Origin of the sequence: Francisella philomiragia, from assembly GCF_018135955.1 — a bacterium.
Lineage (GTDB): Bacteria > Pseudomonadota > Gammaproteobacteria > Francisellales > Francisellaceae > Francisella > Francisella philomiragia.
In genome coordinates, this window is sequence record NZ_CP063138.1 from 392501 (window position 1) to 450171 (window position 57671).

Below are 57671 nucleotides of genomic sequence, written 5' to 3' on the forward strand. Positions count from 1 at the left end.
TATTATCCAAAACACAGTTTTGGCGATAATAGCTTGTAGGAACCACCTGATCCCATTCCGAACTCAGAAGTGAAACTACAATACGCCGATGATAGTCTGGCAATGCCCAGGTGAAAGTAGGTAATCGCCATCTTATTACATCAAAGTCTTATCGTGATAAGCAATACAAAAAGCCTCATAGAAATATGGGGCTTTTGTGTTTTTATACTTACCAAATTAAAAATCTATTATGGCTATATTAAACAGCAACTTTAATCTATAATCTCCTGATATTTATATTTATATTTATCACTTATATACTAATAGCTTTTAAATATCAAAATATCGAAGCTAAGATAGTGTCCAAAATTATGTCATTAGTTATTCAACTTTATATAAAGGACTAGCTAATTAAAGATATTAATTCATAATTACAGAAATACAAGATGTGCTTGTATTGTGATAAAGATAAAGCAGTAGAAAATATTGCCAAATAATTTGAGCTAGAATTAGAACTAGATAAGCAATACTAATTTGCTGTATTTTACTTATAAGACGAATACTGTAGCTTAAGAAAGCACTAGGCTTAAAACCTAATTTATAGCGAGATTGTACTAGGTGTTATAATATTCAGAAGAATTATTTTCTGGCTGTCGTAATTCTAAAAGATTTAAAGTATTAAGTTTTGAAAAAATGTTGAATGATTGTCGTTGATGCTTATGTGATTGCTAAGTTACACTACCAAATATTTTCTTTTAAAGATGTTTGTAGTACTATTACAATTAGTAACTCTTTTACAAATATAGATAGCGAAATAAATCTTATTTGTGTTTGTATGATAGAATTTGAATGAATAACTTATAAATATCTTGTGATGGCTTTTCTAAAGTTAAGGATATTTTGGATGTAAAGCTTGACAGATTATGAGCATACTTTATTCGATGGTATTAATATTTACGTTATATCTTTATTAAGAACATTTAAGGTATTCTAATAATAAGTTAGCGAAGATATATTAGATATAGCGTGAATATAAATAATATATAGGTAATTGGAAATGCAAATCTAGAGAATATATCTAATTTTTTTGCAAATATATGTTTATTTGATTTTATTAACCAATAAACGATTAAACTTTCTAATACGGTTGAGAATAAAATGGTGAATGATAATAATAAAAATCCATCAGTAAAAGTTAAATAGTCAATATCAGGCATTTCGCCCTCAATCAAGAACTGATATGCAATAACAGAAAGAATTCCTATAAATGCTATATTTAACCTATCTGATAGTGCTTTTGTATCCATCCAGAATACTGCCCACATCGCTAATACCAATAGTGTCAATGGAATTAATACTTTTAGAAGGATATTGGTAGGTTTTCTTTCTAATGAAATACTAAACTCAAGCATTGATATTTTTTCTGATTTTCCATAGTAATATTTTGTTGGTTCTGTATTTGTCAAATTAAAGTTAGCAAGGTGCCATTCTGCTATATTTATATTTGGGTGATCTCTGACATAATCTTCAACAGTAATTCTATGGTTTGGTTCCACTACTAGTTTTACTTCGCTTGAATTATATCCAAATGGTATTATATATGCTTTTAGGGTTTGTTTATCAAATGGAAATTTCTCAAGTTGCATAGGCGTTTCAAGATGCAATGTGCGTTGCTCAGTATATATGATATCTCCATTAGGATAAATTTTTATTTGTCTCGCTTTTATTTGAGGAGATCCAACTTCATTAATTATAGATATTTGCGGTCTCCACCCTTCAAAAATTTCATCATATTGAAAATCACCTTGATATAGTTTGTATAAAGTCTTTTCATCATTTTTGTCAAATTTTAATCTGGGATCATTCCATTTAAATCTGAATATAATATCGATTTGTAATTGCTCGTTGACCTCATCTAAGCTTTGGATATCAGTTATAAAGGCAGATGTCTTTACGATGGTAGGTGTCAGAGGTGGTGTGCTACCATATCCAAATATATTTTTATAATAACTTAGCGATATTAGTAACAAAAAAACACTTTTAAATGTTTACTGCTTAACATATGTTCTAAAATAAAATAGGATATAACTATTATTTTACTAAATACGTATAACTAAACCAAATTTTGTTCAAAGTTTTATGTAATTTAGCTTAAGATCTAATTTAGAGGGTATATTTAGGATGCAAGTAATTTAATTAGAATACAATTGCTTGAATTATATTCATGCTTACGTTTATAAATGGTTTCATAATAAAAAATAATAAATTTGAACCATTAATTGGAATTAATATTAGTGCTAATAAAATATAAAAACCATACTTTTGTAAATTATTGTACTTATAGGCTATCTCTCTAGGTAAAAAAGATGCCAGAACTTTGCTACCATCAAGGGGAGGTATTGGTAAAAGATTTAAAATCATTAATATGATATTGATCATTATGCCATAAAAAGCCATTCCTTGAATATAAGGATGTAGAGTTACATATTTTGCTGTTAATGCCCATATTATTGCCATTAGGAAGTTAGCTAAAGGTCCTGCAATTGCAACTATAGCGATATCAATTTTTGGATTTTTGAGATTATTATAGTTTATAGGTACTGGCTTAGCCCACCCAAATATAAAAGGAAATCCTGAAGCAAAAGATGCTATTAGCATTAATCCAGGTACTATGATTGTGCCTATTGGATCTATGTGCGATACTGGATTTAATGATACTCTTCCTAATTTATATGCAGTATCATCACCTCTATATTTTGCAATAAAACCATGTGCTGCTTCATGCATGGTTATCGCAAATATTAGTGGAATTGAAGCCATTAAAACTGTTATTAGAATATGGTTAAGATCCATTTAAGATGCCTTGAAAATATCAATTTTGCAATTATAGTAATTTGATATCTAAATATAAAGACAAATTTTTAAATAAAAAAATATAAAATGTGCGATATAAACTCTTAATATTTAATATTTATTATGGTATAAATTTAAGTGTAGCCTGATTAATATTGTGTTTAATTAGATTTTATTAAATTTGTAAGGAGAGTTTGTATGAAAAAACTAATAACTATAATTTTAGTATCTTGTGTATTAGCATCATGTGTATCTACATATGAACCAATGCCAGCAGATAAACAATCTCAACAATAGGATAGGGAGATTATTATGAGAAAAAATATTCTTAGAGTAACAGTTATTGCAGTGCTTTCAATGATTTTGATGTCTTGCGTTGTTAAGCATGAGTGCCCAACTAAATTAGATGCTAATGGTAATAAGTATATGGATAGAAATGCGTGTGCGCAAAATACCTATTTACTTGGATTTATCCCATTGGGCTAGATTTTCTAATATTCAAAAATACTAATATATAAGTATTTTTGAAAGAATTTTATTAAGAGATCTTTAAAAAGGATTGTCTTATAAATTATATGATTTTATCAATAAAATTAAACTTCTGAATTTGCTGTATAAAAGGTTTTTTGCCAGTACTAAACTATGTATTATGCCTATCTGTGGGGGTCGATTTGTGTTTCATTTTATTTATAGGAGACTCGTTATATGGCAAATCAATATACAGGAAATTTTGAGCAAATCGTCAAAAATAGATTTAACTGTTCAGCAAAAGAAGTTTTGTTGAAGTGTCAAAGAGATGGTTTGAGTTATCAAGAAGCTGAAAAAGTACTAGGCTTCAAACACGTAACAATCAGAAAGTGGGCAAAGAGATTTGATATTAAGTTACCAGCTAGATTCAGATTTGATGATGATCGTTTTGGACAAAGTAAAGAAGTAGCTTATGTAAATGAATGTAAGTCAAATAGAATTAATAAGACTAATATATTTAGTCGTTGCTGGGTTAATATGAATCTTTATTCAGCAATTAAAGCTAAGTCTTGATTAACAGATATATTTGCGTTACTTTGGTTATACTTGAAGCTTATATTATTGTTAGGCATTAAGATAATAACGGTTGAACCAAAGTTAAACCAGCCGAGTGTATCGCCTTTTTTGAATTCTATGTTAAAGCTATCGTTACCGTAGTTCCAAATTTGTATATCTTTGTAATAGTTTGGAGCTACTTTGCCGTGCCAAACTGTTTCGATACCAGCGACTAGTAATGCACCTACGAAAATTACTGCAACTTCACCTATTTCGGTATTAAAATAACAAACTAATCTCTCATTTTTTGCAAATAGATCATCAACATTTTGGGCAGTGACCTTATTAACAGAAAAAAGTTTGCCAGGTATATAAACCATTTTTGTTAGTTTACCATCGATAGGCATATGGACTCTATGATAATCTTTTGGAGATAGGTAGATTGTTGCAAATTTTGTAAAATCAGTTGTTGAACTATCAGCTATCAGCGCTTTTAGTGTAAAAGTTTTTCCCTTAGCTTGGACTAAGCTTCCATTAGTAATGTCTCCAAACTCGCTTAGAACACCATCTGCAGGCGATGATACGATTTTTTTATCTGATGATATAGGTCTTAATCCATCTTTTAACTCTCTTATAAAAAAGTTATTAAAAGAGGTGTATTTGTTAATATCAGTTTCTTTAGCCTCGCTAATGTCGATTTTAAATTTTTTTATGGCTAAATTTATTAGGTAGTTTTTTAGATGTTTATTTTTTGATTCTGCTAATTTACTAACTAGTCTTGATGTTAAGGAATGAGGGATTATATATTGTAGAAATATAAAAATTTTATCTTTCATTGATCTTTTACTCTTGAAGCTTTTATTATTATTAGTATAGCACTGTGTTATAATGTTTAGTTAATTTAATTAGCTAGTTATTAATATTTGCAGATGAAGAAAAATTTCCAAATACTCATTTTAGCGAGTCTTGGTTTGTTATTGCAAAACTGTGCGACTAACGATGTGGATAATGATTTCTCAGCTGAGAGTCTTTCTAATGAAAGCTTTAGTTGGGATATATTTAGAAATAGGAAATATGAATATGCAAAAGTTCAAGTTAAAGAAGAACCATCATTAATAATTCCTACTGGCTTAAATGGTGAAAAAATCAAGCCAGCACTCAAACTTCCTGATGGAGATGATAAGTATGCTAGATCACAAGTTCCAAAGGCTTATCAACAAATGTTGCCTCCGAATTACACTGTCAAATTTGATATGGCTAAAATCATTAGTGATCAGATATCAAAAGTTTCTATAAGTGTTGTTTATGATGATTCAGGCTCATTGAAACTTGTGTTTAGAGAGCCTTTATCTATAACTATCAATCTACTCGATGATTATTTCAAAGGTCTTCCTAGTATTTACACGATAACATCTGAGAAGGATGAGGTATTATCAGGACACTTAATTACGGTCAAAGATAGTCAGAAAAATTTAATTTTTGTTATTAAAGCGCGTAAAATTGATGAGCTCTCTAGCTTGGTTAAGATAAATGCAGTCTTTACTGGGGATGGAGAAACTCAAGCACCTGATCATATTTCTGAAGGTGTTAGATTATTAAGCGAGATCCGTAAAGAGTTGAATAATACGGAACTAAAAAGCGATGATAACTTGAAAATCGCTAAACAAGCTGAGGCAGAAATGGCTGTGTCAGATGCTAATTCTAGTAAGGGCCAGTCAAGCTTAGGTGGACTTTTAGGTTCTGCTAAGAAGAGCAAGTTTGGTTTTGGTTCTTATGACAGAACTATTGATAAATCTATACAACAAGATGAAACGGATCAAATTCAAAATCAGATGAAAGATTATACTAAGATTACTGCGCCATCTGGTGATAGTGTCTTTGATAGCCAAACTCAAGCCCAAGAACTAAATATATAGGTGAAAGGGATGTATGATATTTCAGTTTTTATTGGAAGATTTCAGCCTTTTCATAAAGGTCATTTACATAATATACAAGTAGCATTGAAACATAGTAAGAGGATTATCATAAGCGTAGGTAGTTCATTTAATGCTCCAAATATAAAGAATCCATTTTCATTTGAGTTTAGAAAGCAGATGATTATAGAGGACTTGAAATTGGCTGGTATTGATTTATGTTTGATTGAAATAGAGCCATTAGCAGACTATTTCTACCAAGAGCAAAAGTGGGAAGAGTCTTTGCGCCAAAATGTCTATAAGCATGCTAAGTTAGATGAAACTATAGCTATAGTCGGACATATTAAGGATGATTCTAGCTACTATATTAAGAGTTTTCCAGAGTGGGGATATATACCAGTAGATAATTATAAAAATTATAATGCTACAGAGTTTAGAAAATATTTTTATAAAGGTAAAATTCTTGATGAGTATATGTGTAGTCCAGCACCAAATCAGGGAACATTTAAGTTACTAAATACCTTTATGCAAAGTGTAACATATCAAGATTTGGTTGCTGAAAATAGCTATGTTATAGATTATAAATATTCATGGAGAAATGCGCCATATAAACCAAATCTAGTTACTGTAGATGCTCTAGTTATAGTAAATAATTATATTCTTCTTGTTCAAAGAAAAGGCTTTCCTGGTAAGGGATTATGGGCATTGCCAGGTGGGTTTTTGGAGTGCGATGAAACTATATCTCAAGCAATAATAAGAGAATTGTTTGAAGAAACAAATATAGATCTTAGTATTGAACAATTATCTTTGGCAAAAAGATGTGAAAAAGTCTTTGACTATCCAGATCGTTCTGTTCGAGGAAGAACAATAAGTCATGTTGGAGTTTTTATATTTGAAGAATGGCCGAATCTACCAATAATCAGTGCAGCAGATGATGCTAATAAAGTTGAGTGGATCTCAATAGATTCAATTATAAATAGTATGTATGATAGAATGCTAGAAGATCATTATCAAATTATCACAGTTCTGATGGAAGAATGCGATATACGAGTATAAGGAGTTTTTTGTTATGAGTTTGTCAGTTGTTATTTTAGCAGCAGGAAAAGGTTCTAGAATGAATTCAAATAAGCCTAAGGTTTTACAAACTTTAGCTGGGGAAACTTTAATTAGACATGTGATTAATCGTGTTGAGCCTTTGAAACCTAGTAATATTATTGTTGTTACAGGTCACTTAAAAGACATGGTCGAAGAAGAGTTGGTTAATAAAAATATAACTTTTGTAGAACAAAAAGAACAATTAGGGACAGGACACGCTGTGCTACAGGCTTTACCCTATATTAAAGAAGATAAAGTTCTAATTTTATATGGAGATGTACCACTAATATCTACAGAAGTTCTAGCTAATTTGATTAAATCGGCAAGTAATGATCTAGCAGTTCTCACAGCAATTGTAAATAATCCGACGGGACTCGGACGTATTGTAAGAGATAAATTTGGTGCAGTAAGTCATATAGTTGAAGAGAAGGATGCTACAGATGGTCAGCGCCAGATCAAAGAGATAAATACAGGTATATATTGTGTATCTAGAGATCACTTGGAAAAATGGCTGCCTAATCTAGGCAATACTAATGCACAAGGTGAGTATTATCTTACAGATATAGTAGCAATGGCAAGAGAGGATAACATCTCTATAACGGTAACTCACCCTGTTGAAGAATTTGAGATACAAGGTGTTAATGATAGAGTTCAACTTGCACAACTTGAAAGACAGTGGCAGAAACACATAGCTGAAGTGATAATGTCAAAAGGTGTTAGTGTTGCGGATCCTAATAGAATAGATGTACGAGGTAAACTTGAGGTTGGCAAAGATTGTTGGTTAGATGTTAATGTAATCATTAAAGGTCACGTGAAGCTTGGTAATAATGTTGTAGTTGGAGCAAACTGTATTCTAAAAAACTGTACTATAGAAGATAATGTTAAAATAAAGGCTAATAGTATGGTTGACGGATCTATTATCCGTGAAGGAGCTATTGTTGGGCCTTTCGCTAGAGTTAGACCAGAATGTGATGTCAAGGAAGGTGCTGTTATTGGAAACTTTGTTGAAGCAAAAAAAACTATTTTAGGAAAGGGATCAAAAGCTTCTCATTTGACATATTTGGGTGATAGTGAAATCGGAGCTAATTGTAATATTGGAGCAGGTGTAATAACTTGTAATTATGATGGAGTTAATAAGCATAAAACAACAATAGGCGATTATGCTTTTATTGGATCTGATTCACAACTAATAGCTCCTGTTAATATAGGTCCAGGAGCTACTATTGGTGCTGGATCAACTATTGCAAAAGATGTTCCAGCTGATAATCTTGCTATTTCAAGAGCAAGACAGCGTCATATTGATACTTGGCAGAGACCTGTCAAAAAAGACGATAAGTAAAAAATAAGGTATATATTATGTGTGGGATAGTAGGTGCCAATTCTACAAGAAATGTTACAAATATTCTGATTGAAGGTTTGAAGAAACTTGAGTATCGTGGCTATGATTCTGCTGGTTTGGCAGTTATAGATGATCATAATCAGATAGATATATGTAAAGAAGTAGGTAAGGTTATTGAGTTAGAGAAAGCAGTTCATAGCTTATCAAATTTTAAAGGTGATATTGGTATTGCTCATACTAGATGGGCTACTCATGGTAAACCTTCCAAAGAAAACTCTCATCCACATGCTTCGGAGAAATTTTGCATAGTTCATAATGGTGTAATTGAGAATTTTGCTGAATTAAAAAAGTCATTAATTGATGGCGGTTATCTCTTTAAATCAGATACTGATACTGAAGTTGTAGCGCATCTATTAGATAGAGAATGGGATGATTCTAAATCTATTATTGATAATATCAAGATTATAACTAAGCTTTTAAAAGGGGCATATGCCTTAGCAATAATTTCACAAAAATTTACTGATAAGATTGTTGCTGTTCGCTCAGGGTCTCCTCTAGTTATAGGAGTGGGTATTGATGAGAATTTTATTTCATCTGATACGTTATCGCTATTACCAGTTACTAATAGATTCTCTTATCTTGATGAGGGCGATATAGCTATTATATCTAAACAGGATGTTAAAGTCTTTGATAGTAAAGGAGCACCTAAAAATTTAGAAGTTGAAGAATATAACTACTCATCTTCAAGTGCGACTAAAGATGGTTATAAGCATTATATGCTTAAAGAAATATATGAGCAACCAGAAGCTATATCAAATACTATTATGGCATCATTAAATGATGGTGAAATTAGTTTAGATAATTTTGATAGAAAGGCTCAAGAGCTATTTGAGAACACTAAACATATAAGTATAGTTGCATGCGGTACTAGTTATAATGCTGGAATGACGGCAAAATATTGGATAGAAAAGTATGCAAAAATCCCATGTAATGTTGAGATAGCTAGTGAAATTAGATACAGAGATAATATAGTCGTCGATGGTTCATTATTTGTCAGTATCTCACAATCTGGAGAAACTGCGGATACTTTAGAGTCTCTAAGAAAGAGTAAAAAGCAAAACTACATTGGTAGTATGTGTATTTGTAATGTACCAAATAGCTCTTTAGTCCGAGAGTCTGACATTGCTTTTATGACAAAAGCAGGTGTTGAGATTGGTGTAGCATCAACAAAGGCATTTACAACACAGTTGGTAGCTTTAGCAATATTTACACTTGTAATGTCTAAATTGAAGAGAAGTTTGTCAGACGATGAAATAGTAAAATATACTAAAGAGCTTAATAACATCCGCGCATTGGTTATGGGTGCACTGAAATTAGATCCTGAGATAGACGAGATAAGTGAATACTTCTCTGATAAGGAGCATACAATATTTTTAGGAAGAGGATTGTATTACCCGATAGCAGTAGAGGGTGCTTTGAAACTTAAAGAAATATCTTATATTCATGCTGAAGCTTACCCTTCAGGTGAGTTAAAACATGGACCACTAGCATTAGTAGATAAACATATGCCAATAGTTGCTATGGTACCTAATGATGATTTATTGGACAAAACTCTTTCTAATCTTCAAGAAGTTCACGCTAGAGGTGGAAAGCTAATTCTTTTTGTAGATAAGGTAATAAAAGATAAAGTTAGCTTTGATAATAGTATCGTCTTGGAATTAGATGGTGGACATGATTTTAGTGCGCCAATAGTATTTACAATACCTCTTCAGCTTTTATCTTACCATGTGGCTATAATTAAAGGTACAGATGTAGATCAGCCTCGAAACCTAGCTAAGTCTGTTACTGTAGAATAGTGATGCTGTAAATTCTGATAGCATTCCCTAAATTATTTCATATAAAAGGTATTCATTATGGATTTTAATAAATCTTTGTCATCTGAAAATATTAGACTTGAAATAATGACTAGAGGAGATTTTGATAGGTTATATAATATAGCTAAAGATCCTGAAATATGGGCTCAGCATAATGATAAATCACGTAGTCAAGTAGATGGGTTTAAAAAGTATTTTAATGATGGTTTAAAAAATCCTCAAAATTGCTATTTAATTTTTTATAACGAGGAATTGGTAGGTTCTACTAGATATTATGAGTATGACTATATTAAAAAATCAATAAAAGTAGGTTATACGTTTTATGCTAAGCAATATTGGGGTACAGAGCTTAATAAAAAAGTTAAAAAACTAATGCTAGATTATGCATTTAACTTTATCGAAAATGTATTTTTTGATGTTTGGTATAAAAATATTCGTTCTCAAAAAGCAGTAACAAAGTTAGGAGCTAAACTTTACGAGAATGACACATCTCGCGAAAGATTAGTTTTTATTTTAAATAAAAAAGATTGGGAAATTAATAGATAATTAGATGTAAGCTCTTCTTTGAGCGATTCTAGCTCTTTTAACAGCTTGACGTTTTGCTATTTTTCTTTTCTCAGTTGGCTTTACGTAGTGCTGTCTATCTCTAAGCTCTTGCTTGATACCAGCTTTTTCGCAAGCACGTTTGAAGTTTCTTAGGCTTATATCAAATGGTTTGCGCTCATCTACTCTAATACTTGGCATTATAGTACCTCAATATTTATAGCTTCAGGGCCTTTTCTACCTTCTTGAGTTTCAAAAGTAACTTGTTGACCTTCAGCAAGTGTTTCACCATTAAGTTTTGAAATATGTACAAATACATCTTTACCACCATTCTCAGGAGTGATGAAACCGAATCCTTTTTGGTCGTTGAAAAACTTTACTGTACCTTGTGATTTATTATCCATTTTTATTCTCTTTAGTTATTTGTTAGTTAGTTCTAGCATATTCAATGCTATTTTATATCGTATGGACTTATGAAATAACAATTTAAGGGATTAAACAAAAACTGAAATTAAATAATATGAAAGATTTACTGTTAATAAAAATTTCTTTATTCCTTACGTGATAGATTGTAGTATAAAACAGCGCTAAAAGATACAATTTAGAAGAAAATATTTAAAACTCACTAAGTATATTTGAAACACTATTAGTCAAGCTTAGTCCTTTTTGATTGAAGAAGATCTTTAGCGTTAGACCATTGCTTCACTCGAGGTTCTAAGTTTTTGATTTTTTTATCAAATTCTATCTCTAAATCTACATTGTAGAGATTTGCCAGCTCTAATAAACTTACTAGTACATCGGTAAGTTCTAATTTTATCTTATCATTATTCTGAGTTTCTTCGTAAATCTCTTTTTGCATTATTTCATTAGCTAATTCACCAACCTCTTCAGTAAGAGCTATGAAACTAGCAAGGCGAGGGTGAGTGATATCTTTGAAGAGTTCAGCAACTGTATCTTGTGCTTTTCTGATTCTCATACTTCTGTAATGTATTTATTTATGCTAATAATTCTAACATCGTTTTTGGTATCTATATATTCATTAACTGATAGTTTATAATAATGTATCTAGATTTTTTGAAAAAAGTAGTTGTAATATATGAGTGACATAATAATTAAAACTCCAGATGAAATAGAGAAGATGCGGGTTGCTGGTAAATTAGCAGCAGAAGTTTTGGAGATGATAACCCCTTATGTAAAAGAAGGGATAACAACAGCTGAGTTAGATCAGATCTGTCATGACTATATAGTCAAAGAACAGGATGCATATCCTGCACCATTGAATTATCATGGTTTTCCTAAATCTATCTGTACATCTATAAATCATGTAGTTTGCCATGGAATTCCTGCTGATAAGAAATTAAAAAATGGCGATATTTTAAACATAGATATTACTGTAAAAAAAGATGGCTATCATGGTGACACTAGTAAAATGTTTATGATTGGCGAACCTTCGGTTATGGCTAAAAAATTAGTTGAAGTTACTCATGAATGTTTGTGGAAAGGTATTGAAGTTGTTAAACCAGGTAATCATTTTGGCGATATAGGTGCCGTAATAGAAAAACATGCTAAAAAATTTGGCTACTCTATAGTTGATGCTTTTTGTGGTCATGGAATAGGTGCAAACTTTCATGAGCCACCACATGTAATGCATCATGGTAAAGCTGGCACGGGTGCTAAGTTTGAAGATGGTATGATTTTTACAATTGAGCCAATGATAAATATTGGTAAAAGAGCTGTATCTGTCTTAAAAGATGGTTGGACAGCTGTAACAAAAGATAGATCTCTATCAGCTCAGTGGGAGCATACAATCTTAGTTACGAAGGATGGTTATGAGGTTCTAACATTAAGAGAAGAAGAAAGAAGCTAAAATGACAAAACAAGTAACTCAAAAGCTCGTGAATCAAAAATGTGAGCTTTTACGCTCACAGAATGAAGAGATCACAGTCAATAAAGTTAGAAAGCTTATTGGAGAGTGTGTTTCTATTATTGATTTAGTTGAGAAGGTTACTTTATACAAAAATGATAGAAAGCAAGCCATTATAACTGGAGAATTAGAGCAAGAACTAACAATAAATACAGTTATTAAAGATGAGCTGCTAGAAGCTATTAAATCTACCCTCAAAGAATCAGGTATTAAAGAAGATAAAATCGCTTATAGTTTACGTAATAATATAAAGCAGTACATTGATAAAGAAATATCAAAAAGCATAAATAAGATAAAACACAAACAAGTCGAGATCTCAAATAAAAACGATAGCTTAGAAATAGCAAATCTTACTTTAGACAGGCGTTACAAAGAGTTATTAGAAAAATATAATGAACTAAAAGAAGAGTCATATAGCCTGAAACAAAGCTACAACTCCAAGTCAATAAAGTATATGGAGAAAGAAGCCACTGAGAAAATGATGTTGGCTTGGGAAGACTTCAAAGGAGTTAAAGAGCAGCTTTCAAGTCTTGGTGGGTATGCAAAAGTAGCTGTATATGATAAGCGAGGTATCGTTGTTATTAAATTCCCCGCTACAGACTTTCTTACGCAAGAGTGTCGAGCTGGTGTTAGTAGATATTTAAAAGCAAAAACTGTATTTGATTATAGTATTCAGGCTTGGGTTCTTTCTGGATTTAAAGACATACTTAAAACATTGGATTTTTTACAAAGGAATAAGTTTGTGTTCTCAAAAGAGCTAGAAACAATAGCTTATCTGAGAAGGCAGAAGAGTTAATTAGAATCTTGCTTTTACATACAAGGAGTTAAATATATGGCTAAATTCTTGAACACTAGTGCTACGAATTATTATTTAGAAGAGCTAATAAAAAGTGCATCTGATCGTCTTATATTAATTAGCCCATATCTAAAATTAAATGATCGTATCAAAGAGTTATTAGAGGATAAAAATAGATTAAAAATAGATGTACGTATTGTTTATGGTAAAAGCGAGTTGCAGCCAGCAGAAATAAGTTGGTTGAATGAGCTTACTTTTGTAAGAACGAGCTTCTGTAAAAATTTACATGCTAAATGTTATATGAATGAAACATCATGTATTATAACAAGTTTGAATTTATATGAATTTAGTCAGGTTAATAATAATGAAATGGGTGTATATATTTCTCGTGATGATGATTCAGAAATGTACCGAGAAACTTATGACGAAGCTCAAAGGATAATTAGAATCAGCGAAGAAGTTAGAATATCTTTACAAAAAATAGATAAATCAAAGCATGATAGTGTACTTGATAAAGATACTAATCAAATTGAAAGCGACATTGTTAAACTTACCTCATCAAAGCTTGCTAGTAAATATAAAATCAAAACATCAGACTTAATGGAAAAATTAGTCCTTCTTGAATTTTTAATAAAAGATAAGAATAACGAATACCAACTTACTGAAAAGGGTATTTTAGTTGGTGGTGAGGCTAAGAAAGGGCGATATGGAGATTATATTATATGGCCAGAAAGCTTGAAAATAGAGTAAGTAATACTTTTCTATTTAATGTAAATTGTTTTATTCTTTAGGATTTGATACTAATTCTATTTGTTATCACGCTAGCATCGCTAATTTGGTTGATATATAATTTATCGATAAATATTTATATTTTTCTATAAAAAATGGATTTATTCTCAAGCTTAGAAAGTACTCAGTCTGTAGGAGAGTTTTCTGAACAAGCATATTTAAATTATTCGATGTATGTAATATTAGATCGAGCACTACCGCATATTTCTGATGGGCTTAAGCCTGTACAAAGACGCATTATTTACGCGATGAGTGAAATTGGACTAAGTCATTTATCTAAATATAAGAAATCTGCTCGTACTGTTGGTGATGTACTAGGTAAGTATCATCCACATGGAGATAGTGCTTGTTATGAAGCAATGGTGTTGATGGCGCAGAATTTCTCATATCGATATCCATTTATTGATGGGCAGGGTAACTGGGGCTCAATTGATGATCCAAAATCATTTGCGGCAATGCGATATACAGAGTCACGTTTATCTAAGTATGCAGTATTGTTGTTAGATGAGCTAAAAAAAGGTACTGTTGATTGGGTCAAAAACTTTGATGGTACAATGGATGAGCCAAAACTCTTACCAGCACAAGTACCAAATATTCTCCTAAATGGAGCAATGGGAATTGCGGTGGGGATGTCAACATATATACCTCCTCATAATATTACAGAAGTGATAAATGCTTGCTTGCATTTGTTGTCTAATCCCAAAGTTAGTATTGAAGAAGTATTAGAAATAATTGAGGCACCTGATTATCCAGGTGGGGCTAATATTATCAGTAGTAAAGAAGAGATCGCTGAAGTATATAAGTCTGGTAATGGGTCTATACGTCAGCAAGCTGTATATGAGTATGATAATCATGGTAATGTGATAATTACTCGATTACCTCATCAAGTTTCAAGTGCTTCGGTAATGGAGCAAATTGCTAATCAGCTTAAGCAACAAAAGATCACTTGGATTAAAAATATCCAAGATGAATCAGATGATAAAGAGCCCGTTAAAATAGTCTTATATTCAGCATCGACAAAGAAGAATATCCAAAAAATTATGGGGCACCTATTAGCGACTACAGATCTTGAAAAAAGTTTCCGTGTAAATATGAATATGATTGGTCTGGATAATAGACCTCAGGTTAAGAATCTGTTAGATATACTTAATGAATGGTTGGAGTATCGTAGACATACACTACGTAGAAGATTACAAACTAGTTTGGATAAGGTTCTAGATAGGCTACACATCCTAGAAGGTATGCTGATAGCCTTTTTAAATATTGATGAAGTTATTGATATTATCAGAAATTATGATGATCCAAGTTTAGAGCTTCAGAGTAGATTTGCACTTTCTGAAATTCAGGCTGAAGCAATTTTGAATATTAGGCTACGTAAATTAGCAAAGATTGAAGAAATTGAAATTAAAAAAGAGCAGAAAGAGTTACAAAAAGAAAAAGAGTTACTTGAAGGGTATCTAAATAGTGAAGTTAAGTTTAAAAACTTAATGAAAAAAGAATTAAAACAAATTCTTGCTGATTTTGGTGATAGTAGACGCTCTAAAATAGTTGAAGCTGATAAAGCTCAAGCTCTAGAAGAGAAAGATCTGATGCCTAGTGAAAGAGTTACTGTTATTTTATCAAAAGCTGGTTGGGTAAGATGTGCTAAAGGTGATAATATCGATCCTAAAGGCTTAAGTTATAAGCCTGAAGATAAACCATATTTGGCAACCTCTGGTAATAGTAATATTAAATTGATTTTCTTTACTAAGCTTGGCAAAGCATATTCGATGTATGTCGATAAGTTTCCATCAGCTAGGGGCTATGGTGAGCACATAACCACCTATATTCCTTTAGATAAAGAGGATGAGATTATTAATATAGAGTTTGCTAATGTTGCTGAGCATTTCTTAATTGCTAGTACTAGTGGAAAAGGCTTCGTGATACCAGCTGAAGATTTGATAGCAAATAAAGTTACAGGTAAAAATATCTTTGATGCTGATGATGTCTTTAAGTTTATACCGTATGATAAAGATTTGAAGATGCTTGCGGTTAGTTCACAAGGTAGGGCGATTATTCGAGACTTTGAAAGCTTTGCAGTCCTTAAGAAAGGTAAAGGTAAAGCTATAATTAAATTAGATAAAAAAGATGAACTTAAATTTATTGAATTATTCAAACCAGAGCAAGAACTTACCCTTAGTGCGGGTAAGAGGTTTATTCGTATTGATAATAAAAACTTTGAAACATACTATACAGACAAGCCATCAGGTGGAGGTGTATTATTACCTCAAGGATTTAGAAAGATAACAAAAATAGATATAGAGAGTGTAGAATGAAAAAAATAGCGATATTAGGGGCTATGGAGATAGAAATCCAGCCGATATTACAAAAATTAGAAAAATATGAAACTGTAGAATATGCAAATAATAAATATTATGTTGCTAACTATAATGGTATAGAGCTTGTTGTAGCTTATAGCAAGATTGGTAAAGTTTTCTCAAGTTTGACAGCAACAATAATGATAGAACATTTTGGCGTTGATGCATTGTTATTTACAGGAGTAGCTGGTGGGCTTCAAGATTTGCAAGTAGGTGATATGATTGCTGCAACAGCAACAGTTCAGCATGATGTTGATATTACAGCTTTTGGTTATCCTTATGGTAAGATTCCTATTTCTGAAGTTGAGATTGCTACTTCAGCACGGATACTAGAACAAGCTAAAGTAATCGCAAAAGAGCTTAATTTAAATTTACATACTGGAGTAATTGCTACTGGAGATCAATTTGTCCATTCTGCTGAAAGAAAAGATTTCGTGGTCAAAGAGTTTGATGCAAAAGCTATAGAGATGGAAGGCGCTAGCGTTAATCTTATTTGTAATGAAATGAATATCCCTAGCTTTATACTAAGAAGTATATCAGATACTGCTGATGGAGATGCACCAGATAATTTTGATGAATTTGCAAAAATGGCAGCAAACCGATCAGCTGATTTTGTAATGAAATTAGTTGATAGAATAAAATAATAATATGATCTTAAAGTTTAAGCACAAACTTGGGGCGTTAATATTAATATTGATATCGAGTTACTGCTATGGCTTAACAGATCAGCAAATTAAAAATGTTCAGCAAACTATAGATTTGCTACAACAAAAAAACTATCAAGATTATTTGATAGTTAAAAATGAAAATAATATTACTGATCAAAAAACTAAAACTTACTTAAATTATAAAGAGATATCTTTACATCCTGATAAATTCTCTCAACAACAAATCCAGCAATTTTTCAAAGCTCATAAGGATGAGTATTGGGCATCTGAGCTATGTGATGACTTGGCAATATATTATGCTAAAACGAAAAATTGGAAAATGTTTGAAAAGTATTATGATGGCGATTTACAAACGGTAGGCCAATGCTGGGTTACAGATAATCAGAGTAAGGTAGATAAAAATAAGGCTATCAAAGATTTTGCTAAGTATTGGCAAAAAAATAAATTTAATGCGCCAGAGTGTGTTGGATTAGATAAAGATGTCAAAAAATATACTCCAAAAGAAAAGCAGTGTATATTGGATAAAGCACATAATTTAGCATTGAGTAATGATTTTAATGATTCGTCAAAACTTCTGTCTAAATATGTTAAACAAGATCAAGAGTATGCTAATTACATAGATCAGTGGAAGTACGTTACTTATAATCTTAGTGTTAACAATTTAGATGGTTTTATAAAAAAATATCATGAGTATCCAAAGTTTACAGATGTGATTTTGGATATTGCCAGTGATAATGTAAAAATTGATGCTTTGAAATATGCTAAGGTTTGGCAAAAGTTAAGATATAGAAAGCTGCTAAGTTATCAAGTGCAACAACAGATAGATGAGAAAATAGGAGTTGCTCTTGCACAAAATCATGATAGTAATGCTAAGCAATGGTTATGGAAAATTGATAAAAAGCATATTTCTAAAGTTGCGGAGGATTGGATTTTAAGAATTGATTTATATAATTCTAACTATAGTGGTTATATTGAGGATTATCTTAATAGTTCAAAAAAGGTACAACAAGAAAAAGTATGGAAATACTGGCTAGCTTATAGTTATCAGAAAATTGGTATGCCTGATAAAGCTCAGCCGATTTATATTGAGCTAGCTAAAATTCCATATAATTATTACTCATATCTATCTGCTGATGCTTTAGGTATAAATTATAGTTATGGTGATAATAATTTTAGTGGGATATCATATTCTGAAATTCAGAAGCTTGAATCAGATGAAAATGTTAAACATGCTATAGAGTTACATAAAATGGGTCAGTTTAATGACTCTGTAAAACTTTGGAAATGGATAGTTCGTAAAAAGTTTTCAGATGGCTATAGAAATGAAATACCTCTTTTAGCACAATTAGCTTGGTTATATGAGATGTATTATCAAGCAATATTTAGTATGCATATGATGGGTTTAGATAGTCATGTACATTTATTATATCCAGATGCATTTGATGAGATTGTGCAGGAACAATCTAATAAATATGATTTGAAACAGGCTTTGATTTACTCAATAATGAGAAAAGAATCTTTGTTTGAAATTGAAGCAAAATCATACGTGGGTGCAAAGGGTTTGATGCAAGTTACAATTCCTACGGTTAATTTCATATCTGATAAATATAGATTGGGCTATAACATCAATAATTCATCAGATGAAATATTTGATCCTTATATAAATATTAAAATTGGTTCTGCCAATTTAGATTTTCTAGATGGTCTATTTAAAAGTAATTTAGTTCTAGCTATTGCAGCGTATAATGCAGGACCTGGTAATGTTAATAAGTGGCTTACAGATAAGCAAATTCCTGTAAAACAATGGATTGAAAATATTCCATTTGGAGAAACTCGTCATTATATAAGAAAGGTTTTGGTTAATATGATTGTATATAATAATGTCATTCTAAAAGATAATAAAAAACTAAAGTTAAGTGACTTGTTAAATACAAATGTTTCGAATAAATTTGATTTTAAGAAGTAACTTTGCCCAGTAATAATATTGGGCTTTTATTGTTAATAATGTTAGTATTTCTATCAAAATAAATTTTGTATATCTATAGAAGTGTTAAGTAAAAAAAAGTTTATCATAGGAAGTATAGCATTCTTATCAATAGGTATTGGTTATAGTCTTACAAACCAGCAGATACAGTATTCACAGCAAGCTATAAAAGCTTTGGATAAAAAAGATTATAAGTCATATTATTATCTAAAAACAAAGCTTAAAGATACAAGCATATATCCTTATCTTCAATATAAAGAAATAGCTATAGATCCTGCTATATTTGAGATAGGAACAATAGATGATTATTTAAAAGAGAATCAAAACAGTTATTGGAGTAGTCAACTTAGAGATAATTTAGCTAACTATTATGCTAATAAAAAAGATTGGCAACATTTTCAAAAGTATTATAGTGGAGATTTGGGTATATCAGGTAAATGTTGGTCAATGCAGGCTGAATATGAGTCAGGTAATAAGTCTAAAGCTATAAACCAATATGGCGATCTTTGGCAGAATCGTGTCTATATGCCATCGGCGTGTAATGATATGCAAAAGTATTGGGATGGTTCTGAAGATAAATCAAAAGAGTATCTAACTACAAAGGCATATACTCTAGCTTTTGCTAATAAGTTTGATGATAGCTTATGGTTGCTAAATACATATGTTAAAGATAATAAAGATTATGTGAACTATATATCAGCATGGCAAAATGCTATTAAGAATCCTAATAATTTAGACAATTTTATAAATAGATTCCATAATTATAGGAACTTCGACAAAATCTTTGTTGATATATCGACTGATTTGGTTAAAAAGAACCCTGAGCAATATGCAAAAATATGGGATAGTTTAAAAAATAAAAGATATCTTAGTAATCAGACCAAGCAACAGTGTATTTCAGCTATAGCAGTTAGTTTTGCTAGATCACAATCGCCTCAAGCTAAACATTGGCTAGCGAGGGTAGATAAAAAATATCTTGATACCACAGCATGGGAATGGTTGCTAAGAGTAGATTTATATAACGAGAATTTCAAAGATTATATACAAACATATAATCAATTACCTAAGAAATCTCAGCAAGATGAGGCGTGGAGATATTGGTTAGCATATAGTTACGAACAAGTAGGTCAAAAAGCAAAAGCGGATGATATATATATAAATTTAACTAAGACTCCTCTGGATTACTATTCATTCCTAGCATCTGATAAGCTTGGTAAGCCATATAATTTTGGTAGTGATAATGCTGATAAGTTAGATAGTGGCGAAGCTAAAAAACTTGAATCTGAAGAGGCTATTCAACAGGCAATAGATTTATATCAGATTGAGCAATTTAAGGATTCTACAAGTCTTTGGAAGTGGACGATACGCAATAAACTTAAAAATAAAGATATTACACAGATCAAAGAGTTAGCTAGATTAGCAGAAGATAATAAAATGTACTATGCTGCAATATTTAATATGGCTGTAATTGGTAAATACAATAATATTGATATGTTGTTCCCGAAAGCATTTTTAGATACAGTTGAGAAGAATGCTAAAGAATTTGGTATAGACCAAGATCTAGTATTATCGATAATGCGTAAGGAGTCATTATTTGATGTTGAAGCTGGCTCATGGGCAGGTGCAAAGGGACTAATGCAAGTAACAGAGCCTACAGCTAAATTTATTGCAAAGAAATATAAGTTATCTCTAATTGGTGATAAGTCTGAAAGTATGGCTAGTCAGATATTTGTACCTGAGAATAATATTAAGCTTGGTACAGCTAATTTGTATTTCTTGGAAAAGCTATTTGATAAAAATCCAGTATTGGGAATAGCTGCTTATAATGCTGGTCCAGGAAATGTTGCTAAATGGTTGAATAACAAAGAAGTTCCGGCAACCATTTGGATAGAGAATATTCCATTTGGTGAAACTCGTCATTATGTTAGAAAGGTTCTAATGTATATAATTGTATATAATAATTTTGTATTCAAAGACAAAAAGAATCATATTAGTAATTTCTTAGATTATAAGATATCTGACAAGCAGAGTTTTAGAAAATAAACTCTTATAAATCTAAATGGTATATAATCATATCAAATGTTTTGTTCTGCCATAAAGCTAATGCGTGTAATAATAAGTGGTGTTAAAAGAGAGAATTTATTAGCATACTTTTTGACATACGTTGGGTATATGACTTTAACAATCTCAATGACCTTAACACCATCGTTAGCATCTAATTTGCATCTGTCTGATTATGTAACGCAGATAGCCATGAGCCTATCATTTTTTATGTTTAGTGTTTCTGCGATTTTATTTGCGACTTTATCAGATGTTTTTACAGCAAAGAGAGTACTATTTTTTTCACAGAGCTTGTCTATATTGGGTTTAGTTTGCATCGGACTATCTGATAGTATCTATACTGTATATATTGGTTTTGTGAGTTTGGGGCTTGGTACGGGATGTTACTCATCTATCGCTAGAGCATTGATATCACGTAATGCTGATAATAATAGCCAAATGAAAAAAGCATATTCGGTTTTATCAGTAATGATAATAGTTGCACCTATAGTTAGTACATATTTAGCTTTATTATTAATTCCGATTTCTTGGCGAGCAGCTTATTTTTGTATGGCAACAATTGAAGTGGTATTATTTATTTTTTCAATAAAGATATTAACTGCTGATGCTCAAAGACAGATTGTAATTCCAGCTTCTAAAATACTCTCAGGCTTTGCTCATGCACTATCTCAGCCTAGATATTTGTTAAATGTAATGATTGTAGCAATACTTTTTTCTTTTTATCTGGGTGTTTTGATGAGCTCATTTAAAGGTTTGTTGGTTGATGAATTAAATATGTCTATAGATGTCTTTACCGTAGTATTTTTGGTGACATCCTTACTATATATCCTTGGAATATTTAGTTATCGCATTAAGGCAGATAGTAGCCATAAGAAACGTTATAATCTAGGTATTTTAGCTATTATATTTATTTTTATAATTTTATATAGCTCTTTAGAATTATCATCATATAGTACTGTGACAACCTTGCATTTAATATGTTATTTTTTAGGCTTTTTTATACCTATGGCTACAGGTGCCGCTATGAGTAATATTACCAAAGGACATGGTACTGCCGCAGCAATGATAACATTCTCAGTAGCATTGTGTATGTCAATATGGGGATTTCTGAAGGCACATTTAAATATTTCAAATTATCATTTTATACTTTTGGCTTTGTGGATTAGTTTTAGTTTAGCTTTGCTGTTGAAGATTATTATAGTTTTTGTGGTTGAAAAAGATAGGAAATAATATTTTTATTTTGTTGACATAAAACCAACGAAATATAGTGGTTTTGAGGATTATAAACTCTTCTTTATAAGAATTTATTTAGCCTAATCTAAAAAAAGCATAATCATTTAAAATGAGTACTGTAAGCCAGATGTTACGAAGTTTTGTGATTCACCAGTAAATGATATTGTATAGGTATAAGATACTTTTAGACTAAGATTATCAACATATTTGATCGGGAACATTACACCAGCTGGAAAAACTGCAAATCCTCCCCATGTATTATTTGTATCTAAATAGCTACTTGGAGCATTACGTTGATTAGCTATACCATTAATATTTGTGTGTCCAATTCCAAGTCCGGCAGCAGCATATGCGGTTACATAATTATTTATTTTGTAATAGTATTTTGCAGCCCCAGCAAAATAGTTATTAACCTGAGTCGTATTGTATTGGCTAACAAGAAAATTTTGGTATACAAACTCTACAGCATAAGATTCACTAAATCTATATCCTAAGTTAGCAACTACAGTTCCACCACCTTTTGACATATCGGTTTGTTGCCCCCAACCGCCATTAATTGCGACATATATCGATGGTTTAAAAGTCTTCTTAGTTATATCGTCAAGATCGTTAATGTTATAGTAGTTTGGTGGTAATCTATAGAGATTCTCGGTATCTTTTTCAAGTTTTTTGGAATCTGATTTAATATTAGTATCAAGCTCAGTATTTGCTAACACTTGGTTAGCTATCAAAAAAAGAATTATACTGAATAAAAGATTTTTTATTTTCATACTTATTAATAAAAACTTTAGGGTATGATTTAGTCTGAATAATTAGCATCAAATTGAATTTTTTGTGATGGTGCTAACTTGATACCGATCTCTTCGGCTAAGTCTAGCATACTCATGATAAACTGCTCTCTTTGCTTTAGTTCTTCTCCCCAATCAGCAGAGATAAAGAAAACATAAACTAATATTTTGATAGATGCTGGTTTTAAATCATTTACACGTATATAGTATCCCTCTTTTCTCATGTGAGGGGTGTTTAATACTAGTTTATTGATGGCGTCAACATAAGATCTGAGTTTAGAGGTAGGTGTTGATTCGTCAATTTCAAGAGTAGTCATATATCTTCTATATATTCTTTCACCCATATTATTGATTTGTGAAGTTACAAAAGCATAGTTAGGTATTATAAGTGCTGAATCTTCAAATGTTCTAATTGTTGTACTTCTTAGTCCTATTTTTTCAACTATTCCTTCTTTGTCTTTTATAATAACCCAATCACCAATTTTTATTGGTCTTTCTACAGCTAGGATTATCGATCCAAATAAGTTTTCGATTGTATCTTTACCAGCAAGAGCTATAGCAAGACCACCTATGCCAAGAGCTGCTAAGAAATGAATCATGTCAATGCCAAGCTCTTGGATTATGATTCCTGCGATTATTAATATAATAATAAGGTTAATTACTTTATTAGCTATTATTATAGCAAACGCAAATCTTGCAGATCTATTTTGGTCCTTAACTTTTTTGTAAGAAGAGATTATGAATGAGCATAGTACATTCATAATCTCTGTACATAAGAACATTACTACAATTCCATATACAATTTTAAAAATTATATCGAAATAGTTGGAAGCATTTGTGAATATGATTAATGAATTAAAAAAGAAAAAATATGCAGCATACATTGATATTATTAATGATGTCGCAATGCTTAATTTCTTCATTGTTTTATAGTCTTTATTTTCAAAAAGACTACCTATAACTCTGAATATTGGTGTTAAAACTACAAACAACACTTTATATATCACATAAAATAGCATTAGTGAGATTATTGATATAATGCTAATATACAAATTTGGTCCATACTCTTTTAGAAGGCTAGGAATATTTTCCCAAATAGAATTACGTAGATTAGAGCCAAAAGGTGCTCTAACATTATTATTTAGCTCATCCAAAAATATACTTACTCCATCTAACTGAGCATTTTTAGGGAAGATCCAGTTTTTAGTGTTAGTATCTTTATTGGTAATATTTTCTAAATATATACTTTTACCTGAAGTAGGAGAAGTGTAGACCATTACCAAATTACTACCAGGAAGAACTTCTCCGGGTATATTTCGTATAGTGATTTTAGCAGTTTTGAAGACTCTATCCATACTGAAAGCTATAAATGAAGCAAAATCTTTTCTAATATTCTCATTAATCCAGCTAGTGTCCATTATGTCTAAAGCATCTGCCATTTTGAACTTATATGCGTCATTAGCTCCAAATATGAACTGCATGTATGATAATACTGGCATTGATATATTTCTTATATTATCTTCACCTAGGCTCTTTTCTTTTTTGAAGTCAGCGAATTTTTTAAGTGTATTAGTATCTGTGAAATTTTCTTTTGTAAAATACCAGTTTCCATCACTATTTTTTGCTAAATAAAATGTTTGTTTGTCGCTGCCTTTACCTAGAGTTAGATCTAATCTATCTCCTGTTGTATCATTTGGTATATCACTAATTTTAAAATCGGTTTTTAGTATGGCTACCAACATGGTATCAATATCTATATCTTTTTCACTGCTAGTATAATCGTTGACTTTAATAGGTTCAGAAGAGATAGTATTTATCACATCATAATAGTAGTTATGATATCCCATCCATAGGCTCAAAGCTTTGTATGTAAAATTGGTAAATAAGTTTTGAGGTGTTCTATCGTTGAATTTATCCATTTCACTCTTACTTAAAAATCCGAATGAACCATCTTCTAGTACTTTATATTGAGTTTCTGATAAGTATGTAGCATTAGTCATTGGTTTAATATATACATATGCAGATAATATAAACAAGATGAGAAAAACTATTTTTAAAAATAGTAGGGCTTTAGATAGATTCTTTTTTTTATTCATATTTTATAAACTTAATAAGATAGGTAACTAAGTGATTTTAGATTAATGAAAAATGCTATGCAATTTATTTTTAGACTTAGCAATTGCTATAAAGTATGCGTATTAACTAAGTCATTATAGCAAAGAGGTATGATTTTAAATGTTATTTATAGTAATATTTGTAGCTAAGTTTATAAATAGTAAGTGACTAAAATGTTTTCTCATCTTCGTGTCCATACAGGATATTCTGTTGTTGATAGTACAGTTCGTTTAGGAGATCTTTTTGCTCGAGCAAAAGATAAAAGTATTGTCGCGGTAGCATTAACCGATGTGTGTAACTTATTTGCTGCAGTTAAGTTTTACAAGCAAGCTTTATCAAATGGGATTAAGCCTATCTTTGGCGTAGAGCTAAAGATTGATACAGAATTTGGTGTATGTGATTTAGTACTATTAGCAGAAAATAATCAAGGTTATCAAAATATAGTTAATCTAGTTTCAAAAGCATATCAAGAGGCTGATAGGTTTGGTTCAATACCATTAATACCCAAAGACTGGCTAAAAGATATAAATTTGGCAAATGTTATCTGTTTAAATGGTGGTCAGAATGGCGAGCTAGGTAAAGCTATTTTAGCTAAAGATAATATCAAGACCGAAGAAATTATTAGTGAAAATATCGCAATTTTTGGTAGAGATAATTATATTATTGAAATTCACAAACTTAAGTATGAAAATGAGGGCTTATATAACGAGAAAGCACTTGAATTTGCGAGTAAACACAATCTCATAGCAGTAGCGACAAATTTGACAGTGTTTATGGAGTCAGATGATTATGACATCCATGAAATCAGAGCTTGTATCAATGAAAAAACAACAATCCTTGATGAATCGCGTAAATCTAAATTCACAAGAGAACAGTATCTAAAGTCAGCTGATGAAATGTATCAAACTTTCTCAGAGTTACCAGTATTGTTAGAGAATACTTTAGCAATAGCAAAACGCTGTAATGTAACATTTGATTTGGGTAAACCATGTTTGCCAACGGTTGATATTCCAGATGGTTTAACAGAGAGAGGGTACTTTTCAAAGCTATGCTATCAAGGTTTAGATAAACGTTTAGCAAAAATTCTAGAAAACAGACCAGCTGATAAGCATGAGCATATTATAAAAGTTTACAAAGATAGACTGCAACGCGAGATCGATATTATCTGCGATATGGGCTTTCCTGGTTATTTCTTGATAGTTGAGGATTTTATTAGATGGTCAAAAGAGAATGATATCCCAGTAGGTCCAGGGCGTGGTTCTGGTGCTGGTTCATTAGTAGCTTATTCATTGCTTATTACTGATATTGATCCTTTACCGTATGGTTTACTCTTTGAGAGATTTCTAAATCCTGAAAGGGTGTCGATGCCTGATTTTGATATTGATTTCTGTATCCAAGGTAGAGATAGAGTTATCAAATATGTAGAGCAAAAATATGGTAAGCAAAGTGTTGGGCAAATTATCACCTATGGCACTATGGCTGCTAAAGGTGTGGTGCGAGATGTAGTGCGTGTGATGGGGCAGAGTTTTGGTTTTGGAGATAGGATTGCTAAGCTAATACCAGAAACACCAGGTACTACATTTAAAAAAATCTTGCATGAAGGTGAACCTCTATATGATGAAATGCAGGCAGATGAAGAAGTTGCTGAGATTGTTGAAAAAGCTCAAAAATTAGAAGGTCTACCACGAAGCTTGGGTAAGCATGCTGCGGGTATTGTGATATCGCCAACTGTGATATCAGATTTTGCTCCTGTATATTGTGAAGATAAAGGTGGAGATATAGTTACCCAATTTGATAAGGGCGATGTTGAAGATGTTGGTCTTGTTAAGTTTGATTTCTTGGGACTGAAAAACTTAACAATTATCAAAAATGCTATTGCAAGCATCAATGCTAAGAGATCAGCTAATGAAACGCCTCTAGATATTTCTGATATTCCTCTTGATGATGAGAAAACATTTAAACTGCTTCAAGCTGGTAAAACTATCGGTATATTTCAGCTAGAGTCACAAGGTATGCAACAGATTGTCAAAGATCTTGGCACATCAAATTTTGAGGAGATTATCGCCTTAGTAGCACTATATCGTCCTGGTCCGATGGAGAATATCCCAACATTCGTAGATCGCAAACATGGTAGAAAGCAAACTATCTATTTACATCCATTACTAGAAGAAGTGCTTAGAGAGACTTATGGTATACCAGTTTATCAAGAGCAGGTAATGCAAATGGCGCAGAAGCTAGCTGGTTATACTTTAGGCGGAGCAGATTTATTGCGTCGCGCAATGGGTAAGAAAAAGCCAGAAGAGATGGAGCAACAGCGTAAAATCTTCAAAGAGGGTGCCGCTAAATATCATAATATCGAAGCTGGACTTGCTGATGAGATATTTGACCAAATGGAAGCTTTTGCTGGTTATGGTTTCAACAAATCTCATGCTGCGGCCTACGCGTTGATTGCTTATCAAACTGCTTGGTTAAAAGCACATTATCCAGATGAATATATGGCTGCTCTGATGTCAGGGGATATGGGCAATACAGATCAGTTGGTTAAATTTATTTTAGATGCTAAGAATATGGGTATAACAGTCTTAGCACCAAATGTAAATAAGAGTGTCTATGATTGTATTGCAGCTTCAAAAGGAACGATTTTATTGGGTCTAGGTGCTATCAAAGGTCTTGGTGGTGAGGCTATCAAGAGTGTACTTAATGAGCGAGAAGCTTCAGGGGAGTTTAGTTCTATTTTTGACTTAACTCGTAGAGTGGACTTGCGTAAGGTTAATAAAAAAGCACTCGAAGCACTATGTTTTGCAGGAGCTATCAAGGATATATCTAAAAATAGAGCAACAGCTTTTAACTCTATCGAAAAAGCTATCAAAAACGCTGGTTATGTGAATGAAATGGCTGCTGCTGGGCAAAATGATTTATTCGGTTTCACAGAACAAGAGAGTGATACTGATACAGAGCTTGAAAGAGAATGTATTGTAGAGGAGTGGAATCTTAGAGAGCTTTTGATTAATGAAAAAAAAGCATTAGGAATGTATTTCTCAGGGCATATTATTGATGGTGAAAGTCATTGGCGTAATCATGTTAGCTTTAGTGATCTTGAGAAAATCCAAAAGCCAAATATGGATGGTAATTCAGTCAGAATAATCGCAAGTATGATAACACCACCAGCTAGACGAAAAACTAAGACTGGTAGAGTTCTGTATATTATTAATATTGATGATGAATTTGATAGAGCAGATTGTCTAGTTGGTGAAGATGTATTTGCTGCAGTTAAGGATAATATCCAAGTTGATGATGTGGTTGTAGTAGAGGGTAAAGTTAGCCGTGATAATCAAAGAGAGTGCAATAAGCTAAGTGTTGATAAGGTACAACCGATATCACAGTATATTGATGAGAATTTTAGTAAAGTTGAGCTGAATCTTAGAAGTCAAAATGTAAACCCTACAAACCTAAAAAAAGTATTAGATAACCTCAAGAAAAATATAGCTACTACTGATATTCAAAGAGAAAATGTCTTAGAAATAAAAGTATCTCTAGATGATGTTGATGCTAAGTTTGAATATTTTCGAAAGCCATTCTCGGTGTATGAGTTTGTTAATGATATTAGTAGATTAATAGCTGAGGGTACTACTGTTAGTTTGAGTGGGATTTAAAACATATAAAGTCATTCTATGGCTTGATCGTAGAACCTAAAATTATAGCATCAATAGCCGTCTAGCTTAAAGATAGTTTGAGCTATGATTAGATTACTATTTACTTAGACTTTTTGTTTTGCTTAAATAAGGTATTATGTATATGTAATAAATTGACTGTATTATGGAAGCTCGAGCAGTAAAATTCTTAGAGGTGTTAGCTAAAAAGGCGACTTTCAATATTCCTGTATATCAAAGAAATTATGATTGGAATGATAAACAGTGTTTAGATTATATTAATTCTTTAGAAAAAGTGATTGTAAATAACCTTTCTGACTACTTTATGGGTAGTATTGTATATATCAAAGGTGATACTGAAGAATATATAAATACAGGTTTTGATGAGTTTGTTATTATTGATGGACAACAGAGAATTACTACCACGCATCTATTTCTAAAAGCGTTATATGACTTATCAGAAGATGATTACATAAAAGAGCAGATAAAAGATGATTATTTGTACAATATAAGATCTAAGGAAGAGAAGCTTAAGCTTAAGCCAATTAAGGATGATAACTTAGTTTTTTCTAAACTAATAAAAGAAAACTCACTAAGATTTAATGTTAATAGTAAAATTGCATGTAATTTTAAGTTTTTGAAACAAGAAATAAAAGAGAGAAAAATTGATCCTTCTAAATACTTAGCAGCATTGAGAAAGGTATATGTTGTTGAGATTATTTTGGACAGGAAATTGGACGATCCTCAGTCGATTTTTGAGAGTATTAACTCTACTGGATTAGGCTTAACTCAAGCTGACTTAATAAGAAATTATATTTTAATGGATAAGAACTATAAAGAGCAAACATATTTGTTTGAGACATATTGGCATAAAATTGAAACATTATTGTCGAGTGAAAATATCTCTGATTTTATTAGAGATTATTTAACAATGGAGAGTGGCACTACTCCAAACAAGAAAGATGTTTATATTGAGTTTAAAAAATATTGTCTAGATTATAGTGTTGAAGAGATACTAAAAAAGCTTGTTTATTATGCATGTATATACAAGTATTTCTTAGATGTTGAATTTCCTAATAGTAATATGGTTACTGAAGAGCTTTATACTATAATTAATGTCCTGAATAATACGGTTGTCTATCCGCTATTATTAAAAATCTTTTCATATTATGAAGATGGTGATATTGAGCTTGATATTGTTATAAAAGTATTAAAACTTATAGTTAGTTATTTGATAAGGAGGAATATATGCTCTTATCCTACGAGTGCTTTAAATAAAATTTTTGCATCAATGTCTAATAAGGACTATGATGTTCAGTTTTTATATGATGATATTGAAAAACAACTACTTAGTAAAAAATTCCCTAACAATGAGGAGTTTAGAAAAGAGTTTGCAAATAAAGATATCTACAATATCAATAAAAATCTAGCAAAAAGTATTCTATATAAGATAGAAAAAATCAATAATAAGGAATTGGTTGGAATAGATAAATTAACACTTGAACACATAGCCCCCCAAAAGTTAACACCAAAGTGGCAGGGAGAATTATATAATCTGGATGGAAAGAATTATGAAGAAATATACAAATCATATCTTCACACATTTGGAAACTTGACATTAACAGGATACAATCAAGAGCTGTCAAATAAAACTTTTATTGAAAAGAAAAATATCTATGAGGAAAGTAGTCTGTTTATAAATCGATACTTTTACGATATTAACAGTTGGGGTAAAGAATCAGTAAGTAAGCATGTTGATTGGCTATTTTCATTTGTAGAAAAAATGTATTTTTATCCTGAAATTGTACGTGTTACTGAAACGGAAGAAGTATCATTAAATGATGATGTTGATGTAACAAGTAGAAAAATTCAAAAGATTTTTTTATATAATGAAGAGTATAATTGTGATTCATGGATCCAATTCTTAGAGAAGTTTATGGAATATATGTATTCTAAAAAACCAGAAAATTTAAAACATCTTGCTAGCAAGGTAGAAGATGAAAGTTTTAAATACATATCTACTTGCCCAGATGTATTAAGAAAAAATAAGAAAGTCAGTGATAATATTTATTTTGAAGCAAATTTATCAGCAAAAGGCATAGTTTCTGTAATATCAATTGTATGTGATGAGCTGGGGATTGATAAATCTAAAATTAGGTATGTACTTAGATAGCTTATATCCACAGTTTGAAAGGTTTTTTAATAATCAGCTTAGTTCGAAAGATATAGGCTTTAATCTACAAATATCAACAATAGATTTACATTTAGCAGATAATGTTAGTTATAAAGATTTTATTAAGTCTTTGAAAGAAAAACTTCAAAAGACTTTAGAAGTTGAAAAATCTTAGCGAATAATGATTATTCAAAATCTAACTAAAAGCCTTTGAATATTGATGACTAAATAAAGATTTATTCTTTATCTTATTAGACACTTTATAATAATTTCTAACACCTAAAATCGGCACAAAAACCTCAATATAGAAAGTTAATATTCCAGCTAATGACATAGCAATTAAAAACATATTTTGAGAAAGGCTCATTAAAACTAGTGGTGGCAAATAAGTGCAGATTAAGACTTTAAGGTAAGCATTTTGTCCAAAAGCATCTTTTAGCGCATCGATTACACCTATTGAGATACAACAGAAAGAGCCTATCATAGATATTAATTGAAAAGTGCTTAACATATTGCTGATAGTGTATGACTGAGTAAAAAAGCTAATACTATTATTAAAAGCTATAAGCTGATTTTTACTATTATAAATACTCATCATTCCCTGACTACCTTCTGCTGGTATTGTAAAGAATATTGCCAAAATCCATGCTATATAAATCAGCGCTATGACTGTTGTACTAAAGATAAGCAAGAAAACAAAAGATTTAAAAGAAATACGATTATCATAAAACTTTACTAAACTTGGGATAATAAAGTGATAACCAAAAGCATTAAATAATACAAATAAGAATGAAAATGCTCCTATTGATTGAATAGGATAGTTATCAATGCTAAGAGTAATTTTGCTTGTAGAATAAAAAATTAGAAATATAGCTATGACAATAAGAGAGAGTTTAGCTACGACAAATATAACATTACTCTTGATTATAATTCTAGAGTTATAAGTTGTAATTCCACCTAGTATAAATACTAGAATTACACCAGATAATAAGTAACTTAAATTACTGTTTTGTGCAAAGTATAAGCTTACGGATGAGCTAATGCCAGATATGTAAGTGGTCAGTGTTAAATATAGTATTAATAGATAACCTCCAAAAACAGTAACCTTAGCTCCTTTAAAGTTTAAGAATTTGGTAGATAGCGAGAAATATGTATTGTGCTTAACTGGGAGGTTATAAGATATTTTTAATATACATAATCCTGTAAATGTCATTATTAACCATACTAAACATATTGCCAATAAGCTTCCCACAAATCCTAAGTTAACAGCAGCTATAGGTAAACCTATGATGCCACCACCTATAGTTGAACCAATAATTAAAAATACACCTATAAACCGCTTCATATTTCATTATTTTGAATAATTATTCATATATGATAGTTTAAAAACATCTCGTTTGGAACTTTTTTATCATGAAAGTGAGATTTTTATTATTTTCTTGAATAAAAATTCACAAAGCGGTTAAGCTTATTAGATGCTACCTACTGTTATAATATAGTCTTATAGACTATTGTAAATTTGTCCTAAAATGCAAAATTCTCTTCAAATGGATTGGTTCAAAGTTATTACTTTGATTGGATTTTTGTACTATACTTACTAGCAAGATTAAAAGTAGATTTTTATAATGAAGTATTATAAGCATATAGATGGTCTTAGAGCACTGGCGGTGTTAGCTGTAGTGTTATTCCATTTAGATATTAGTTGGGTTAAATCAGGCTTTCTTGGGGTTGATATATTTTTTGTTATTTCAGGATTTCTAATAACTAGTATTATTATTCGTGATCTAGAAAATAAAACTTTTTCTATCAAAAACTTTTACCTAAGAAGAATGAGGCGTATTTTGCCTGCATTAATTGTGGTGCTTATATTTTCGACAATTTTTGCATGGTTAATTTTATTACCTCAAGATTTAAGAGATTATTCTAAGTCGTTAGTTAGTGCTTTGGGATCATTTTCAAATTTATATTTCTTTAGTTCACTAAGTTTTGGCTACTTTAGTACCGACTCTGAATTGATACCTCTATTACATACTTGGTCTCTAGGGATTGAAGAGCAGTTTTATATTTTTTGGCCATTATTTTTAATAGCTGCTTTTAGTATTCCTGTTAAGCTAAAAAACCGAGTTGAGATGTCTATACATCATAAACTATTGTATGGTTGTATAATTTTGACCATTTTGTCATTGGTTTCTTTGATATTTTTAAATGGCTCAGAGTATTACTACTTTCCAGTTACAAGAGCATTTGAGTTATTGTTTGGCTGTTTTTTGGCGATATATTCAGTTAACAAAGAAATTACTCTAAGTAAGTTGACCGCAAATATTTTAGGATTAATATCTGTTGTATTGATGCTAGTACCTATACTCTTTGTAAAAGTATTTTATCCAGGTTTGGGTATGATAGAAGCTTGTCTTGGGGCAACTTTATTTATATATGTAGGCTTGAATAATAATGTCTCTTTCATACACAGAGTTTTCTCACTTAAACCATTGGTTGCAATTGGCTTAATATCATATTCATTATATTTATGGCATTGGCCGATAATTGCTTATGTCAATTACCTGAGTATTGATAGTACTTACTTTATCAAGGCTATTATTCTTATCGCTAGTTTTGGCTTAGCTACACTGACTTATTTCTTAGTAGAGAAACCTTTTAGATACAAGTTTAAGATGTCATTTTCTAAAACATTGGTTGTATTGTGGATACTTCCAATATTTTTAGCGTCTTCATTTGCCTTATGTACTAAATATATCAAAAACTTTGCTGTTAATATTCCACCACCAATTGTAGATCTTCGTAAATTAAATGGCATTTATGGTTTTGAGAGAGTAGATGAGAACAAGTGTTTTTTACAAAATGCATCATCAGAGTTTACATCAAAAATGTTACCTCCGGAAAGTAAATGTTTAATAGGCGATGCTTCACAAGATAAAGATACAAATATACTATTTATTGGTGATTCTCACGCTCGTGCAGAGTTTCCAATGTTAGGCGTGTGGTTATCAAATATTCATAAAAGTGCCTACTTAGTATCTCAAAGAAGTACTCCTTTTATAGAAAATCTTCCTAATACAGAATTAGGAGTATCAATGATCGATAGAAACAATGCGTTGAAAGACTTAATAAGAAAGCAGTCTTTTAAATATGTTGTTTTGGGTGGTGATTGGTCTGAGAAAAATAATGAGCCTTATATATCAGGTATCGAAGAATCAATAAAGCTAATAATTGAGAATAATGCGGTTCCTGTGGTGATATTGGATACTCCAAAACTACCAAAAGGTTTTAATAACTATTGTATTGTTTCAACTACTAAGTTCATTTTACTATTTGATCCTCATCATTGTGAGCTTCGATTGAAATATGTGCAAGATCAGCAAGAAGAGTTTGAGGAGTTAATGTATAAACTTAAAGCTAAGTATCCTCAACTAGTATTGATAGATCCTAAAAAAGTCTTGTGTAATAGCCACTACTGTAAGACTTCCTTAAATGGTATACCAGTATATATGGATAGTCATCACCTAAATTATTTAGGATCACAAGAGATAGCTAAAGTGTATCTTAAAAAGTATGGTAATCCTTTGGTATCTGTAGTTAAATAAAGCTAGGAAAAGTAGTATTTATGGAATCACAATTTATACAATACAATGACTCAAATAATGAAGTGTTATATCAAAGGTGTAAACCTGTAACAGATATTCAAAGTTCTGAAACACAAAATATCATCGCTGAAATGTATCAAAAAATGCAAGGCAATGGTATAGGACTTGCAGCTAATCAAATTGGCTATCCTTATCAAATATTTATGATAGAGTTTGATAGTTCTAATGCAAGATATCCATTAAGTTTTGATAGTGTTCCTTTTCAAGTTTTTATAAATCCTAAAATTACAAAAGCATCTGAGAAACGAGTTAGTTTTTGGCATGGTTGTCTAAGTGCTTTAGGGGAAAAAAGAGGTAAGCTTGCGACATATAAAGAGATTGAGTATGAAGCATATAACCAACATGGTAAGAAAATCACAGGTAAGTTAGACTCTATAGCTGCGGTAATATTTCAACATGAGTTCAATCATCTACTTGGTTCTGTGTATGTTGATTTTGAGACTGAGTATATGGATATCGAAGAGCTTCAATCAAAATTTGCGAGCGAAGAAATCAAACCTTATGAAGATTGTGGTTATGAAATACCATTAATTATAGATGATTATATTATTGGTAATGATATTTAGAGATGTTTGTTTTTTGACAAAACTTTTGAATATATAGTTGACATAATAATTAATGAGAGTATCATATGTGGCTATTGACGATAATAGCAGTCTGGAACCACCTGATCCCATTCCGAACTCAGAAGTGAAACGGTCTCACGCCGATGATAGTCTGGCAATGCCCAGGTGAAAGTAGGTAATCGTCAAACCTTTTTTCAATTTTTCATCTTGATCTTGTCATTTAGAATATTTACTTTTTTCGAAGAAGTTTAAATACAGCTGGCGGAAGTTAGTCTTTAAGTTAGTTATGTATAGACTCGTTATATAGTTTTATGTGTCCTATTTGTGTGGGGGAGGATCAACATAAACCTTTCTAAATCAAAATCTAACTAAGCCAGCTATATTTAGAACAACAAATTAGTTATTATCGATGCTGTTATTATGTAAGCTATAGTTAGTCCACCTAAATATATTGGTAAAGCACAAAATTGAGATCTAAAATTTTTTCTCATATCTATTCACTTACATGTCTTTTTGTCAATGAGGCATATAATATAGCAATATAAATATTTCAACAATTAGTAAAAATTAACAAGGTTAATCAAAAATTGATACTAGGAAAAATTTTTTGATAAATTTGGCTATGGTTATTTGAAATGTTTTTAGTCCCTTAATATGTTATTATACATGGTAATTTTATTTGCAAAACAAAGCTTAAATGTTTAAAAGTCTTCCTCTTTTTATAGGGTTAAGATATATTCGTGCTAAGAAGCGTAATCGGTTTATATCTATTATTTCTGCTATATCTTTTTTGGGTATATCTTTGGGAGTTGCTGTATTAATTACAGTAATGTCTGTGATGAATGGTTTTGACCAGCAAATCAAAAATAGAATTTTGATGATGGTTCCACCTTTGAAAGTATATCAGATGGGTGGGCAAGTTACTGACTGGCCAAAATTAGCAAAAGAAGTTGAGAAAAGTGCTCCAAGTGTTACAGCAGCAGCTCCTATCGTGGAGTCTCAAGGATTGTTAAGTGCAAATAATGGCGGTAGCACGACGGCTTTTGTACAGATACAAGGTATAGAACCAAAATATCAAACTAAGGTGTTACCAATTGGCGATCATATCATAGAAGGTAAGTTATCATCACTAGATGATAATGAGGGCTATAATATTGTTCTAGGTAGTGCTTTAGCAAATAGCTTAGGTGTTAGCGTGGGAGATAAGGTTACTTTAATAGTTCCTAAAATAAGCTTAACACCAGCTGGAATGATTCCTAGGATTAAACAGTTTACGGTATCTGGTATATTCTCAGTAAGTTATCAATATGATGCTTATTATGCGATGATTAATATCAAAAATGCCCAAAAAGTATTTGAAACTGGTAATTCAGTATCATCTCTTCAATTAGGTCTAAAAAATATCTATGATGCACCACTTGTGAAAAATAAGCTTAATGATGGTGCTATCGCTCCATATTATTTCACTCGCGATTGGACTGATGAAAATAAATCTTTCTTTGATGCTTTAAAAATGGAAAAGACAATGATGTTCTTTATCCTATTGCTAATAATTACGGTTGCTATATTTAATCTATTGTCATCTTTAGTGATGGTTGTGACTGATAAGCGAAGTGATATTGCAATCCTTAGAACTATGGGGATGTCATCAAGACAAATTATAACTGTGTTTATCTACCAAGGGTTTATAATTGGTTTAATTGGTACGGTTATAGGAGTTCTATTGGGGATTTTACTATCGACTTATGCCACAGAGATTGTTAATTTCATTCAGCATGTTACAGGGAGACAATTCTTGAGTGCTAGCGTGTATCTAATTAATTATATTCCATCGGAGCTTATGTGGTCTGATGTATTTAAGGTTACTTTAGTATCTATGTTTTTAAGTTTCCTAGCTACACTTTATCCAGCTTGGAGTGCTTCTAAGGTTCAACCAGTGGAGGCGCTTAGATATGAGTAATATAGTTTTAAGTTGTAAGAATGTCTCAAAAAGTTACACAGAATTCAAGACAGATATAGCTATACTAAAAAATGTAAACCTTGAAATTAATAAAGGAGAGAAGGTTGCTATATTGGGTCTATCAGGATCAGGTAAGACAACATTGCTAAATGTTTTGGGTGGACTAGATAAATGTAGCTCAGGTGAAGTAATGCTTATGGGCGAGAGATTTGATAATCAATCTGTCAATAAGCGTGCAAAGATGCGAAATAAGCATTTGGGCTTTATCTATCAGTTACATCACTTGTTGCCAGAGTTTACAGCTATTGAGAATGTAATGATTCCATTAGCTATTACGAAAAAATATACTAAAAAAGAGTCAATAAAGCTTGCTAATGAAATTCTAACAAAAGTTGGTTTAGAGCATCGAGCAGATCATAAACCTGCCGAGCTTTCTGGTGGTGAGCGTCAAAGAGTTGCTATTGCTAGAGCATTGGTTACCAATCCTAACTGTATCTTAGCAGATGAGCCTACAGGAAACTTAGATAGCCAAAGATCTGAAAGTATATTTGCTTTGATGCAGCAGCTTAGTGATGATTTTGGAACTAGTTTTGTAATTGTTACACATGATGAGAAACTAGCTGGTCGTATGAATAAAATCTATAGATTGGTTGATGGTGAATTAGAATTAGTTGAACATACCAACTAAATCATTATTTATTGATTTTCATTAGCAAAAAATATTTTTATCTGATTCACTTTTAGTATACTGCATAAGTATGTAGTCCATAAGTGGTAAAGCTAATGAAGACAATTGTATTTGTATATAAAGACACTTTAAAATCATATAAAGAAAAATTCTTGCTAAAGATTGAAAAAGATCTACAAAGTTATGAATATCATACTTTAACAGTAGATGATTTATCTGAGGTTGTAGAGATTCTTGAGGATAATTCAAGAATATGTTGTATCGTTCTTGATAGAACTAGTTTTAGTATTGAAGCATTCCACAATATTGCGCATCTTAACACTAAGTTACCAGTATTTGTGGTTTCTGATTATAACCAAAGTATCAAACTCAATTTACGTGATTTTAACTTGAATATTAACTTCTTACAGTATGATGCTTTAGCTGGCGAGGATTCGGATTTTATTCATAGAACTATTACAAACTACTTCAATGATATTTTGCCACCTTTAACTTATGAGTTGTTTAAATATTCCAAATCTTTTAACTCATCTTTCTGTACACCAGGACATCAGGGAGGGTATGGCTTTCAGCGTTCGGCAGTAGGTGCTTTATTTTATGACTTTTATGGTGAGAATGTTTTTAAGACTGACTTGTCTATTTCAATGAAAGAGCTAGGAAGTTTATTAGATCATTCGGAAGCTCACAAAGATGCAGAAGAGTATATTGCAAAAGTTTTCCAAGCTGATAGATCGTTGATTGTGACCAATGGGACATCAACAGCTAATAAGATAGTCGGTATGTATAGTGTTGCTGATGGCGATACAATTCTTGTAGATAGAAATTGCCATAAATCAGTTACACATCTAATGATGATGGTAGATGTTAATCCAATATATCTAAAACCAACAAGAAATGCTTATGGCATAATTGGAGGCATACCTAAAAAAGAATTTCAGCGCCAAACTATTCAAGAAAAAATTGATAATAGCAGCATTGCAGATAAATGGCCTGAATATGCTGTTGTCACAAATTCAACTTATGATGGTATTCTCTATAATACCGATACTATTCATCATGAACTAGATGTTAAAAAATTACATTTTGATAGTGCTTGGATACCTTATGCGATATTTCATCCAATCTATAAACATAAGTCTGCAATGCAGATTGAACCAAAGCCAGAGCATATAATTTTTGAGACACAATCTACTCACAAGCTTCTAGCAGCTTTCAGCCAGTCATCAATGTTACACATAAAAGGTGATTATAACGATGAAGTTTTGAATGAAGCATATATGATGCATACTTCAACATCTCCTTTTTATCCAATAGTTGCTAGTGTTGAGACAGCAGCAGCAATGATGGAGGGCGAGCAGGGCTATAATCTTATTGACAAAACTATCAATCTGGCGATAGATTTTAGACGAGAGCTAGTTAAGCTTAGATCAGAAGCTGGTGATTGGTTCTTTGATGTTTGGCAACCTGATAATATTTCTAATAAAGAGGCTTGGCTACTAAGAAATGCTGATAAATGGCATGGATTTAAAAATATAGATGGAGATTTTCTTTCACTAGATCCTATTAAGATAACAATCTTAACTCCTGGTATAAAAGATAATAATGTCCAAGATTGGGGGGTGCCAGCGGATATAGTGGCTAAGTTTTTAGATGAGCATGATATCGTGGTTGAGAAATCTGGGCCTTATTCATTGTTATTTATCTTTAGTTTAGGCACTACAAAGGCAAAATCAGTAAGGCTAATATCAGTACTTAATAAATTCAAACAAATGTATGATGAGAATACATTGGTTGAGAAGATGCTACCGACATTATATGCTCAAGACCCTAAGTTCTATGAAGATATGAGAATCCAAGAAGTTAGTGAAAGATTACACCAGTATATGAAAGAAGCTAATCTTCCTAATCTTATGTACCATGCCTTTAATGTGTTACCTGAACAACAACTTAATCCTCATAGGGCTTTTCAAAAACTACTAAAAGGTAAGGTCAAAAAAGTCCCGCTAGCAGAGCTGTATGAGCAGACTTCAGCTGTGATGATATTACCATATCCACCAGGTATTCCAGTGATATTCCCAGGCGAAAAAGTAACAGAGGAATCTAAGGTAATATTAGATTTCTTATTGATGCTAGAAAAGATAGGCTCAATGTTGCCAGGATTTGATACAGATATACATGGTCCTGAGAGGGCAAAAGATGGCAAATTATATATCAAAGTAATTGATGATTAATATTAAATTTTTTTGAAATAAAACGCTTATAATCAGCTAAAAAAAAATGTATAGTGTTGCTTATCGAGTCTAATTTTAGGTGAAAAAAATGCTTAAAACTCCTCTTTATGAATCGCACTTAGCAGCAAATGCTAAAATGGTAGACTTCTCTGGATGGTCAATGCCAATTAACTATGGTTCACAAATTCAAGAGCACAATAATGTTAGAGAGAACTGTGGTGTCTTTGATGTATCACATATGCTAGCTGTTGATATTCAAGGTAAAGATGCCGAGAAATTTTTGCGTCATATCTTGGCTAATGATGTTGCTAAGCTAGAAGCAGGCAAAGCACAGTATGGCTGTATGCTAAATCATGAGGCGGGTATTGTCGATGATCTTATTACATATAAGATTGATTCAGAGAATTTCAGAATAGTTGTCAATGCTGGCAATAGAGAGTCAGATGTGGCATGGTTCAGAGAAAATTCTCAAGATTTAGATGTTAAGATAACACCACAAAAAAACCTAGCGATAGTTGCTGTACAAGGTCCAAAAGCTGTAGAAATTGTTAAGCATACTGTAACTACAGATGTCGCAGAAGAAATAGCTAAGCTAAAGCCTTTTACATTTAAGTTTTTTAGTACATGGATGTTTGCTCGTACTGGTTATACTGGTGAAGATGGTTTTGAAATAATGCTGCCATCAGATCAAGTAGCAGATTTTTGGGATAATTTATTAGAAAATGGTGCTGAGCCAGCAGGTTTGGGTGCTCGAGATACTTTGCGCTTAGAGGCAGGGATGCACCTATATGGATCAGATATGAATACAACTACAACTCCTCTAGAGAGAGGGCTTGGTTGGAGTGTTGATTTATCTGATGAGAATAGAGATTTTATTGGTAAAAAAGCATATCTTGCAAAAAAATCACATGGTATAACTACTAAGTGGACAGGAGTTGTTCTAAAGTCAAAAGGCGTGCTTAGAGCTGGCCAAGAGATTGATTTTGATAATGGCGAAAAAGGCTATATAACAAGTGGTAGTTTTTCACCTACTCTTAAAGTTGCAATAGCATTAGCTTATGTGCCTAAAGAAGGTGCTAACCCGATCGTTAATATACGCGGTAAAGAATTAGAAGTAGAATTAGTTAAGGCAAAGTTTGTCAAGAATGGGCAATCTTTGATTTAAAAAATAAATATTTTCACAACAATAATTAATCGTAGTCAATACGGAGGTATAAAAATGTCAAATATTCCTAATGAATTAAAATACACAAAATCTCATGAATGGGTGAAAGTAGATGGTGATGAGGTTACTGTAGGTATTACTGAACATGCGCAGTCTTTGTTAGGTGATTTAGTATATGTTGAGTTACCAGAAATTGGAGAAGAATTCTCAGCTGGTGATGATACTTGTGTTGTTGAATCTGTGAAAGCAGCTTCTGATGTGTATGCTCCTCTTGATGGTGAGGTTATTGATGTGAATGAATCTCTAAGTGATGATCCTTCTCAAGTAAACCATGCACCATATAGAGATGGATGGTTATTTAAACTTAAAATTTCTGATGAATCCCAACTTGCGGATCTACTATCTGCGGATGCTTATGCAAAAACTCTTGAAGACTAATTATAGACTTTCAGAGTTTCTATTTAGTCCTTTATAAAATTCTATATACGAAGACATGGAGGAAATATGTCTTTTATTCCACATAAACCTGAGCAGATAGAAAAAATGCTTGGTACTATAGGCGCAAGCTCTATAGATCAGTTATTTGATGAAATTCCAGCCCAGTTAAGAGCAGATACTCTTAAGATTAAAGATGGAATCAATGAGATTCAATTAGCAAATCAAATGAGAAAAAGAGCTAATAAAAATCATCATAATACAAACTTTATAGGAGCCGGAGCATATAGTCACCATATACCGGCTGCAATATGGGATATTGTAGCTCGAGGAGAGTTTTATACAGCATATACACCATATCAAGCAGAGGCCTCTCAAGGTGGCTTACAGGTTATATATGAGTTCCAAACTATGATGGCTGGCTTAACAGGTATGGACGCCTCAAATGCTTCTATGTATGATGGAGCAACTGCTTTGGCAGAGTCTGTACTTATGGCTATTCGCTCAAACAAAAAAGCTAAATCCCAAAAGATTTTGATTGCTGAAGCTTTGCATCCAACTTATTTGAGAGTATTAGAAACTATAACAAAGCATCAAGGTATAGAGTTTGATATTGTTAATCTTGATTCTAAAAATGGTAAGACAGATATTACTAAGTTAGAAGATTTTGCGAATAATGATTACGCAGCTGTAGTTATCCAAAGTCCTAATTTCTTAGGTCAACTTGCAGATGTTGATGGGATTACAAATTGGGCACATAAGTATGGCGCTTTAGTAATTGCTGTGACTAATCCTATGTCACTTGCTATATTGAAATCACCTGCAGAATGGGGTGAAAATGGTGCTGATATAGTATGTGGTGAGGGTCAACCTATGGGTGTGCCTTTAGCTTCTGGAGGACCATATTTTGGTTTTATGACTTGTAAGATGGCTCATATACGTCAAATGCCAGGTCGTATAGTTGGTAGAACAGTTGACTTAGATGGTAATGAAGGTTTTTGCTTGACGCTACAAGCTAGAGAGCAGCATATCCGTCGTGCAAAAGCTACTTCAAATATCTGTACTAACCAGGGCTTAATGGTTACAGCTGCAACTATTTATATGAGCTTATTAGGTGCAGAAGGTTTAGAAAGAGTCGCGAGTATATCTCATGAGAATACTACTAAACTAGCAAATGAATTATCTAAACTAGATGGAGTAAATGCTAGATTTAATAATGTATTCTTTAATGAAGTGGTGATCGATTTACCTGTAAATGCCGAAATCTTTGTCACAGAAATGGAAAAAGAAGGTATAGATGCAGGTTACTTCTTAGGCGAGTATCATAGTGATTTAGCTAACTCTATTATGGTTTGTGCTACAGAGATTCATACATCTGAAGATATCAAAGAGTATATAGAAGCTACTAAAAAAGTTTTAGCTAGGATAGGAGGTTAATTTAAATGGTTATTTTTGAAAAAACTAGAGGTAAAAACTCGCCATCTGTAATGCCTAGCAAAAAAGGAGATGTTTCAAATATCCCTGCAAATATGCTTCGTTCTAAAAAACCAATACTTCCAGAGCAAGCTGAGCTAGATGTTGTTAGACACTATACACAACTATCACGCAAAAATTTTTGTATAGATACAAATTTCTATCCGTTAGGTTCTTGTACTATGAAATACAATCCGCGAGCTGCGCATAAGTATGCTTCATTAGCTGGATTTTTAGAAAGACATCCTTACGCAAGTGCTCAAAGTGTACAAGGTACTCTTGAATGTCTATATGATTTACAAGACTTAATCAAAGAACTAACTGGTATGACAGGTGTATCACTAGCTCCTATGGCGGGTGCTCAAGGTGAGTTTGCAGGTGTAGCTATGATCAAAGCATATCATCACAAGCGTGGTGATTTTGAGCGTGATGAAATCATCGTGCCAGATGCTGCTCATGGTACTAACCCAGCTACTGCAAAAGTTTGTGGTCTAAAAGTTATTGAGATACCTACCAAGAAGGACGGTGATATTGATATCGAAGCTCTAGATAAGGTACTTGGCCCAAAGACAGCTGGTATCATGCTTACTAATCCATCAACTGTTGGTGTGTTTGAAAGAAATATCGCTGTGATAGCTAAAAAAGTTCATGAAGCTGGAGGTCTGCTATACTATGATGGCGCAAACCTAAATGCAATCATGGGTAAAGCGCGTCCTGGTGATATGGGCTTTGATGTTCTTCATATGAATTTGCATAAGACTTTTGCTACTCCTCATGGTGGTGGTGGTCCAGGTGCTGGTCCTGTAGCTGTTAATGACAAGCTAAAAGAGTTTTTACCAGTGCCAATGGTTGGTAAAAAAGATGATAAATTTGTATGGCTAGAAGAAAAAGATGTACCAAATACTATCGGTAGATTATCAGCATTTAATGGTAATATTGGTGTATTAATTAGAGCTTATATCTATGGTGTGATGCTTGGTGGTAATGGTCTAACAGAAGCATCTGAAATAGCGACTCTAAATGCGAACTATATGATGGCTCGTTTAAAAGAAGAAGGCTTTACGATCGCTTATCCTGATAGAAGAGCTTCTCATGAATTCATCGTAACTTTGAAACCTGAATTTCAGAATTATGGTGTGACAGCTACTGATTTTGCTAAGTGCTTGATAGATAGAGGGGTGCATGCTCCTACTATGTATTTCCCGCTATTAGTACCAGAATGTTTATTGATAGAACCTACTGAAACTGAAAATGTTGATAGTATGGAGAAGTTTATCCAAGCAATGGTAGAAATCAGAGATATTGCTAAGAAAGATCCTCAGTATCTAAAAGGCGCTCCGTATAATTTACCAGCGCGTCGTCTTGATGATGTCAAAGCAGCTAAAGAGCTTGATATCGTTTGGCAGCCTAAGTAAAAATATTATCTAAACTAAAGCATGAAGCTTTGTTTTTCGTTGCTTACTTCGTAAGCTATAACGACATACTTTTTGCATGGCAAAAAAAGTATGCAAAATTGCCTAGCACTGCGCTACCGCATTTTAAGCCAATGAAAAAATAGAAAACTCGTCCAATTGTATTGAACTCGGACAATTCTATTTTTAATTCATTGTCTTTAGTAAATGCTAATCGCTAATGTGCAGATACTTATCTACGTGGTATCTGATTCTAGCTATATATTAAATCACTAGTTGTTTGCATTAATTCGCATTGGAATTAGTACAAATTTCTTTATAATCCTTGTAGATTTATCAAAAAAATATATATATGTCTATAAATCTTAATCTAGTCAAAATTATATTTGTAATAAATATAATTTTTATAACTTTGTCTTTTTATTTTCAGAGTGAGTTATCTAGTAATCTTGCAGTACTATGTGCAGCTTTATCGCTTATAACAAGTATGATTTTTGATAAGAAGATTTTCAATTCAAATCTATTTTTATTTTTATCAACCTTGCCAATTTATTTGATAATACCTCTTTATCAAAATCCAATGCTTGCAACATTATTACTCACACTATTAATATCTGTACTAGTATACAAAAAGCAGATTTTTGAGCTATTTAATTTTGGGGAAATAAAAGATATTAGAATCTGGTTAGCAGTAGCGCTTGTATCTGTAGTAGCCTCAATCAGCTTGGTAGTTTGGGGGATATCAACAAGTGAATTAACTGGAATCGGAGAAGCAACTTCTCAAGAGCTTGCAAAGCTTAGTACTATTATGATTCTAATACTAATACCTATTGGAGCACTGTTAAATGCAATTGTTGAAGAGGTTGTTTTTAGAGGAATTATCCAAACTGAATTGACTAAAGTTTTTAATATTTCAGTAGCAATATTTTTACAAGCATTTTTATTTGCTGGATTTCATTACGCGGGAGGGTTCCCTAACGGGTTAATAGGTTTTGCGATGACTTTTGTCTATGCTTGTGCTCTAGGTTTGATGAGATATAAAGTAAAAGGACTACTTGCTCCTATCATTACTCATTCACTTGCTGATATGACAATTTTAATATTTTTGTGGGTGTATTTTTAGAGCTAAAGTTTTTAGATTCACTAGTGTATAATTTTTGTTATATTCTAATCAATAGTAACTATTAGATGCGTAACATTTTCTTAAAAATATCTAGTATTCTTTTATTGGCCTCTTTATCTATAAATTATTCTTTTGGATATGCTCATACCAAACTAATGCTCGAGAATAACTGTAGTACAGATGTAGTATTTACTATCAAAGATAAAAATAACAAATCAACTTTTATAAAGACACTAAAACCACATCAATACTATATGACTAAAGAGTTATCAAATGATAATTTTATGGATTCAACAACTTCATATTATGATATTGGCTTTAAATCTAAAGATTCATTAGGTTCTGTAGAATACGAGTTATCAAATGGCTTTTTTTATTTTGGTCAAAAAGGTGCCAATCGAGCTTTATTTAAAGATCCAAAAGGTAATATGGAAATAAATCATCAATTTCGTAATGAGGGTTATGAATACTATTGGACTAACTATTCAGTGAACCTTAAAACATTGATAAATGGTAGTTTAATAACACCAACTTTTACAGTTTCTGCATGTCATCAAGAGCTAGATATATTTGATAGTCTATTATTTGGTGTCAAAAGAATAATGATATTTGGCGATAGCTTAAGTGATAAGGGTAATTTGTATAAATATTCATTACAACTCTTACCAAAATCGACACCATATTATAGAGGGATGTTTTCTAATGGTGAGGTATGGTCAGAACAGTTTGCAAATAGGCTTTATTTGAATAACATTCCAGTGAGTAACTATGCAGTAGGTGGTAGTTCGGTTATAGTGTTTCCAGAATGGGCTGATAATAGCACTCCGTATGTCTTAGATGATCAAGTAGGCTTATATCTAAATCTAGAAGCTAATGATGATATAAAAGATAATTTGGCAATATTCTTTGTCGGAGGTAATGATTACCTCACTACTAATCCAGAGATGACGGATATTGATGGAGCAGTCAAACAAGTGACAGATGGTATCATCAATGCTATTGAAAAAGTATCTGCAAAACAGACAATTGTTGTTGGATTACCTGATCTGAGTATCACAGGAGAGTCTAAATCACTAAGTAATGAGAAAGTTCTCAAAAAAATATACAAACAGCATAACAAAATTTTAAGAGAGTATGCAGATAAGCATAAAATGAAGTTTATAGATATTGCTACAGTATTTGATGAAATGGTAAATAATACTAAGAGCTTTAATAAAAAATATAATGCAACTATAAGCTTGGATCATATCAAAGACTCTTGTTGGTTGGGAGGATATTTTTTGTCTGAGAAATCTAATATTGATAATGCATACAATAGCTTAGAGGCTAATGCTAAAACAGACTCTAAAGTCAAAATGAATGATCTATTAGATCAGCCATCAATGCAAAGTGTTATAGATGCAGGGTATGCTGGTAGTATGTGTGATAATCCTCAAGATTATGCGTTTTGGGATCATGTTCATCCAACCTATCAAGTGCATAGGGCATTATATAACTATATATTGTCAGAGTTAGGAGTTAGGCCTGTCACAAGAGATAAGTGATAGTAATTTTTTAAAATTTTGTTAAATAATCATTTGACAAAGATAATTCTAAGTAATATGCTGAAAGATATGGACTTAATTCCATATGAATTATAAGCATAGTCTTATAAACGTGTTGATTTGATAACTCAGCTTGCGGACACGAAAAATAATCTGCTAAAAGGTGTTTTGTGGATCATTCCATCTTTCCCTCTCAGATTTCTCCCAAGCTAAAGAGTTTTATAAGTAGGAGAAAACTATGAGTAAATATTCTTTAGAAACATTAGCCGTACATCGCTCTATACCAGAAAAGAGTGGGTCGGTACAAACACCTATACATCAAACTTCTAGTTTTGTATTTGAAAGTACAGAGCATGCTGCAAATCTTTTTGCATTAAAAGAGTTTGGTAGTATATATTCACGATTAACTAACCCAACAGTAGATGAGTATGCTTCTAGGCTAGCTAATCTTCATGGTGCTGCTGGAGGATTTGCCTGCTCGTCAGGGCATGCAGCACAACTTTTGATCTTCTTAAATCTACTTCAAAGTGGCGATCATATAGTTGCTTCTAAATATTTGTATGGTGGTTCAGTAACACAACTGACACATACATTTCCAAGGCAATTTGGTTGGCAGTCAACTCTAGTTGATATAAACAAATTAGATGAGGTCAAAAATGCTATCCAAGAGAACACCAAAGCACTATTTATAGAGTCTCAATCTAATCCTTCCGGAGTTATTGCCGATATCAAAGCACTTGCAAAAATTGCTCATGAAGCTGGTATTCCGTTGATAGTTGATAATACTGTTGCAACACCTTATTTATTAAATCCATTAGAACATGGCGCAGATATTGTCTCTTATTCTTTGACAAAATATTTAAGTGGCAATGGCTCTATAGTAGGTGGTGCAGTTGTTGATGGAGGAACTTTTGATTGGTCAGCTAATGATAAATTTCCTTTATTAGCAAAACCTGATAGATCCTATAATAATATTTCATTTCATGAAACTTTTGGCAAGTTGGCTTTTACCGTTAGGGGGCTTGCAGTTGGTTTGCGAGATATAGGTGCTACTCTTAGTCCACATACTGCTTTTTTGGCTATACAAGGTCTAGAAACATTGGGAGCAAGGTTAGACAAGCATATCAAAAATGCTGAAAAAGTAGCAAAATTTTTAAATGCTCATCCAAAGATTAAAAAAGTTAATTATGCTGGTCTTGTTAACTCTCCATATAATCTTTTGGCTAATAAATATTTTCCAAAAGGTGTCGCTGGATTGCTAACCATAGAGTTAAATGAAGGATTTGAGGCTGGTAAGAATTTGGTCGAGCAAACAAAGCTATTCACACACTGTGCTAATATCGGTGATGCTAGAAGCTTGATTATACATCCAGCTTCAACCACACATTCGCAATTAACAGAGCAAGAGCGTATACAATCAGGAGTATCTGATGGTTTGGTAAGATTATCAATAGGCTTAGAAGATGCTAATGATCTAATAGAGGATTTAAAGCAGGCTTTGGATTATTCGGAGGTGCAGTATGACGATCAATGCAAAAAAGTCATTTGAGTTTTTTAGAGACTTACAGCTTAATTATCAAACTGAAATTAGTATCAAGAATAGCTCTAGTATCAAAAGATTAAAAGTTGCTATTGTAAACTTGATGCCAACTGTCAAAGAAACTGAAAAGCACTGGGCAGATGTACTTTCTCATAATAATTCTACAATTGTTGAGTTAGTGTTTTTTCATTCATTAGTACGTCCTAGTACTAGAGTTAGTGAGAATTACTTACAAGAAAATTATGCTAATTGGCAGGATTATGATTTTGCTGATTTAGATGGAATTATTATCACAGGGGCTCCAGTTGAGTTATTAGAGTTTGAGAGCGTTGATTTCTATCCAGAAGTTTGTGAGATAATTTCAAAAAGTCTTGAGTATAAATTATCTGTGATGTTAGTTTGCTGGGCTGCTCAGGCTGGTCTAAATTATCTATATGGTATAAACAAACAATGTCTAGAAAAGAAGTTATTTGGTGTATATGGGCATAAGCCTATTAAGCACGATCATCCACTGCTAAAAGGTATAGATGGTGAACTTAAAGCTTGTATATCTCGACAAACAAAAATTACAGATCAGAAAGTATTGGAATATACAGACGTTATCCTAGCATCTGCAATAGACGGCTTAGATTGTTTAGCAGATAAAAAGTATGATATTACCTATATGTTTAATCACCTGGAATATACTCAAGATACCCTAGAAGCAGAGTATTTAAGGGATAAAACAACTACCGATAATATAGATAAGCCATATAACTACTATGACAGCCAAAATAATATTAATTATTCATGGCAAAATAATAGAAAGACTTTTTATTCTAATTGGTTGGATATTATTAAAGATATTAAATAGCAGAATTATAAATTCCAAGCTTTTATTATATCCTCTTCAGTGATTTTCTTTTGATTGAGATTTTCAAAGTAGATCATATATTGTTTAATGAGCTGGTTAATATACATATCTTCACCAGATATATAGAAAATATCATTTTTATTACAATACTCGAGTAGATAATTTTTTTTATTATCTTTTTCAGGCATAGCGTGACAAAATACAATTTTTGCATTTTTAACTAAATCTATAAATTGGGTATTTTGCTCTAGCTCTGGTGATGATGATATTGGTGTAGCATCTACTACTAGGTCATAAGGACCTTCAAAGTGAGGGATGTTTTCTATACCTAGTTCTTTTCTTTTTTGAGCTACTTTTTCGGCACTTCTACCGACTATAGTTACTTTGATACCTAAGTCTTGTAGAACTTTAAAAGCAACTCCAGATACGCCACCATTACCGTATATTACTGCGGTTTTGATAGTTTTGTTTGATGCTTTGATACCTTTTTTAAGAGCTGTTTGTAAACCATGACAGTCTGTATTGTAACCATAAAGTTTGCCATCTTTATTGATAATTGTATTTACAGCTAAAGTCTCTTTAGCTAAAGGCTCTATGTAATCTAAAAATGGTATTACTTTTGATTTTAGACCATTGTGAGCCGTTACTGTACCACCATTGACAAAGGGTGCTTTAATAGCATCAGTATAAGTCTTGGCAGTTATATCACCAGAAAATGTAAAATAACAAAGATTTAAGCCTAGCTTCTGTATAGCAGTATTATGTCTTGATATAGATGAGTTACTACCAGAAGTAGAAAATAAAAACTTAGTCTCAGTATTAAGAGGAGCTTTAAAATTATCAGACATCTTATTTCCTTAGCTATGAATAATTAACATTGAGTATGCTCTAAGAGGAGGGAGCTTGCCTTTAGTTGTTTTTTCTATAGTCTCCGTACCAGCTCTTTCATGATTTGCGACAACATGCCACTCATTAGTTTCGGTAATAGGGACAATATCATTGATATCGTAATTTTCTATAGCTGTCGCATTATACACTACAACTATATTTTTCCACATATCGCCGTTAGCATTATCCTTAAGATGAGATACGATAACTCCAGAATGAAGATCATGGTATGCTGCTGAAACAATTAGATGTTTACTAATATCTTCAGGAGAAGTCATTCTAAAAGCAGGGTGTTCTTTTCTTATCTTTATAAGTCCTTTCACATAATCAAAAAAAGGCTTGTATTGTAATTTGTCTTGCCAGTGGAAAGCATTGATATCATCATTACTTTTATAACTGTTATGATCGCCTTGTTTTGTTCTAAGAAATTCACAACCTCCATGTAAGAATGGTACACCTTGAGATGTCAATACTATGCCAAGAGCTAAACTATTCTGGCGAACTCTACGACTGTCAAAGATATTCTCTTGGATGTTTTGTCTATAGTTACCAGCTTGTATATTTCTATTCAAACTCTTCTCTATTTGATCCCAAAGTGTATAGTTATCATGAGCATCAACATAGTTGATAGTTTCTTTAGGGTTAGCAGTTAGATCATGTATGGATCCTTTTAATCCTTCCATAACCTTGCCAATATTAGCGGGATTATGAGCATCACCATTAACATAGCCATTACCTGGACTATTATTACCTCGAATAGCATCTCTAAAGGCATCATTAAATACAGAGAAATCTTGGTTTCTTTGTGTGCCTCTGTAGGTACCATTTCTAAGAGGTGAATCACCAGCTTTCCATGGCTCACCATAGACTATAATACCTGGATCTATTTGTTTTACTTCTTCAGTAATCTCTTTGATAGTATCCAAATCGATTAGTTCCATTAAGTCAAATCTTAGTCCATTGACTTTATAGTTTTTAACCCAATGCAAAACAGAATCTTTAATAAACTTACGTACCATTGGCTTTTCGGTATCAAGCTCATTACCGCATCCGGAACCATTAGTAAAATGGCCTAAGCTATCTGTTCTGAAATAGTATTTTGGAACGATACTGTCAAAGTTCGATGTATCAGTCATATGGTTGTATACCATGTCCATGATTACACCAATACCTTTGTTATGGAATCCTGCAATCATCTCTCTAGCACCTTTGATTCTTTGGGTTGGATCAAAAGGGTTGATAGAGTAGCTTCCATCAGGAGCGTTATAGTTTTGCGGATCATACCCCCAATTTCTATTATCTTTGATATTAGCATTTGACTCATCAACTGATGAGAAATCAAATATTGGTAATAGATGCACATGGGTTACACCAAGTTCATGAAGACTATCTATACCTGTTGAAACAGATAGCTCACCATCTGGACTGGTTATCTCAGATCCTTCATATACGGTACCTAAGAATTTTCCACGAATATTATCTGGGATATTACTGTCAGGGCTGATTGTAAAATCTCTAACATGTAGTTCGTATATAATAGTGTCTTGAGGATTCTTAGGTGTATGGAAGTAGCTGTTTCTCCAGCTTTCAGGAGCAAGATCTTCGGAGTTAAGATCGAGTATAAAGCCTTTTCTACCATTAGCACCAAGTCCAACCGCATAAGGATCGATAGCATAAGTTATTTTTGTATATTTATTACCACGATAGTCTATATCATCAAAATAAAATCTATACAGATAGAACTTATTCTCACAGAATTCTCTAGCAATACTTACACTATGAGTACCATACTCTGGCTCAGGTATTAGATTAAATGCATCATCTGGCATCTCATGCTTATCATTATCATCTTCATGATATATCAAAAGCTCAACGTGTTTTGCTGTCGGAGCCCATATTCTAAAAGATACAATATCATTAGAAAATGTCACACCCATATCATTATTTGGGTAATAATATTTATCCAAGAAGTTTCCGATACATACTTTAGTTGGCATAAAGGTATTATTTGCACGTATCTCTATCAAGTCACTAGGATTTAAATCTGTAGGCAAATTAGTAAATATAACTTTTTTAGATTTATATTTGATAATACTTACCGCATGGGTTACTTTTTTTGAGTTGATCCATAGTTCAAATATAGTGCCGACAAGAGGCGTATCAGATAGGTATGCCTCAATTTTATTAGGTTCATCTAATACTGCATAATTTATTCTAGCGTTAGTTCGGTTAATAACATCATTTAGTGATGTATAGATGTCATAATCACCATAAACTATATAAAAATTATCATGCTCTTCATTTGTTTTGAATGAGCCTGTTTGTTCAGCCCAATCATTTTGCCAATACATATTCCATGTTCTTTTGCGAGCAATAATATTCTTATTTACACAATCAGCATATAAGCCAAAATCACTTTTTTTGGATAATGATTTAGGACGTGTTTTACCTTTTTCATCATATGTCCATAATTCCCAACTAAAGTCCTGTCCTAAGTATTGATCATCCTTTTTGACAAAATGAACAAGTTGACCTTCTCTAGGTTCTCTAGCTATTCTAAAAACTCTTTCCGCTCTATGATTAGGATTGTTTTTGCTACTGCAGAAAACTTTAACTTCACTAATATCAGTTATTGCTGGATCAATAATTAGTTGATTGTTTTTGATTTCAATAAGCTTTGATTTAGGTTCTACTCGCCATGTAACATCTACAATACTTCTCTTTTTTGTCAATGATTCTGTTATTGCAACTAGGTCTACTTTATAACCTGGTACTATATAGTCTTCAGATGCCTTTATTGAAAGAATCTGAGGGTTTACACACCAATTGAAAGTTAATGGTTCAAAAGCACGATTGCTTGCTGATAGTCTTCTTTCATTACCTTCTAAATCAACTAATACAAAAGAGTATTGATTTGAACCATTGATAAGACTAGAGATTTTAAGTACATTTTTTGTTAGCCATAGGCTACCATCGTCAGGATCTGCTTCCCATACAAGTTTATATCTATCTTCTTTTTTCCAATGATTGAAATGTCCTATAACATATCCATATGAGAAGCCATGTGCATTGATTCTAAATCTAATACTATTTGTATCTGGATCTTGATCGAGTGTATATTCGGCATTGAATTTTTCGAAAATATTATTTTTTTCTATCCATATATTATTTGATGACTGCATATCTACAACTTTAAGTTAAATTAATATGTTTGTGAATAATTTGGTTAAGCCATTATAGCTTTATTTTTTGAGTTTGAGAACAAGAGTGGCCATTGGAGGGACTTTTATTGTAATCCTTTGGTCAAAACCATGCGATGATTCAGGAGTTGAAAATATTTCATCAGCAATAAGTTGACCAGAGCCACCAAATTCAAGATCATCAGAGTTAAATGCTTCAATATAAGATCCTGCATCAGGAACCCCTATGTGATAGTCGTAATATGTCACTGGAGTGAAGTTACAGACAAATATTAGCTTTTCTTTACCATCCTTGTTTGATCTAACAAAAGACAAAATACTTTGTTCAGAGTTGTTTGCATCAATCCACTGGAAGCCTTTATGATCATAATCACATTCCCATAGTGCAGTTTCAGCTTTATAGAATTCATTTAGTTTCTTAAAGAAATTTAATGTTTCTCTATGCGTATGATATTCATCAACAACTTGCCATTGTAGTTGTTCATACTCTCGCCATTCGATAAATTGACCAAATTCACTACCCATAAATATGAGTTTTTTACCGGGATGTCCAATCATAAATGACATATATAAGCGAAGTCCAGCATACTTATTCCACAGATCGCCCCACATTTTATTTATCAATGACTTCTTACCATGTACAACTTCATCATGAGATATAGACAAAATAAATTTCTCTGAATAGTGGTATACCATAGAGAAAGTAATTAAGTTGTGATGATATTTGCGATAGACAGGGTCTAATGAAATATAGCGTAGTGTATCGTTCATCCAACCCATGTTCCATTTGAAATCAAATCCTAACCCACCTTGTTCAACAGGTGTGGAGATATTTGGCCAAGATGATGATTCTTCAGCAATTGTGATTACTCCTTTGCAAGTATGTTTTAAGACACCATTGAGCTCTCTTAAGAAAGCAATACCTTCTAAATTTTCATGTCCACCATGAATGTTAGGTACCCACTGACCATCTTCTCTATCATAGTTTAGGTATAAGATATTCGATACTGCATCTACACGAAGTCCATCGATATGAAATTCATTGATCCAGTACATGGCATTTGATATTAAGAAACATTTGACCTCATTTCTACCTAGATCAAAATTATGCGTTCCCCAACCTTTATTTATAGCTTTTGTAGGCTCTTGGTATTCATAACATGCACTACCGTCAAAGTTGATTAAGCCATGTTGATCTTTACAGAAGTGTCCCGGTACCCAATCTAGGATTACACCAATATCATGAGTGTGAAGCCTATCAACCAGGTGCTTCAAACCTACTAAATCACCGTGACGACTATTAATTGAGTAAAAGCCTGTTGGTTGATAACCCCACGAAGCATCTAGTGGATGCTCATGTAACGGCATAAACTCAACATGTGTGTATCCCATATCCTTGACATATTTGGGTAATACTTCAGCAATCTCTTCATAAGTCATAAACCTATCATCTTTAGTTTTCCATGATGCTAAGTGAAGTTCGTAGGTGTTCATTGGACTATTATAGTAGTCAGCAGTAGCGCGCTTTTTTAACCATTTCTCATCGTGCCATTTGTAAGTGGTTTGCGTACTTATTACAGAGGCTGTGTTTGGTCTTAATTCTGAGGAAAAAGCATAAGGATCACTTTTATATACATAATGATTAGTATCTTTATTTGTGACTACAAACTTATATTTATCACCATCTTTTACATCTGCGATAAATACGCTCCATAGTCCAGCATCGGTAATGCGTTTCATATAATTTTTATCTTCAACTTGCCAGTGGTTAAAATCACCAATGACACAAATACTTTTTGCATTTGGAGCCCATGTTGTAAATCTAATACCATCAATTCCATTTTCAGATGCCTTGTGAGCACCCATGAACTCATAAGCATATATGTGCTTACCTTCATGGAAGAAATGAATATCTTGCTCGCCAATAGTAGAGTGATTATTTTGTTTTGAATTTACGTTTTTCATAAAAGCTCCTAATCAAAAAGTATAGAATCCACATGGTTTCTAGCTTGGATGCTTGTGAGCACCAAAAATCTCTATAATTACAATCTTAATAGTTTATGAGAACTTAGTAAACTGAATAATTAATATAAAAAATAATTTTAGTAATAATACAGTTATTGGTTATTTTAAATTCATAGATATAGTGATAAGATGAATTGTATAGGCTGTTACCTGATCCTAAATTTGGTAAGAGATTGTTGCTTATTTTACTCATTAAACTAACTTAATAACTAAGGTAAAGAAATGGCTATTCAAACTGTATCTACTAAACCTTTCGAAAATCAAAAACCAGGAACATCTGGTCTGCGTAATAAAGTTACCGCTTTTCAGCAACCAGGATATTTAGAGAATTTTGTACAATCTATATTTAATTCTTTGGATGATATACAAGGCAAGACTCTAGTTGTTGGTGGCGATGGTAGGTACTATAATGATGTGGCAGTACAGATTATTGTTAGGATGGCTGCGGCTAATGGGTTTGGTAAAATTATAGTTGGTCAAAATGGTATCTTTTCTACGCCAGCTGTTAGTTGTGTTATCAGAAAGTATCAAGCTTTTGGCGGTATTGTTTTATCGGCTAGTCATAATCCAGGTGGTCCAAAAGGAGACTTTGGTATCAAATATAATGTTTCTAATGGTGGTCCAGCACCTGAGAAAATTACAGATAGAATTTTTTCAGAAACTAAAAAGATTGGTCAATACTTGATAAGTGACGCACCTAAAGATAGTGTTGATTTAAATAAGATAGGCACATACAAAATTGAAAATACAACCGTTGAGGTTATTAATTCAGTGACTGATTATGCTGAGTTAATGCAACAAATATTTGATTTTGATAAAATTCGTGAATTATTTGCAAATGGCTTTAAGGTACGTTTTGACTCTATGAGTGCAGTATCTGGTCCTTATGCAAAGTATATTTTTGAGACTCTTTTGCAAGCTCCGGCTGGTACAGTTGTTAATGCTGAACCACTTGAAGATTTTGGCGGTTTTCATCCGGATCCAAATCCTGTAAATGCCGAAGACTTAGTCAAGCACATGCGTAGTGGTAATTATGATTTCGGTGCAGCTTCAGATGGTGATGCTGATAGAAATATGATTGTAGGCAAACAAATAGATGTATCACCTTCAGATAGTCTAGCAATTATGGCTGCAAATGCGCATCTTATGCCTGCATATTCAAAAGGAATTAAAGGTGTTGCTAGATCAATGCCTACATCAACAGCAGTTGACAGGGTGGCAGAGTCATTAGGTCTACCTTGTTTCGAGACTCCAACAGGATGGAAATTCTTTGGTAATTTATTAGATGCTCAGAAAATCACACTATGTGGTGAAGAGAGTTATGGAACAGGTTCAGATCATATCCGTGAGAAAGATGGGGTTTGGGCAGTATTGTTCTGGTTGAATTTAGTTGCTGCAACAGGTAAGCAAATTGATCAGTTGGTCGAAGAACATTGGCAAAAATTTGGTCGTAACTTCTATTCAAGACATGATTATGAAGCTATAGATACTGTGATTGCTAACTCAATCATGAGTTCTTTAAGAGATAAATTATCTAGTCTTGCAGGAACTCAATTAAATGGTGAGAAAGTGGCTAAAGCAGATGATTTTAGTTATACAGATCCAATAGATGGTTCAGTTTCTAACCATCAGGGGATAAGAATTATTTTTGAAGATGGTTCTCGGATTGTGTTTAGGTTGTCAGGTACAGGAACACAGGGAGCTACTTTACGTATATATTTAGAGAAATATGAGTCGGATTCTTCCAAA

Annotated in this window: 44 protein-coding genes, 2 rRNA genes and 1 riboswitch (1 of these 47 cut by a window edge); of the genes, 34 read left to right on the forward strand and 12 right to left on the reverse strand. The window is 32.3% G+C overall.

Annotated elements, in window-relative coordinates:
• The first annotated feature begins 18 nt into the window (after positions 1–18).
• Positions 19–133 (forward strand): 5S ribosomal RNA (gene rrf / locus IMS64_RS02045).
• A gap of 847 nt (positions 134–980) precedes the next feature.
• On the opposite strand, the gene IMS64_RS02050 is transcribed toward rrf (IMS64_RS02045), so the two are convergent.
• Both IMS64_RS02050 and IMS64_RS02055 read right to left on the reverse strand, forming a co-directional pair.
• Positions 981–2009, reverse strand: coding sequence for a ligand-gated ion channel (locus IMS64_RS02050; protein WP_211490745.1), 1029 nt, complete (start codon positions 2007–2009; stop codon positions 981–983).
• 166 nt (positions 2010–2175) lie between these two features.
• The gene (locus IMS64_RS02055; RefSeq protein WP_211490746.1) at positions 2176–2832 is read right to left on the reverse strand and encodes a site-2 protease family protein; all 657 of its coding nucleotides are present in this window, start codon (positions 2830–2832) and stop codon (positions 2176–2178) included.
• Between the two features lie 312 nt (positions 2833–3144).
• Here IMS64_RS02055 and IMS64_RS02060 point away from each other — a divergent pair, with 312 nt between their 5' ends.
• Both IMS64_RS02060 and fevR read left to right on the forward strand, forming a co-directional pair.
• Positions 3145–3318, forward strand: coding sequence for a hypothetical protein (locus IMS64_RS02060; protein ID WP_211490747.1), 174 nt, complete (start codon positions 3145–3147; stop codon positions 3316–3318).
• Positions 3319–3537: 219 nt separating this feature from the next.
• On the forward strand, positions 3538–3873 hold the full coding sequence (fevR, locus tag IMS64_RS02065) for a transcriptional regulator FevR (RefSeq protein WP_035735153.1): 336 nt from the start codon (positions 3538–3540) through the stop codon (positions 3871–3873).
• On the opposite strand, the gene asd is transcribed toward fevR, so the two are convergent.
• Positions 3846–4691 carry an archaetidylserine decarboxylase gene (asd, locus tag IMS64_RS02070; RefSeq protein WP_211490748.1) on the reverse strand — a complete coding sequence of 282 codons (846 nt, stop codon included), beginning with the start codon at positions 4689–4691 and terminating at the stop codon, positions 3846–3848. The genes fevR and asd overlap by 28 nt on opposite strands.
• Before the next feature lie 93 nt (positions 4692–4784).
• On the opposite strand from asd, the gene IMS64_RS02075 reads away from it, so the two are divergent.
• Genes IMS64_RS02075 through IMS64_RS02095 form a run of 5 tightly spaced genes read left to right on the forward strand, consistent with a single transcriptional unit; the run spans position 4785 to position 10622 of the window.
• Positions 4785–5771 carry a hypothetical protein gene (locus tag IMS64_RS02075; protein WP_200156418.1) on the forward strand — a complete coding sequence of 329 codons (987 nt, stop codon included), beginning with the start codon at positions 4785–4787 and terminating at the stop codon, positions 5769–5771.
• A 9-nt stretch (positions 5772–5780) separates the two neighbouring features.
• Entirely contained in the window at positions 5781–6824 is a 1044-nt protein-coding gene (locus IMS64_RS02080; RefSeq protein WP_211490749.1) for a bifunctional nicotinamide-nucleotide adenylyltransferase/Nudix hydroxylase, read from the forward strand.
• Positions 6825–6837: 13 nt separating this feature from the next.
• Complete coding sequence (gene glmU, locus IMS64_RS02085; protein ID WP_042519052.1) at positions 6838–8202, forward strand: bifunctional UDP-N-acetylglucosamine diphosphorylase/glucosamine-1-phosphate N-acetyltransferase GlmU; 1365 nt, start codon at positions 6838–6840, stop codon at positions 8200–8202.
• 17 nt (positions 8203–8219) lie between these two features.
• A complete protein-coding gene (gene glmS, locus IMS64_RS02090) occupies positions 8220–10058 on the forward strand; it encodes a glutamine--fructose-6-phosphate transaminase (isomerizing) (protein ID WP_211490750.1) in 1839 nt (612 codons plus the stop codon).
• Positions 10059–10115: 57 nt separating this feature from the next.
• Positions 10116–10622, forward strand: coding sequence for a GNAT family N-acetyltransferase (locus IMS64_RS02095; protein WP_211490751.1), 507 nt, complete (start codon positions 10116–10118; stop codon positions 10620–10622).
• Here the strand turns inward: IMS64_RS02095 and rpsU are convergent, their stop codons facing one another.
• The 3 genes from rpsU to IMS64_RS02110 all read right to left on the reverse strand — a co-directional run bounded on the left by rpsU (position 10623) and on the right by IMS64_RS02110 (position 11595).
• Positions 10623–10820, reverse strand: a complete 198-nt coding sequence (gene rpsU, locus IMS64_RS02100) for a 30S ribosomal protein S21 (protein WP_004286370.1) — start codon at positions 10818–10820, stop codon at positions 10623–10625. It abuts the gene before it with no gap.
• Complete coding sequence (locus IMS64_RS02105; RefSeq protein ID WP_004286368.1) at positions 10820–11023, reverse strand: cold-shock protein; 204 nt, start codon at positions 11021–11023, stop codon at positions 10820–10822. Before IMS64_RS02105 ends, rpsU begins: the two co-directional genes overlap by 1 nt.
• A 242-nt stretch (positions 11024–11265) precedes the next feature.
• The gene (locus IMS64_RS02110) at positions 11266–11595 is read right to left on the reverse strand and encodes a MazG nucleotide pyrophosphohydrolase domain-containing protein (RefSeq protein ID WP_004286367.1); all 330 of its coding nucleotides are present in this window, start codon (positions 11593–11595) and stop codon (positions 11266–11268) included.
• Between the two features lie 120 nt (positions 11596–11715).
• On the opposite strand from IMS64_RS02110, the gene map reads away from it, so the two are divergent.
• The 8 genes from map (at position 11716) to IMS64_RS02150 (ending at position 22428) form a co-directional block, all read left to right on the forward strand.
• Positions 11716–12486, forward strand: a complete 771-nt coding sequence (map, locus tag IMS64_RS02115) for a type I methionyl aminopeptidase (RefSeq protein ID WP_211490752.1) — start codon at positions 11716–11718, stop codon at positions 12484–12486.
• Position 12487: 1 nt separating this feature from the next.
• A complete protein-coding gene (locus IMS64_RS02120) occupies positions 12488–13339 on the forward strand; it encodes a hypothetical protein (protein ID WP_211490753.1) in 852 nt (283 codons plus the stop codon).
• 36 nt (positions 13340–13375) lie between these two features.
• Positions 13376–14089 carry a phospholipase D family protein gene (locus tag IMS64_RS02125; protein ID WP_088820926.1) on the forward strand — a complete coding sequence of 238 codons (714 nt, stop codon included), beginning with the start codon at positions 13376–13378 and terminating at the stop codon, positions 14087–14089.
• A gap of 134 nt (positions 14090–14223) precedes the next feature.
• Positions 14224–16443: a DNA topoisomerase IV subunit A gene (parC, locus tag IMS64_RS02130; RefSeq protein ID WP_211490754.1), complete on the forward strand. Its 2220-nt coding sequence runs from the start codon at positions 14224–14226 to the stop codon at positions 16441–16443.
• Entirely contained in the window at positions 16440–17129 is a 690-nt protein-coding gene (locus tag IMS64_RS02135) for a 5'-methylthioadenosine/adenosylhomocysteine nucleosidase (protein ID WP_004286363.1), read from the forward strand. Before parC ends, IMS64_RS02135 begins: the two co-directional genes overlap by 4 nt.
• Before the next feature lie 4 nt (positions 17130–17133).
• Positions 17134–19119 (forward strand): lytic transglycosylase domain-containing protein, encoded by a 1986-nt coding sequence (locus IMS64_RS02140; RefSeq protein ID WP_211490755.1) that lies wholly within the window; start codon positions 17134–17136, stop codon positions 19117–19119.
• Positions 19120–19200: 81 nt separating this feature from the next.
• On the forward strand, positions 19201–21180 hold the full coding sequence (locus IMS64_RS02145) for a lytic transglycosylase domain-containing protein (RefSeq protein ID WP_211490756.1): 1980 nt from the start codon (positions 19201–19203) through the stop codon (positions 21178–21180).
• Positions 21181–21240: 60 nt separating this feature from the next.
• Complete coding sequence (locus IMS64_RS02150) at positions 21241–22428, forward strand: MFS transporter (RefSeq protein WP_234362501.1); 1188 nt, start codon at positions 21241–21243, stop codon at positions 22426–22428.
• Positions 22429–22535: 107 nt separating this feature from the next.
• Here IMS64_RS02150 and IMS64_RS02155 read toward each other — a convergent pair whose 3' ends face one another.
• Together IMS64_RS02155 and IMS64_RS02160 are read right to left on the reverse strand one after the other, a co-directional pair.
• Complete coding sequence (locus IMS64_RS02155) at positions 22536–23201, reverse strand: outer membrane protein (RefSeq protein WP_211490757.1); 666 nt, start codon at positions 23199–23201, stop codon at positions 22536–22538.
• A 29-nt stretch (positions 23202–23230) separates the two neighbouring features.
• A complete protein-coding gene (locus IMS64_RS02160) occupies positions 23231–25315 on the reverse strand; it encodes a mechanosensitive ion channel family protein (RefSeq protein WP_211490758.1) in 2085 nt (694 codons plus the stop codon).
• Positions 25316–25507: 192 nt separating this feature from the next.
• Between IMS64_RS02160 and dnaE the strand changes: the two genes are divergently transcribed.
• The 3 genes from dnaE to IMS64_RS02175 all read left to right on the forward strand — a co-directional run bounded on the left by dnaE (position 25508) and on the right by IMS64_RS02175 (position 31332).
• Complete coding sequence (gene dnaE, locus IMS64_RS02165) at positions 25508–28987, forward strand: DNA polymerase III subunit alpha (protein WP_211490759.1); 3480 nt, start codon at positions 25508–25510, stop codon at positions 28985–28987.
• Between the two features lie 163 nt (positions 28988–29150).
• Complete coding sequence (locus IMS64_RS02170; RefSeq protein WP_211490760.1) at positions 29151–31157, forward strand: DUF262 domain-containing protein; 2007 nt, start codon at positions 29151–29153, stop codon at positions 31155–31157.
• Positions 31144–31332: a hypothetical protein gene (locus tag IMS64_RS02175; RefSeq protein WP_211490761.1), complete on the forward strand. Its 189-nt coding sequence runs from the start codon at positions 31144–31146 to the stop codon at positions 31330–31332. The genes IMS64_RS02170 and IMS64_RS02175 overlap by 14 nt, the downstream gene beginning before the upstream one ends.
• Positions 31333–31353: 21 nt before the next feature.
• On the opposite strand, the gene IMS64_RS02180 is transcribed toward IMS64_RS02175, so the two are convergent.
• On the reverse strand, positions 31354–32502 hold the full coding sequence (locus tag IMS64_RS02180; protein ID WP_211490762.1) for an aromatic amino acid transport family protein: 1149 nt from the start codon (positions 32500–32502) through the stop codon (positions 31354–31356).
• A 280-nt stretch (positions 32503–32782) separates the two neighbouring features.
• Here IMS64_RS02180 and IMS64_RS02185 point away from each other — a divergent pair, with 280 nt between their 5' ends.
• The 14 genes from IMS64_RS02185 to IMS64_RS02250 all read left to right on the forward strand — a co-directional run bounded on the left by IMS64_RS02185 (position 32783) and on the right by IMS64_RS02250 (position 49809).
• Complete coding sequence (locus tag IMS64_RS02185; RefSeq protein ID WP_088820934.1) at positions 32783–34759, forward strand: acyltransferase family protein; 1977 nt, start codon at positions 32783–32785, stop codon at positions 34757–34759.
• Between the two features lie 20 nt (positions 34760–34779).
• Positions 34780–35385 (forward strand): peptide deformylase, encoded by a 606-nt coding sequence (locus IMS64_RS02190; RefSeq protein WP_211490763.1) that lies wholly within the window; start codon positions 34780–34782, stop codon positions 35383–35385.
• 73 nt (positions 35386–35458) lie between these two features.
• Positions 35459–35573: ribosomal RNA gene (gene rrf, locus IMS64_RS02195) — 5S ribosomal RNA — on the forward strand.
• Between the two features lie 509 nt (positions 35574–36082).
• Positions 36083–37345, forward strand: a complete 1263-nt coding sequence (locus IMS64_RS02200; protein ID WP_211490764.1) for a lipoprotein-releasing ABC transporter permease subunit — start codon at positions 36083–36085, stop codon at positions 37343–37345.
• Positions 37338–38033 (forward strand): lipoprotein-releasing ABC transporter ATP-binding protein LolD, encoded by a 696-nt coding sequence (gene lolD / locus IMS64_RS02205; protein ID WP_200147903.1) that lies wholly within the window; start codon positions 37338–37340, stop codon positions 38031–38033. The genes IMS64_RS02200 and lolD overlap by 8 nt, the downstream gene beginning before the upstream one ends.
• Positions 38034–38128: 95 nt before the next feature.
• Positions 38129–40264, forward strand: a complete 2136-nt coding sequence (locus IMS64_RS02210) for a lysine decarboxylase LdcC (RefSeq protein ID WP_200162436.1) — start codon at positions 38129–38131, stop codon at positions 40262–40264.
• Positions 40265–40352: 88 nt separating this feature from the next.
• Positions 40353–41429 carry a glycine cleavage system aminomethyltransferase GcvT gene (gene gcvT / locus IMS64_RS02215; RefSeq protein ID WP_211490765.1) on the forward strand — a complete coding sequence of 359 codons (1077 nt, stop codon included), beginning with the start codon at positions 40353–40355 and terminating at the stop codon, positions 41427–41429.
• 54 nt (positions 41430–41483) lie between these two features.
• On the forward strand, positions 41484–41867 hold the full coding sequence (gene gcvH, locus IMS64_RS02220; protein WP_004288239.1) for a glycine cleavage system protein GcvH: 384 nt from the start codon (positions 41484–41486) through the stop codon (positions 41865–41867).
• A gap of 66 nt (positions 41868–41933) precedes the next feature.
• Entirely contained in the window at positions 41934–43301 is a 1368-nt protein-coding gene (gene gcvPA, locus IMS64_RS02225; RefSeq protein ID WP_211490766.1) for an aminomethyl-transferring glycine dehydrogenase subunit GcvPA, read from the forward strand.
• Positions 43302–43306: 5 nt separating this feature from the next.
• Positions 43307–44752, forward strand: coding sequence for an aminomethyl-transferring glycine dehydrogenase subunit GcvPB (gene gcvPB, locus IMS64_RS02230; RefSeq protein ID WP_211490767.1), 1446 nt, complete (start codon positions 43307–43309; stop codon positions 44750–44752).
• A 349-nt stretch (positions 44753–45101) separates the two neighbouring features.
• Entirely contained in the window at positions 45102–45872 is a 771-nt protein-coding gene (locus tag IMS64_RS02235) for a CPBP family intramembrane glutamic endopeptidase (protein ID WP_211490768.1), read from the forward strand.
• Between the two features lie 65 nt (positions 45873–45937).
• Positions 45938–47416 carry an SGNH/GDSL hydrolase family protein gene (locus IMS64_RS02240; RefSeq protein WP_211490769.1) on the forward strand — a complete coding sequence of 493 codons (1479 nt, stop codon included), beginning with the start codon at positions 45938–45940 and terminating at the stop codon, positions 47414–47416.
• A gap of 102 nt (positions 47417–47518) precedes the next feature.
• Positions 47519–47596, forward strand: a riboswitch (SAM riboswitch).
• A 58-nt stretch (positions 47597–47654) separates the two neighbouring features.
• On the forward strand, positions 47655–48965 hold the full coding sequence (locus IMS64_RS02245) for an O-acetylhomoserine aminocarboxypropyltransferase/cysteine synthase family protein (RefSeq protein WP_012279832.1): 1311 nt from the start codon (positions 47655–47657) through the stop codon (positions 48963–48965).
• Positions 48937–49809: a homoserine O-acetyltransferase/O-succinyltransferase family protein gene (locus IMS64_RS02250; RefSeq protein WP_211490770.1), complete on the forward strand. Its 873-nt coding sequence runs from the start codon at positions 48937–48939 to the stop codon at positions 49807–49809. Before IMS64_RS02245 ends, IMS64_RS02250 begins: the two co-directional genes overlap by 29 nt.
• Positions 49810–49814: 5 nt before the next feature.
• Here IMS64_RS02250 and IMS64_RS02255 read toward each other — a convergent pair whose 3' ends face one another.
• From IMS64_RS02255 to glgB, 3 genes are read right to left on the reverse strand one after another with little or no spacing between them, the layout of a single operon-like run.
• Positions 49815–50657, reverse strand: a complete 843-nt coding sequence (locus tag IMS64_RS02255; protein ID WP_211490771.1) for a shikimate dehydrogenase family protein — start codon at positions 50655–50657, stop codon at positions 49815–49817.
• 9 nt (positions 50658–50666) lie between these two features.
• The gene (pulA, locus tag IMS64_RS02260) at positions 50667–53879 is read right to left on the reverse strand and encodes a type I pullulanase (RefSeq protein ID WP_211490772.1); all 3213 of its coding nucleotides are present in this window, start codon (positions 53877–53879) and stop codon (positions 50667–50669) included.
• A gap of 60 nt (positions 53880–53939) precedes the next feature.
• Positions 53940–55862 carry a 1,4-alpha-glucan branching protein GlgB gene (gene glgB / locus IMS64_RS02265; protein WP_200166114.1) on the reverse strand — a complete coding sequence of 641 codons (1923 nt, stop codon included), beginning with the start codon at positions 55860–55862 and terminating at the stop codon, positions 53940–53942.
• A 282-nt stretch (positions 55863–56144) separates the two neighbouring features.
• Here glgB and IMS64_RS02270 point away from each other — a divergent pair, with 282 nt between their 5' ends.
• Positions 56145–57671, forward strand: the 5' portion of a protein-coding gene (locus tag IMS64_RS02270) for an alpha-D-glucose phosphate-specific phosphoglucomutase (protein WP_211490773.1). The gene runs 108 nt beyond the window's last position; the window shows 1527 of its 1635 coding nt (coding positions 1–1527); its start codon is at positions 56145–56147; the stop codon falls past the right edge of the window.

Coding starts and splice junctions, on each gene's coding strand:
- IMS64_RS02055 (WP_211490746.1), bottom strand. CDS start 2,832: ATGGATCTTAACCATATTCTAATAACAGTTTTAATGGCTTCAATTCCA.
- IMS64_RS02060 (WP_211490747.1), top strand. CDS start 3,145: ATGAGAAAAAATATTCTTAGAGTAACAGTTATTGCAGTGCTTTCAATG.
- fevR (WP_035735153.1), top strand. CDS start 3,538: ATGGCAAATCAATATACAGGAAATTTTGAGCAAATCGTCAAAAATAGA.
- asd (WP_211490748.1), bottom strand. CDS start 4,691: ATGAAAGATAAAATTTTTATATTTCTACAATATATAATCCCTCATTCC.
- IMS64_RS02075 (WP_200156418.1), top strand. CDS start 4,785: ATGAAGAAAAATTTCCAAATACTCATTTTAGCGAGTCTTGGTTTGTTA.
- IMS64_RS02080 (WP_211490749.1), top strand. CDS start 5,781: ATGTATGATATTTCAGTTTTTATTGGAAGATTTCAGCCTTTTCATAAA.
- glmU (WP_042519052.1), top strand. CDS start 6,838: ATGAGTTTGTCAGTTGTTATTTTAGCAGCAGGAAAAGGTTCTAGAATG.
- glmS (WP_211490750.1), top strand. CDS start 8,220: ATGTGTGGGATAGTAGGTGCCAATTCTACAAGAAATGTTACAAATATT.
- IMS64_RS02095 (WP_211490751.1), top strand. CDS start 10,116: ATGGATTTTAATAAATCTTTGTCATCTGAAAATATTAGACTTGAAATA.
- rpsU (WP_004286370.1), bottom strand. CDS start 10,820: ATGCCAAGTATTAGAGTAGATGAGCGCAAACCATTTGATATAAGCCTA.
- IMS64_RS02105 (WP_004286368.1), bottom strand. CDS start 11,023: ATGGATAATAAATCACAAGGTACAGTAAAGTTTTTCAACGACCAAAAA.
- IMS64_RS02110 (WP_004286367.1), bottom strand. CDS start 11,595: ATGAGAATCAGAAAAGCACAAGATACAGTTGCTGAACTCTTCAAAGAT.
- map (WP_211490752.1), top strand. CDS start 11,716: ATGAGTGACATAATAATTAAAACTCCAGATGAAATAGAGAAGATGCGG.
- IMS64_RS02120 (WP_211490753.1), top strand. CDS start 12,488: ATGACAAAACAAGTAACTCAAAAGCTCGTGAATCAAAAATGTGAGCTT.
- IMS64_RS02125 (WP_088820926.1), top strand. CDS start 13,376: ATGGCTAAATTCTTGAACACTAGTGCTACGAATTATTATTTAGAAGAG.
- parC (WP_211490754.1), top strand. CDS start 14,224: ATGGATTTATTCTCAAGCTTAGAAAGTACTCAGTCTGTAGGAGAGTTT.
- IMS64_RS02135 (WP_004286363.1), top strand. CDS start 16,440: ATGAAAAAAATAGCGATATTAGGGGCTATGGAGATAGAAATCCAGCCG.
- IMS64_RS02140 (WP_211490755.1), top strand. CDS start 17,134: ATGATCTTAAAGTTTAAGCACAAACTTGGGGCGTTAATATTAATATTG.
- IMS64_RS02150 (WP_234362501.1), top strand. CDS start 21,241: ATGCGTGTAATAATAAGTGGTGTTAAAAGAGAGAATTTATTAGCATAC.
- IMS64_RS02155 (WP_211490757.1), bottom strand. CDS start 23,201: ATGAAAATAAAAAATCTTTTATTCAGTATAATTCTTTTTTTGATAGCT.
- IMS64_RS02160 (WP_211490758.1), bottom strand. CDS start 25,315: ATGAATAAAAAAAAGAATCTATCTAAAGCCCTACTATTTTTAAAAATA.
- dnaE (WP_211490759.1), top strand. CDS start 25,508: ATGTTTTCTCATCTTCGTGTCCATACAGGATATTCTGTTGTTGATAGT.
- IMS64_RS02170 (WP_211490760.1), top strand. CDS start 29,151: ATGGAAGCTCGAGCAGTAAAATTCTTAGAGGTGTTAGCTAAAAAGGCG.
- IMS64_RS02175 (WP_211490761.1), top strand. CDS start 31,144: ATGTACTTAGATAGCTTATATCCACAGTTTGAAAGGTTTTTTAATAAT.
- IMS64_RS02180 (WP_211490762.1), bottom strand. CDS start 32,502: ATGAAGCGGTTTATAGGTGTATTTTTAATTATTGGTTCAACTATAGGT.
- IMS64_RS02185 (WP_088820934.1), top strand. CDS start 32,783: ATGAAGTATTATAAGCATATAGATGGTCTTAGAGCACTGGCGGTGTTA.
- IMS64_RS02190 (WP_211490763.1), top strand. CDS start 34,780: ATGGAATCACAATTTATACAATACAATGACTCAAATAATGAAGTGTTA.
- IMS64_RS02200 (WP_211490764.1), top strand. CDS start 36,083: ATGTTTAAAAGTCTTCCTCTTTTTATAGGGTTAAGATATATTCGTGCT.
- lolD (WP_200147903.1), top strand. CDS start 37,338: ATGAGTAATATAGTTTTAAGTTGTAAGAATGTCTCAAAAAGTTACACA.
- IMS64_RS02210 (WP_200162436.1), top strand. CDS start 38,129: ATGAAGACAATTGTATTTGTATATAAAGACACTTTAAAATCATATAAA.
- gcvT (WP_211490765.1), top strand. CDS start 40,353: ATGCTTAAAACTCCTCTTTATGAATCGCACTTAGCAGCAAATGCTAAA.
- gcvH (WP_004288239.1), top strand. CDS start 41,484: ATGTCAAATATTCCTAATGAATTAAAATACACAAAATCTCATGAATGG.
- gcvPA (WP_211490766.1), top strand. CDS start 41,934: ATGTCTTTTATTCCACATAAACCTGAGCAGATAGAAAAAATGCTTGGT.
- gcvPB (WP_211490767.1), top strand. CDS start 43,307: ATGGTTATTTTTGAAAAAACTAGAGGTAAAAACTCGCCATCTGTAATG.
- IMS64_RS02235 (WP_211490768.1), top strand. CDS start 45,102: ATGTCTATAAATCTTAATCTAGTCAAAATTATATTTGTAATAAATATA.
- IMS64_RS02240 (WP_211490769.1), top strand. CDS start 45,938: ATGCGTAACATTTTCTTAAAAATATCTAGTATTCTTTTATTGGCCTCT.
- IMS64_RS02245 (WP_012279832.1), top strand. CDS start 47,655: ATGAGTAAATATTCTTTAGAAACATTAGCCGTACATCGCTCTATACCA.
- IMS64_RS02250 (WP_211490770.1), top strand. CDS start 48,937: ATGACGATCAATGCAAAAAAGTCATTTGAGTTTTTTAGAGACTTACAG.
- IMS64_RS02255 (WP_211490771.1), bottom strand. CDS start 50,657: ATGTCTGATAATTTTAAAGCTCCTCTTAATACTGAGACTAAGTTTTTA.
- pulA (WP_211490772.1), bottom strand. CDS start 53,879: ATGCAGTCATCAAATAATATATGGATAGAAAAAAATAATATTTTCGAA.
- glgB (WP_200166114.1), bottom strand. CDS start 55,862: ATGAAAAACGTAAATTCAAAACAAAATAATCACTCTACTATTGGCGAG.